Here is a 55981-nt window from a genome sequence, read left to right as displayed (position 1 = left end):
AACAACGCATGGTCGGTCGTGGCTACTGGAGCCAGGCCGAACTGGCGCGCCACGGTTTCAAGCACAGCGCCGCGACCGTGGAAAGTATGGAAGCGCAGTTGATCCTGGTGCTGTCCGGCGCCTATATCGGCTACCTGCCCGAGCACTACGCCCAGGCCTGGGCCGACAAGGGCGACCTGCGCGTGTTGCTGCCGGCGACCTTCGGCTACCAGGCGCCGTTCTCGATGATCATGCGCCGCGGCCGCAGCCGTGAACCACTGATCCAGACCTTCCGCGACTTGCTCAAAGCCCAGCTCAACCAGGCCTGAAACCACTATGTCCAGACCCCAATGCACCCGCTGCTTGCGGCCCACCACCCACTGCCTGTGCGCGCTGATCCCCAGCCTCGACAGCCGCACCCGCGTATTGCTGTTGCAGCACCCGAGTGAGGTCAACCATGCGCTGAACACTGCGCGTTTGGCGGCGTTGGGGTTGAACAATGCGCAATTGGTAGTGGGGGAGACGTTTGATGACTTGCCTACCTTGCTGAATCCGCACGGCTACCAAGCGCGACTATTGTTTCCTGCAGAGGACGCGCAGCCGCTGCAAGCCTATGCTCCCGGTGATCAGCCCGTGTTGTTGGTCGTTCCCGACGGCACCTGGCGCAAGGCGCGCAAACTGCTGCACCTCAATCCATTGTTGGCGGCGTTGCCCCGGGTAACGTTGGCCGAGGGCGCCGTTTCCCGGTATCGGCTGCGCAAGGCGCCAGGGCCGGGTGCCTTGTCCACAGTGGAAGCCATTGTGCAGGCATTGCAAGTGCTGGAAGCCCCCTCCTCATTCGAACCATTGCTCAAGCCCTTCGAAGCATTGATCGAAGGCCAGATTGCGGCGATGGGGGAGGAGGTTTTTCAGCGAAACCACGGCGATGGACGACTGGGTTAGCAGGCTGACCGCGTCGCGGCCATCGCAGGCAAGCCAGCGCTCACAGGAGAATGTACTCCAAGCGTCGGAGCGGGCTCCCAGGCAACACATTCTCTGCTTATGCCTTTAAGCCATAAGCACCGCACTTTGCGTGATATGGCCTGCCGGGCTTTCCCGGTATGATGTCCGCCCCCGCAGTCTGGATTGCGAATACGCCATGACCTTGCAGTACCCTACAATCGCCGATTGCGTCGGCAACACGCCCCTGGTCCGCTTGCAACGCATGGCGGGCGAAACCAGCAATACCTTGTTGCTCAAGCTCGAAGGCAACAACCCGGCCGGCTCCGTCAAGGACCGTCCGGCGTTGTCGATGATCACCCGCGCCGAGTTGCGCGGGCAGATCAAGCCGGGCGACACCCTGATCGAAGCCACCTCGGGTAACACCGGGATCGCCCTGGCCATGGCCGCCGCGATCAAGGGTTACAAGATGGTGCTGATCATGCCCGACAACAGCAGCGCCGAGCGCAAGGCCGCGATGACCGCCTATGGCGCCGAGTTGGTGCTGGTGACCCAGGAAGCAGGCATGGAAGGCGCGCGCGATCTCGCCGAACGCATGGCCGCCGAAGGCCGTGGCCAGGTGCTGGACCAGTTCGCCAACGGCGACAACCCCGAGGCGCACTACACCACCACCGGCCCGGAAATCTGGCGCCAGACCGGGGGCACCATCACCCATTTCGTCAGTTCGATGGGGACCACCGGCACCATCATGGGCAATTCGCGCTACCTCAAGGAGCAGAACCCCGAGATCCAGATTATCGGCCTGCAACCGATGGAAGGCTCTGCCATCCCGGGCATCCGCCGTTGGCCCGAAGAGTATCTGCCGAAGATCTACAACGCGACCCGCGTGGACCGCATCATCGACATGGCCCAGCGTGAAGCCGAAGACACCACCCGCCGCCTGGCCCGTGAAGAAGGCATCTTCTGCGGCGTGTCCTCCGGTGGCTCGGTGGCCGGTATGTTGCGATTGTCAAAAGAAGTGGAAAACGCGGTGATCGTTGCGATTATCTGTGACCGAGGCGACCGTTACCTGTCGACCGGCCTCTTCGACGAACCTCACTGATGGCCAAGCACGAGAGGGGGCTGCGTTTCCAACCGACGGGCGGCAGCCGAGCCCCTCAGATCCCCGTAGGAAAGAAACAACGCCTGACCATCGAACGCCTGGCCAATGACGGGCGCGGCATCGTGTTCTTTGAGGGCCGCACCTGGTTTGTGAATGGTGCGCTGGCCGGCGAAGAAGTCGAAGCACGGGTACTGGGCGCCCACGGCAAGATCGTCGAAGCGCGCACCGAACGTGTGTTCACCGCCAGCGAACTGCGTCGCCCGGCACCGTGCGCGCACGTTGGCCGCTGCGGCGGTTGCAGCGTGCAGCACTTGCCCCACGCCGAACAACTTGCCCTGAAACAGCGCATGCTCGCCGAGCAACTGTCCCGTGTGGCGGGTGTCGAACCGCAAGAGTGGGCTGCACCTTTGAGTGGCCCGGAGTTCGGTTACCGTCGCCGCGCCCGTGTGGCCGTGCGTTGGGATGCCAAGGCCAAACATCTGGAAGTCGGTTTCCGCGCCGTGGCCAGCCAAGACATCGTTGCCATCGATGATTGCCCGGTGCTGGTACAGGCCTTGCAACCGATCATGCAGCGCTTGCCGAACCTGTTGCGCCGGCTGAGCAAACCTCAGGCCCTGGGGCATGTGGAGCTGTTCAGCGGTACGTCCATCGCGTTATTGCTGCGGCATATGGCACCGTTGTCGGACGCGGACCTGCTGATCCTCAAAGAATTCTGCCATTTCCATGAAGCGCAATTATGGCTGCATGGCGAGGGCCAGCCGGAACCGGTCGAACCCGACTCGGTGTTGGGGTTTCGATTGGAACAGTGGGACCTGGAGTTGGCCTACCGGCCAGGTGACTTCGTGCAGGTCAACGCCGGGGTCAACGCGGCGATGGTCGCCCAGGCCTTGGAATGGCTGGCGCCACAACCCGACGAGCGGGTACTGGATCTGTTTTGCGGCCTGGGCAACTTTGCCCTGCCACTGGCGCGCCAGGTGCGTGAAGTGGTGGCGGTGGAAGGTGTGCAGGCCATGGTGGAGCGGGCTGCCGTCAATGCCGTCAGCAATGATTTGCATAATGCGCAGTTTTTTCAGGCCGATTTGTCCCAGCCTTTGACTGACGCAGAATGGGCCAAACAGGGCTTTTCTGCGGTACTCTTGGACCCACCGCGTGATGGTGCCCTGGAGGTTGTGCGCAAGCTTGCGACCCTCAAGGCCAAGCGTCTGGTGTATGTGTCCTGCAACCCAGCCACGCTGGCGCGGGACACGGTTGAGTTGGTCAAGCAAGGCTACCGGCTAAAACGTGCCGGGATTCTCGACATGTTTCCGCAAACCGCGCATGTCGAGGCCATGGCGTTATTTGAAGCGGGCTAGGATGCCCGTTTAATCCGACTGGCCTGCATTCTTCAGGGTCGTGAACTGCCAGGGAGCTTGCAGCAGAGGTCGGGATGATTTTTGGCGCCCCCAAGGTGCGTCGTAGGGAAGGTAAGCAAGATGGTACAGGTGAGAGCACACCAGCCGATCAACACCGACGGCAGTATCAATCTCGAGGCATGGCTGGATCATGCCATCAGTGTCGACCCGGCACTGGACCGTGAAGCCTTGAAAGCAGCCTGCGAGTTCGCTCGTGAGTCTGAGCAGCAAGACAATGCGGCCAAGAACCTGTGGGCCGAAGGCACGTCAAGCTTTCGCACCGGGTTGGAAATCGCCGAGATCCTCGCTGATCTCAAGCTGGACCAGGATTCGCTGATCGCCGCCGTGCTGTATCGCGGCGTGCGTGAAGGGCACATTCAGTTGGCGACCGTTGGCCAGCGTTTCGGCTCGGTAGTGGCCAAGCTGATCGACGGTGTGCTGCGCATGGCCGCGATCAGCGCCAGCCTCAGCCCGCGTCAGTCCTTGGTGCTGGGCACTCAGGGTCAGGTCGAAAACCTGCGCAAGATGTTGGTGGCCATGGTCGACGACGTACGCGTCGCGCTGATCAAGCTGGCCGAGCGTACCTGCGCGATCCGTGCGGTAAAAACCGCCGACGACGAGAAGCGCAACCGCGTCGCCCGCGAAGTCTTCGATATCTACGCGCCGCTGGCGCACCGCCTGGGTATCGGCCATATCAAGTGGGAGCTGGAGGACTTGTCCTTCCGCTACCTCGAACCCGATCAGTACAAACAGATTGCCACGTTGCTGCACGAGCGGCGGCTCGACCGTGAGCGTTTTATCGCCGACGTGATGAACCAGTTGCGCTCGGAGTTGCAGGCCACCGGTGTCGAAGCCGACATCAGCGGCCGCGCCAAACACATCTATTCCATCTGGCGCAAAATGCAGCGCAAAGGCCTGGCTTTCAGCCAGATCTACGATGTGCGAGCCGTGCGTGTGCTGGTGCCAGAAATGCGCGACTGCTACACCGCGCTGGGTATCGTCCACACGCTGTGGCGGCACATCCCCAAGGAGTTTGACGATTACATCGCCAACCCCAAGGAAAACGGTTATCGCTCGCTGCACACTGCGGTGATCGGCCCCGAGGGCAAGGTGCTGGAGGTGCAGATCCGCACCCACGCCATGCACGAAGAGGCCGAATTGGGCGTTTGTGCGCACTGGCGCTACAAGGGCACCGACGTCAAGGCCGGGTCCAACCAGTACGAAGAGAAAATCTCCTGGCTGCGCCAAGTGCTGGAATGGCACGAAGAACTCGGTGACATCGGCGGCCTGGCCGATCAGTTGCGGGTGGATATCGAGCCGGACCGGGTCTACATCTTTACCCCCGACGGCCACGCCATCGACTTGCCGAAGGGCGCCACGCCGCTGGATTTCGCCTACCGCGTACACACCGAGATCGGCCACAACTGCCGGGGCGCCAAGATCAACGGGCGCATCGTGCCGCTCAACTACAGCCTGCAGACCGGTGAGCAGGTCGAGATCATCACCAGCAAGCACGGTACGCCGAGCCGCGACTGGCTTAACCCGAACCTGGGCTACATCACCACGTCGCGGGCGCGGGCGAAGATCGTCCATTGGTTCAAGTTGCAGGCGCGTGACCAAAACGTCGCCGCCGGTAAAACCTTGCTTGAACGCGAACTGGCACGCCTGGGCCTGCCGCAGGTGGACTTCGACAAGCTGGCCGAAAAAGCCAACATGAAGATTGCCGAAGACATGTTCGCCGCCCTCGGTGCTGGCGATTTGCGCCTGGCGCAACTGGTCAACCTGGCGCAGCAACTGGTCGAGCCGGAACGCGGCAGCGAACAGCTGGAACTGATCCCGCGCAAGGCCATCGGCTACAAGCCTGGCAAGCGTGGCGATATTCAGATCCAGGGCGTGGGCAACTTGATGACACAAATCGCCGGTTGCTGCCAGCCATTGCCCGGGGATGCCATCGTCGGCTATATCACTCAGGGCCGTGGCGTTAGCATTCACCGCCAGGATTGCGCCTCGGTGCTGCAATTGGGCGGGCGTGAGCCGGAGCGGATCATCCAGGTCAGTTGGGGCCCGGTGCCGGTGCTGACCTACCCGGTGGATATCATCGTTCGCGCCTACGACCGTTCCGGTTTGCTGCGTGACGTGTCGCAAGTGCTGCTCAATGAGCGGATCAACGTGCTGGCGGTCAACACACGCTCGAACAAAGAGGACAACACCGCGTTGATGTCCCTGACCATCGAGATTCCGGGGCTGGACGCACTGGGGCGGTTGCTGGGGCGGATTTCCCAGTTGCCGAATATCATTGAAACCCGGCGTAATCGCGCACCATGAGTCACTGGATAACCGCGGTTTGAAATGCGGGCTTGCTCTCACACTTGATCAGCGGCGTTCCTTTTTGATTAGGCACAAATTGATGTATTCACTGGATGACCTGCTGCACCTGATGAACCGTCTGCGCGACCCGCAATACGGCTGCCCGTGGGACATCAAGCAAACCTACGCCACTATTGTCCCGCACACGCTGGAAGAAGCCTACGAAGTCGCCGACGCCATCGAGCGCGGCGATTTTGATCACCTGCAAGGCGAGTTGGGCGACCTATTGTTCCAGGTGGTGTATTACAGCCAGTTGGCGCGGGAGGAAGGGCGCTTCGAATTTGCTGGGGTGGTCGACAGCATCACGCGCAAGCTGATCCGTCGCCATCCCCACGTATTCCCCACCGGCGATCTGTATGCATCGCTGGATATCCCGCAGCTGAGCGAAGACCAGGTCAAGCAACGCTGGGAGCAGATCAAGGCCGAGGAGCGTGCGGAAAAATCCGACGCACCGGAGCAACTCTCCCTGCTGGACGATGTGCCCGCCGCTTTGCCAGCCCTGTCCCGTGCCGCCAAGTTGCAAAAACGCGCCAGCCAGGTGGGCTTCGATTGGCCTTCAGCCTTGCCGGTGGTGGATAACGTGCGCGAAGAGCTCGATGAAGTGCTCGAAGCCATGGCCGATAACGACTCGGTGGCTATTGCCGATGAGGTCGGCGACCTGCTGTTTGCGGCGGTCAACCTGGCCCGTCACCTCAAGGTCGACCCGGAAACCGCACTGCGTGGCGCCAATGCCAAGTTCGAACGACGTTTCCGATTTATCGAACAGGCATTGCGCGATACCCATCGTCCCATAGAAGATTGCACCCTCGAAGAGTTGGACGCCCTGTGGGGCGAAGCCAAACGTCAGGAAAAGAACATGTCCAGCTGCGGTTGAGCGGCTGCCTAAGTGAGTAAGCACCATGAGCATTTCCCTCCGCGATCAGTTGCTCAAAGCAGGTCTGGTCAACCAAAAGCAGGCCAAGCAGGTCGGCAAAGACAAACAGAAGCAGCAGCGCCTGGTCCACAAAGGCCAGATCGAGGCTGACGACACCCAGGTCCGCCTGGCAGCCGAGGCAAAGGCCGAGAAGATCAAGCGCGACCAGGAGCTGAACCGCCAGCAGCAGGAAAAAGCCGAGGCCAAGGCCCGCACGGCCCAGGTCAAGCAACTGATCGAAACCTCGCGCCTGCCCAAGCTGACCACCGAGGACTACTACAACTTCGTGGATGACAAGAAGGTCAAGCGCCTGTCGGTCAACACCTTGATGCGCAACAAGCTGAGCAACGGCTCCCTGGCGATCGTGCATCACGGCGGCAGCTATGAGGTGATCCCGCGCGAAGCAGCGTTGAAGATCCAGGAGCGTGCGCCGGAGCGTATCGTGCAGCTCAATATCCTCACCGAAAGCCAAGTGCCGGATGAGGATGATCCTTACGCCGCCTACCAGATCCCGGATGACCTGATGTGGTAAGGCGGTAAAAACAGCCATGTGGTGAAGGGCTTGCCCCTGCCAAGAAACACAAACCCCGCTCAAAAGGCGGGGTTTGTGTTTTAACCAGTAGCGTCAGCCGATCACCAATCCACTGCGTAACTCAGGCTGAAGGTACGACCTTGGGCATTCGGGTACGGTGCACGCGCGTTGGCCTGGGCGAACATGTTTTGGTAGTTGCGGTTAGTGAGGTTGTACACCGCACCTTCGAGACGACCTACCGGCAACCTCACCGACCCCAATAGGTCAGCCAGCGTGTAGCCTTTGATGTCGCGGCCGTTGTTGTCTTTGAACGCGGCGTCATAGTCGGCCAGGCGCATACCTTGCAGGCGCAGGCTGTAGTCGCCACGGTCGTAGCCGACAAAGGCGGTCGTCTTGGCGGGAGAGATGCGTGTGGCAGGCAGGTCGATCCATTTGCCGTTCTGCTGGGTCTCGCCTTTGGCGTAGGCGTAAGTGCCGCCTACTGACCATTGATCGGTGAAGTTGTACGTCAGGCTGGTTTCAATACCGCGCACACGCTCTTTCTGATTGATCAGGCGCAGTACACGATCATTGGCGTCATAGAACTGGGTGACATCCGAGGTGTTTTCATACGCTGTGACGTTGGCCTGCCACTTGTCCCAATTGCCACGCCAGCCCAGCTCGTAGCTGTCGACCTTCAGCGCTTGGGCATTCAGGTTTTGAATGTCGTATTTGCTGTTCACGTCACGCAGGAAACGCTGGATATCCGGCAGGGAAAAGCCCTGGCTGAAGTTGATGAACACATCCTGGTTTTCGCTCAGGTGATACACCGCGCCGAGGTTATAGAGGGTGTCATCGTATTTGAGCGTGCCACCGGGCAGTATCGCGCGATTGCCGGTCTGGACGATTTCGCCATAAGCGATGCTGTCGGAAACCTCGCTTTCGATCCACTCGCGGCGTACGCCACCACGCAAGGTCCAGTCATCGATGTCGTAGGACAGCTGCCCAAAGATGGCTTTGGTGCTGGTCGCGATGTCGGGGCCGAGTTCGAACGTGGTGCCGGTCTTGGTGTAGGCCAGGCCGTTGACGCGGTATTGGTCGCCGCGCTGGCTTGAGGTTTCATGGTCGTAATCAGCGCCCCAGACGAGGTTGCCGGTGGCCGGGCCGATGTCCGGCATTTGCGTATCGATCGCCGCGCGCAGGCCGTAAACATCTTGCACGCTGTTGTTGTCGGATACCCCGGCGCGGCCACGCGACAGGTCCGGGAAGAACAACGCGTCGGCACGCCGCCAGTAACTTTCGACCTGCAAGCCCTGACCGTAGAAATCGTTGTCGGCGTAGTTGAGGTTGACCGCCTGGTTGTGGGTGAAGGGTTGGTCATCCAGGTCCAGGCCTTTGACCGCGACGGCGGTGTCGGTGATGCGTGGGTTCTTGGTGTAACGGGTGTCTTGCTCGTCCTTGTAGTCTTGCAGCGACAGGCTGATCTTCTTGTCGTCATCCAGCTCGTAGCCGAAGCGACCTTGCAGGTCATAGGTGTCGGTGTCCATGTTGCTGCCCTGGGACGTGTCCTGGGGAATGCGCTTTGCGTTGCCGTCGAACTGATCGTTGCGTTGTACGTAGTTACCCGAAACATACCAGTCCACCGGGCCCTGACGGCCCGTTGCGCTCTGGAATGTTTCGTAGGAGAAACCTTTGTGGCTGAGGTTGTTGCCGGCGGTCATGCCGATTTTGCTGCTGAAGGCCAGGTCTTCACCTTTGTTGCGCTTGGTGATGATATTGATGATGCCGCCTGACGCACCTGCACCGTAGACACTGCTGGCGCCGGATATCACTTCAATGCGCTCGATGCTTTCCGGTGCCACGCTGTTGAGCTGGCGGAAGTTGTCGCGCGTGGCGTTCTGGGACACACCATCGATCAGGATCAGCGTATTACGGCCGCGAAGCGTCTGGCCGAAGTTGCTCATGCCACCGCTGGAGGGAGCAATGCCCGGCACCAATTGCCCGAGCATATCCGCAACCCGGCGTCCCGCACCCGTTTGCTGGCGGATCTGGTCTTCGCTGATGACCTGCACAGAGCCAGGGATCGCCGCAATACTGGTTTCATTGCGTGTGGCCGAAACCACTGTTGCCTGTAATTGCAGGTTGGTGGGCGCTGGTGGGTTTTCTTCAACTTGATCGGCCCAGGCTGGGCCGCTCATAGATCCGAGCAGGGGCAGCAGGGCTGCCAGTTGCAATTTGTTCATGACCTTGCCTTTCAGTTATTAGAAGTATTGACAGAAAAACCGGATGAATCGGGTGTTCGGGTGAGCGAACGGATTGCGCGAATACCCAGGGCGGCCAAGGCATAAGTGAGCGCGACCAGCCAAAAGCTGTGCGCCAAGCCCACCATCGCCATGCCGATGCCGCCCATCAAGGCGCCGCACAGCGCGCCGGCTTTGGCGGCGCTATTGCCCATGCCCAGAGCAAAACCCTGTTGGCTGGGCGCAACGGTATTGGCGATCAACGTGTAGGCGACGGGCAGCAACGCGCCTTGCCATACGCCCCACAGCAACCGGCTGGCGAGGAAGCCCAGCCATTCGTTGGCCATCGCCGTGAAGGCAAGCGTCAAGGCGCAGGACCACGTGACCCATTCGATAATGCGCAGCGTGTGTGCCGGTTGATGTCGGTCAAACAGCCGCCCCCAAAGCGGGGCGGACAGGGCCAGCGTGAGGGCGCTGGCGGCATAGCTGGCGCCGATCAACCATGCGGGTGCGTCTAAAACGTCGGCGACGTAGAGGGCGTAAAACGGCTGAGGCATCATCTTGGCAGCCTGAATCAATACGATGATCCCCAGCATTGCGCCGAGCCAGCCTTTGGGCAGTGCGGCGGGGGCGGACGTGCGCGTTGGCCGCGAGCGCGGCGCATCGCTGGGCAGGAACACGCTGATCACTGCACAGACCAGGCAGACGGCGGTGGCGCTGTAGCACAGCAGTGCGAAGCCCGAGATATCCATCAGCCAGCCGCCCAGCACCGGCCCAGCCAGTGACCCCACTGCGGTTGCCGATTGCAGTCGCGCCAGAATGTGCCCGCGCCCGCCATCACCACAGTAGGCCAGTGCGTAGGCTTGGGCCGCTGCGATAAAGCCGGCCAACGCGCCTTGCGCCACCCTGATCGCCACCAGCAGCCACGGATCGAAGGTGATAGCGGCCAACGCCTGGCACACCGCCAGCGCCAGCAGCGCCCGAATGATCATCGGCTTGTGGCCGGTACGGTCACCCAGGCGCCCCCACATTGGCGTCAGGATCATCGCCGCCATCATCGGCCCGGCATACACCAGCGAAGACAGCAGGCCGGTGTACTGGGCATTGGCCACGCCGAGCAGCTTCTGGATCTGCAAGGGCCAGAAGGGGCCGCTCATTTCCATGGCCCCCATCGACACCAGTTGAATCACCACCAGCAGCCGCAGCGCGGTGTGGTTAGCTGCCATTGGCGGCGGCACTCAGCGGGTTGGGCAGCCGCCCGACGATGTCGGCATGGCTTTCCAGCAGGCGCATGCGCATGAACGACTTGGCCGGCCAGTCCTGCTCCATCAGGGCTTCGCGCTCGGTTGCCCAGCGCTGTGGTTCGACCTGGCTGCGCAAGTCGTCGAAACACTGGCTGACTTGGGCCGACAGTTCATTCCAAAGTAACGCCTGGGGGATATCGAAGTGGCGGGCACTGAGCAATACCAGTTCGCCCAGGTGGCACATGAATACCGTGTGCAGCAGCTTGTCACGTACAAAGCCCGCGTCGTCATACAGCGTCATCTTGGGGTCGTGCAGTTCGATATCCAAACCGTGGGCGTGCAAGGTCTTGCGGTCGATTCGAATATCACCGAAGTCACGCAACAACAGGCGGTTCAATTGGCCGTCTGCGGCCATGACCATGAAGGCGTTCTGCTGGTGGGCCTCGAAGGCAACGCCATAGCGCAGGTACATGCCCAACAGTGCCGGTACGGCGATCGCGGCATAGTCGCGAAAGAACGCAAGCATGGCATCGGCGTCCTCCAGGCCTTTGCTCAGGCGTACCCATTGCCTCAGCAGCGGCTGGCCGTGCTGGTCGATGGCAAACAGGCTGCCCACCGGCACAGCCATTTCGCCCGGTTGGAGCAGGCTCTGCGGGTTGTCGCGGTAGAGAACGGCGAGGTGACGGGAGTGCTCATCATTGGCCGGTTGGGGTTTGAAATGCACGCCGATCCGCTCGGGGACGATGCGCAGGATTCGCTGAATTGCGGGCTCGCGCTCAAGGATCGTCAGCAGCAACTGGCTGATTCGCGGGCCCATGCGCGCCGAGCGTGGCGAAACAGTTCGTTGCACACTGGTCAGCCGTAGTGAGACCGGGAGTTTGACCATCGGCGCGTCGCGGCTGCCTTCAGGCAGCACGGTCCTGAACGACATGGTCGGGTGGGCGGTAAACGCGACGATATCGGTCAGCACCAGCAGCTTGTCACCGATTTCGTTGGCGAACAGTTGCGGTAGCTCCTGGCGTGCCTGCCAAGGGTGAGCAGGCAGCGGTAGGTACTCAGCCGCCTCAAGCCCCTGCGCTGCAAGCGCTGCGGTCAACTGCAGGGCTGCCTGTGGAAAATGCTGTTGCCACCACTGCCAGTAATCTGCGGTATCGGCCAATACTTCGACATGGGCATATTGGCGGTGGAGCGCGCAAAGGAATACCGGGAAGCGCGCTTCGAACTCCGGTGAGAAATCAATCACCTGGTCGGTAGCCAAGCCCAACTTGGTCTTGTAGTTGGGGTGCCATGGGTGGCCCAGCGTGCCCCATTGTTCAAGCACGGACGTAGCGTTGGTCACACTCGCATCGTTCTTGAGGTGGCTGAGCAGATTGTGCTGATGGGCCGGGTCCATTGCTGCGTGCAGCTTGAGTGTCCACTGCGCGTGAAAGGCAAGGCATAGCGTGTCGTTGACAAAGCTGTCATCGATTTCGGTATTGAGACGGCTCAAGACGTTCAGGTCGGCCGATGATTCGAGGCTGTTGTTAAGCAGCGTCAGTAATTGCGACGGGAATTGAATGTTCTGCTCGGTCTGGTCATTACGTAGCAGCGTGACCTGGCCACGCAGGTCCCAACTGCCCATACGGCCGGGGCGCAGGTGATCGAAGCGCAGGCGGGTTTGGTCAGGCAGTGCCAGCCAGCAGTGGCCGCGTTCGTCATAGGTGCGAGTGTTGGGGTCCAGCAGGCCTTCACGAAACAGTGCCTGGATCAGACGTTGGAAACTGCGTTCGGCGGCGGGCGCCAGCGTGTTGATCAGTGCATCAAGGCTGATGTGATTGGCGAGGAATTGCGGCGTGGCCAGTGCTTCACCCCAGCGCTCAAGCAGTAATTTTTCCGGCGTGCTGTTGTGGCCATGCATGAAGTCGAATTCCTTATCCGCGGTCCTGGGTGAAAAGCGTGCGAATGGTATCGAGAATTATTAACAAATGTCTATTTTTTGTTACGCTTTTTTCGCAACCGTTTATTCAAGCGGTCGGAGGGCGTGACTTGCCGGCAAATATTGCGGTCAGGGATAGGCTGTGACATGGCCTGGAGGCGTCTGGAACAGGCCAGTTCAGGGGGGCTTGGAATGGCGTGCAGTACCTGGACTGTGACTGTGTAAGTTATGTCTGCTTTTGTACGATTGCACAGTCGTGTAGGGACATAGCGGCTTCTAAAACGCAAAAAACCGCGCATCGGGCGGTTTTTTTGTGGAGGCGGCCCGGCTGCGTGGGGCCGGGCGTCTACGTGATATCAGCGTTTCAGGAGCTTTGTGCCTGGCGTTTCATCTCAAGAGTTTCGAGCTCGTTTTTATAATTGTGGGCTTCGTTCTCGTTGTGGAACATGCCGACCAGTTGGTCTTGTTGATGGACATCCCAGATGTGAATCCCATGGCCCAGTGCTTCATGAGACATGTGTGCATCGTCGCGTTCAGTTACTTTTACAGTCATCTGCTTGCTCCAATCTCTGGTTGATCTGCGGCAAGTCGTCGCAGGCCTCTTTTATATGTTTTGTTAGCTTGCTAAGTAAACCGGTTTTGCCCGCAACAATTCAGTGCACAAAACGCAACATTGCTACAGGCCCCATAAACCGTGACATTGCGTCGCAGGCGCCTGAGTTTTATGACAAAAGTTTCATGTTTGAGGGGGCGTTTATCTTGTGTTGATCCTCCGCCACCTTCGCGAGCAAGCCAGCGATAGCGGTAGAACGTCCAGCCCAAAACCTGCAGGCGAAAAAAAGCCTCGCATTCAGCGAGGCTACTTTTTCAGCTCATCAGCCTATCAGCTACCTTTGACAGCCTTACCGTCAACGGTGCCGTCCTGCAGCATGATGTTGTATTCCTTGCCGTCGGTCTCAACCTGGCGCAGGGCAACCAGGATGCCGCCCTCGTCCTTGGCAAACCACATCTGGGTGATGCGCTTGCTCTGCGACGGGTCGCGCACACGCTCGACCTTGATCGCGTCGATGGCGCCTACCTTGGTCTGGACCTTTTCAGGGCCGATGACGCGGAAGTCATAGGTATCGACGTCCGTGCCTTCGACCACACGGTAGCTCATGCTTTTCTTGCCGGCAGCCACGTCACGCTGGAGGGCGAGCTGGTAAGTCGACTTGTCGAGCATGCCACTTTCAAGGGTGACGTTGACCGGGTCTTTGTTTTCAAAACCGGTAACTTTCTTGGCGGATTGGTCGAAATCCAGATTGATCTTCTTCGCCTTACCCAGGCCGCCGCGTTCGAAGGTGTAGCTCTTCGGTTGCAGGGTGTCCTTGTCGAACACGATCACACTGGTTTCGGTCAGGCTGGCGATCATCATGGAGGCCTTGAAGTTCAAGGTCCAGGTGCCGTCGCTGTTCTTGGTCAGGCTGCGTTCTGCCGAACCACTCATGGGCAACTGTTTCCAGTCAGCGGTGTAGCTGGCGGAGAAGGGGTGAAGGTCTGCTGCTTGCACGGCAGGCAAGGCGAACAGCGCAAAAGCGAAGAGCAAGGCGCGACGCATAAAATCTCCTAGGTTCGAATCAAGTGGCCGCTGGCCGCGAGTAACTGACCGTCCAATAATGCACCCTGGTCGCCAAGAATCAACCGACCTTCGGCAAACCAGCGAACGGCCAGTGGGTAAATCCTGTGTTCCTGGGTGTGAACCCGTTGCGCAAGGCTCTGCGCCGAGTCGTCAGACTCTACCGGAACCACTGCCTGTACGACCAGAGGCCCGCCATCGAGTTCCTCGGTGACGAAGTGCACGCTGCAGCCATGCTCGCTGTCGCCGGCATCGAGCGCACGCTGGTGCGTGTGCATGCCTTTGTACTTGGGCAGCAGGGAAGGGTGGATATTCAGCAGCCGCCCTTCGTAATGCCTTACGAAATCAGCGCTGAGGATGCGCATGAAGCCGGCCAGTACCACGAGTTTGGGGTTGAAGGCGTCAATCAGTTCGATCAAGGCGCTATCAAAGGCCTCGCGACCTTCGAAAGCCGTGTGATCCAAGGCGCGGGTGTCGATACCCGCGTCCCTGGCGCGTTGCAGGCCATAGGCGTCGCTGCGGTTGGAGATCACCGCAGCGATGCGCACCGTGCTGTCGCCGGTGCGCGTGCTGTCGATCAGGGCCTGCAAGTTACTGCCGGTGCCGGAAAGCAGCACCACGACATCACAGGTCTGAGGCATCAGTGAGCCTTGAGGTTCTTCAGTTCAACCTGTGCCGCGCCTTCTGGGGCGGTGGCGATCTGGCCGATAACCCAAGGCTGCTCGCCGGCTTCACGCAGCACGTTCAGCGCGCTTTCAACGTGCTCTTGAGCCACGCAAATAACCATGCCCACGCCGCAGTTCAGCACGCGGTGCATTTCGGTTTCATCGACGTTGCCTTTCTCTTGCAGCCAGTCGAAGACCGCAGGACGCTGCCAGCTGGCCACGTCGACGATCGCCTGGGCGCCTTTTGGCAGGACGCGCGGGATGTTGTCCAGCAAACCGCCGCCAGTGATGTGGGCCATGGCTTTGACTGCGCCAGTGTCCTTGATCAGCTTGAGCAGTGGCTTGACGTAGATGCGCGTAGGGGCCATCAGCAGGTCGGTCAGCGGCTTGCCGTCGAGCTGGATGTTCTCGATGTCGGCGCCGGACACTTCGATGATCTTGCGGATCAGCGAGTAGCCGTTGGAGTGCGGGCCGGAGGATGGCAGGGCCAGCAGGGCATCACCGGCAGCCACTTTGGAGCCGTCGATGATTTCGGCTTTTTCTACAACGCCGACGCAGAAGCCGGCCAGGTCGTAGTCTTCGCCTTCGTACATGCCTGGCATCTCAGCGGTTTCGCCGCCAACCAGAGAGCAGCCCGACAGTTCGCAACCAGCGCCGATGCCGGTCACCACCTGGGTCGCGGTTTCGACATTGAGCTTGCCGGTCGCGTAGTAATCCAGGAAGAACAAGGGCTCAGCGCCGCACACCACCAGGTCGTTGACGCACATGGCAACCAGGTCGATGCCGATGCTGTCGTGCTTGTTCAGGTTCAGCGCCAGGCGCAGCTTGGTGCCCACGCCGTCGGTGCCGGAAACCAGTACAGGCTGCTTGTAGCCGGCCGGGATTTCGCAGAGGGCGCCAAAACCGCCCAGGCCGCCCATGACTTCGGGGCGCGCAGTGCGCTTGGCGACGCTCTTGATGCGTTCGACCAATGCTTCACCGGCGTCGATGTCTACACCGGCGTCCTTGTAGCTCAGGGAGGGTTGCTTGCTCATGATCCAGGCCTTTAGGGGGGATTCAGGGGTAACGACCGAGCGGGCAGGCGCTTTTGGTAAAAGGCCCAGCCGTTGACGGTCTGCGAAGGCGCGCGATTTTATCAGGCTTGAGGGGCAGCGGCCATCCTCGGGCCGACGGGCAGGGCCATATAGGTCAAAAAAGCAGGTTAAAAAAATGCTAATCGGCTCTGCTTCGGTACGTATTAAGGTATAGCCTTTAACCCGCTATCGTTATGACAGTACAAAAACTGCCATGACCCTGTGAATGTTTTACCGGTGGCTGTGGTCACAGCCTTGCCAAACCGAGTTCACGCGGCCTGTTGCAGCCGCTAAATTTGTCGTTCGGGAATCTTCCATGCGTCTGTGTAACTTCTTCTTTGTAGGCTGCTTGTCGTTGGTCAGCCTGGCGAGTCATGCCGAAACACTCAATGGCCTTTATCAAGTACTTGAGCCCGTCAGCAGCCAGTCCCCGCAAGAGCGCGACCAGGCTACCCAGCGTGCCGTGCAAACCATGGTGATCCGCCTGACTGGTGACGCCAAGGCCGCCGAAGGCCCGGGCCTGGCGGCGATTCGCAAGGATCCGCAACAAATCATCACGCAATATGGGTACGACGCTGGCCCGCCGGAAAGCCTGCAAGTGGATTTTGATCCGGTCAGTACTGACCGCGCTTTGCGCGATGCGGGCCTGTCGATTTGGGGCAGCAATCGCCCCTCGATCCTCGGTTGGTGGTTGAACGATTCTACTGGAGGCAGCAGCCTGGTAGGCGATGGCCAGACCGTCGCACAGGCGCTGCGCCGCGCTGCGCAACACCGTGGCCTGCCGTTGCGTCTACCGCTGGGTGACCTGGATGAGCAGGTGGTCGCCACCGTGCCGAACTTGGAAAGTGCCGATGCCACACCGTTGCGCGCCGCCTCCGAACGTTACGGCGCCGACGCTCTGCTGGCCGTGCATGCGCGTCAGGAAGGCAGCCAATGGCAGGCCAAATGGCGCCTGTGGTTGGGCGACAAGAGCGAACAGGGCACGGCGCAAGGTGCCGACACGGCTGCCGTGGCCGATGCGGTGATGCTGGCGGTCAGCCAGAAATTGGCGCCGCGTTTTGCGGTCAAGCCTGGCGTGAGCACCGAGCAATTGCTGGAAGTGCAAGGCATGACCCTTGAGCGTTACGCCGCGCTGGGTCATCTGCTTGAGCCCTTTGGTGGCCAGCCCCAACGGGTGGATGGCGATCGCATCGTGTACCGCGTCAACGGCAGTGCCGATCAGTTACGTACCCAGTTGAGCCTGGCTAAATTGCAGGAGATTCCTGCCAGTGAAGCACCGGTCCAGCAGCCAGTGGCAGATAGCACTCAACCTGTTGCTGCACCTGAGCCTCAAGCGCAGCTGCGTTTTCGTTGGTAGTAGTTTTCTTCTTTATATAGATGGAGTGGTTTATGGCGGATACGCGTCGTTGGGTGTGGCTTGGCGGGATTGTCCTGCTGTGTGTATTTGTGTTTCTGCTGCATTCGATCCTGACGCCGTTCCTGGTTGCGTTGCTGCTCGCGTACCTGTTCGATCCCATGGTGGATCGCCTGGAAAAGGCTGGCTTGTCGCGTACCTTGGGGGTAGTGGCAGTGTTTGCGCTGTTTACCTTGATCATCACGGCATTGGTGTTGGTGTTGTTGCCAATGCTGGCCAAGCAGTTGTATCGCTTGTATGAACTGGCGCCGCAGATGCTCGATTGGCTGCAGCACACGGCGGTGCCGTGGGCCCAGGCCAAGCTCGGGCTGTCGGACGGCTTCTGGAAGTTCGACAAGATCAAGGCGGCCATCAGCGAACACATGGGCCAGACCACCGATATCGTCGGTGTCATCCTCAGCCAGGCAACTGCATCCAGCCTGGCGCTGATTGGTTGGTTGACCAACCTAGTGCTGATCCCGGTGGTGGCGTTCTACCTGCTGCGCGACTGGGACATTATGATGGCCAAGATCCGCAGCCTGCTGCCGCGCGATCGTGAGGAGCGCATTGTTTCCCTGGCAGGCGAGTGCCATGAGGTGTTGGGCGCGTTTGTGCGTGGCCAACTGCTGGTGATGCTGGCGCTGGGCATCATCTATGCTGGCGGCTTGATGGCGATCGGTCTGGAGCTGGGCCTATTGATCGGCCTGATCGCCGGCCTGGCCGCTATCGTGCCGTACATGGGCTTTGTGATCGGTATCGGCGCGGCGCTGGTGGCCGGGCTGTTCCAGTTTGGCGGCGACCTGTACCCGATGCTGGGGATTGTCGCGGTGTTCATGGTCGGCCAGGCGCTGGAAGGCATGGTGCTCACGCCGTTGCTGGTGGGCGACCGGATTGGTCTGCACCCGGTGGCGGTGATCTTTGCGATCCTGGCGGGCGGTGAGCTGTTCGGGTTTACCGGCATCCTGATGGCACTGCCGGTGGCGGCAGTGATCATGGTGCTGGTGCGCCATATGCACGATCTGTACAAGGATTCGGATGTGTACACCGGCGTTGTAGACCCCGAGCTGTAACCGCTTCGTAACAAACCCGGTCCTGGCCGGGTTTGTTGTTTCTGGAGCAGCAGCGCCAAACAATCTGCGCAAATCCAACAAGTTAACGCAAACCTTTGATTTTGCTTGTGGTCTGCTGCATTGTGCGCCCGGCGTCACGGGTATAAACTTTGCAGACTTTTCACAGAGGCCACTAACGGTTCGTTTGGAGCCGTTCAGTCAGCATGAAACCGATTCAGCTGCCCTTGGGTGTGCGTCTGCGTGATGACGCCACCTTTATCAACTACTACCCAGGCGCCAATGCCGCTGCACTCGGCTATGTCGAGCGGCTCTGCGAAGCCGACGCCGGGTGGACCGAAAGCCTGATCTATCTGTGGGGCAAGCACGGCGTAGGGCGTACTCACCTGTTGCAGGCCGCGTGCCTGCGTTTCGAGCAGATGGGCGAGCCAGCGGTTTACCTGCCCCTGGCTGAGTTGATGGACCGTGGTATCGGCATCTTCGACCACCTCGAGCAATACGAGCTGGTGTGCCTGGACGATCTGCAAGCGATCGCCGGCAAGGCGGACTGGGAAGAGGCGCTGTTTCACCTGTTCAACCGCCTGCGTGACAGTGGTCGGCGTTTATTGATTGCCGCCTCGACTTCCCCACGTGAACTTCCGATCAAGCTGGCTGACCTCAAGTCGCGTCTGACCCTGGCGCTGATCTTCCAGATGCGCCCGCTGTCCGACGAGGACAAGCTGCGCGCCTTGCAATTGCGCGCATCGCGTCGCGGCCTGCATCTCACCGACGAGGTGGGGCATTTCATCCTCACCCGTGGCACGCGCAGCATGAGCGCTTTATTCGAGTTGCTCGAGCAGCTCGATCAGGCTTCCTTGCAGGCTCAACGAAAATTGACGATTCCTTTCCTGAAAGAAACGTTGGGCTGGTAACCCATTGAATTGAAGGGGGTCGGCAATTTTCAGGCGCCAAAAAACCTGCGTTTGAGCCGAATTGGCCACGCATTTGAACCGATAAATGGAATGACGGCTTAGATGGCATAGTCCAATCGGGAAGTCACATAGACCACGATTGAATTTGCAAATCGATGTGATAGAAGGCATAGTCTCGGCTTCTTTACATACCAGCCACGGTCGTGCCCATGCTAAATCGCTTCGCACCCCTCGTGCCTCTCGCACTCGTTACCCTGTTGTTTGGTTGCGCATCCCACCCTCAACAGGTGGCAGAACAGCAAAAACCACAGGTTCAAAACCAGGCCAAATTTGTTGCTGCACAGTCTGCTTCTGTTTACGAAGAAGAGCTGGCAACTGAAAAAGAACTGGCCGATTTCTCCGGCAGCAAGCCTTACCAGCTTCCAGTTCTCGCCGACAGCATCCTCGAACGCGGCATGTCCCTGATCGGTACCCGTTACCGTTTCGGCGGTACCTCCGAAGCCGGTTTTGACTGCAGCGGTTTCATCGGCTACCTGTTTCGTGAAGAGGCGGGCATGAACCTGCCACGCTCCACTCGCGAAATGATCAACCTGAATGCACCGTTGGTCTCGCGCAACAACCTCAAGCCCGGTGATCTGCTTTTCTTTAGTACGGCTGGTCGTGGTCGCGTCAGCCATGCTGGTATCTACTTGGGCGATAACCAGTTTATCCACTCCAGTAGCCGTCGCAGTGGCGGTGTTCGAGTCGACAACCTGGGCTCCAGCTACTGGAGCAAAACCTTCATCGAAGCCAAGCGCGCACTCGCCATGGCCCCGACGACGGTTACCGCTAGCAAGTAAACTTAAAGTGATACTTGAAGTTTGAGGTGTAAGCGCTAGAATCCCTGGACATTGTTGTAATCCGTTCGCGCGAGCTTTGCTTGCGCGTTCTGGTTTTCAGCGTTCGGCAGCGAAAAGCCGCATCCAGACCAGGATTGTTCTGCACATGTCGACCTCGGCCCGCCTGATTCTTATTGTTTGCGCCGCGCTGCTCAGCGCCTGTGCAAGCCGCCCACCGCCGCCCGCGCCTGTCGCGGTGAAGCCTAAGCCGGTGTTCAACTATTCCACCCAGAATTTCTCGCCTGTGGCTGAAGATGTGCTCTTCCGCGCGCTGGGCCTGGTCGGCACGCCTTATCGTTGGGGCGGCAACACGCCGGACTCCGGGTTTGATTGCAGCGGTTTGATTGGTTTTGTGTTTCGCGACGCTGCCGGCATCTCGCTACCGCGTACTACCCGTGAACTGATCGTGATGCGCGCCCAGGATGTCAGCGAGCAGAACCTGCAGACCGGCGACCTGCTTTTCTTCGCCACCGGTGGTGGTTCACAGGTCAGCCACGCCGGGATCTACGTGGGGGAAGGGCGCTTTGTACATGCGCCGCAGACCGGTGGTACGGTGAAGTTGGATACTTTGTCCAAGGCGTATTGGCAGAATGCTTACTTGAGTGCAAAGCGTGTGTTGCCGGCGAATCTGGCGCGGAATCCCTGAAAGCAGCGATAAGCTTCAAGTTGCAAGCTGCAAGACGGTGCAGCGCCACCTTGCAGCTTCAAGCTTAAGGCTTGCTGCTCCGCTATCTAGCGGCCGACACCCGCCACACCTTATTCCCTACATCGTCCGCCACCAGCAAATCCCCCTGCTGATCAATCACCACGCCCACTGGGCGGCCCATGGCGTTCTCGTCCTTATCGAGGAACCCGGTCAGCACGTCCACCGGCTGCCCTTTAGGCTGCCCGCCTTCGAACGGCACGAAGATCACCTTGTAGCCACTGTGCGGCTTGCGGTTCCACGAACCATGCTGGCCGATAAACGCGCCGTTGCTGAATTGCGCCGGGAGTTTGCTGCCCTCGGCGAATGTCAGTCCCAAGGATGCGGTGTGTGGGCCTACCGCGTAGTCCGGCGCAATCGCCTTGGCCACCAGGTCCAGATTCTGCGGTGTGACCCGCACATCGACGTGCTGCCCGTAATAACTGAACGGCCAGCCATAGAAGCCGCCATCCTTGACCGAGGTGATGTAGTCCGGCACCAGGTCGCTGCCGATTTCGTCACGCTCGTTGACCGCCGTCCACAGCTTGCCGCTCTGCGGCTCCCACGCCATACCGTTCGGGTTGCGCAGGCCAGAGGCGAAGATGCGGTGCTCGCCGCTGGCGCGGTCGACTTCCCAGATTGCCGCCCGGCCTTCTTCCGCTTGCAGGCCGTTTTCACCGACGTTGCTGTTGGAGCCCACGCTCACATACAGCTGGGTGCCGTCCTTGCTGGCCACCACGTTTTTCGTCCAGTGGTGATTCAAAGGCCCGCCCGGCAGGTCGACGACTTTGGTACCGGCTTGCTTGATCGCGGTGTCTCCCGGTTGATAGGGGAAGCGCAGCAGCTTGTCCGAGTCAGCAACGTACAGGTCGTTGCCGACCAGTGTCATGCCAAATGGCGAATTGAGATTCTCCAAGAACACCGTGCGCGTCTCCGCGACACCATCGTGGTCGGCGTCACGCAGTAGCGTGATGCGATTCGGGCTCGGCACCCCGGCGCCAGCGCGGCCCATGACTTTCTCCATGACCCAGCCACGAATGCCCTTGGAATCATCCGGCTTGGGCGGCGCGTTGGTTTCCGCCACCAGTACATCGCCATTAGGTAACACATACAACCAGCGCGGATGGTCCAGGCCTTCGGCAAACGCCGCAACCTGGGTACCGGCGGCGGCCGTTGGCTTCACGCCCTCGGGCCAGCCGATGGCGGGGGCGATATTGACGGTGGGGATCAGGGTTTTGTTCGGTTCCGGCAACTTGGGCGAAGGCCCGGTACCGTCAGAGACCTGGAGGGTGGAGCTTTCACCGCAGGCGGCGAGGCTGCCGGCGACCAGGATGAGTAGGGCAAGTCTTGTTTTATGCATGGTGTTCTCCTTATACCTGTAAGGGTAGAGGCGAACGGCGGTGCGATGGTTCAAGTGCAAGGTCAGCTTTCATTGACGCTCCACCCCCAACCCACTAACCTTCGCGGCTTGTTCCAGGTGCTCTGTGACCTATGGGTCGACCGAGTGAAACAGGGAAGCCGGTGAGTGAGCGCACTTGTACACAGTGCTGCCGCGATTCCGGCGCTGCCCCCGCAACGGTAGATGAGTCAAGACGCTGCCTTTTGCCACTGTATCGCCTCGCGATATGGGAAGGCGCAACGTCGGCTTGCTCGCTCTTTCAATCAAGAGAGGAGCGCCACTCATGAGCCCGGAGACCGGCCTGGTACATCCAACAGCATCACGGTGGGCGATGCTTGGCTGTCTGTTTTTCTTTTTTCCTGCCCGCCGTTTTTGTCCAGCCCCAACGGAGAGCTGCCATGACCGATTCCCCCGACCGCGACGAACGCCACCTGGCGCGCATGCTGCGCAAAAAAGCCGTGATCGACGAACGCATCGCCAACTCCCCCAACGAGTGCGGGCTGCTGCTGGTATTGACCGGCAACGGCAAAGGCAAGAGCAGCTCCGCATTCGGCATGCTGGCCCGGGCCATGGGCCATGGTATGCAGTGCGGTGTGGTGCAGTTCATCAAGGGGCGCTACAGCACCGGTGAAGAGTTGTTCTTCCGCCGATTCCCCGAGCAAGTACGTTTCCACATCATGGGCGAAGGCTTCACCTGGGAAACCCAGGATCGCCAACGTGACATCGCCGCGGCCGAAGCCGCCTGGGCGGTGTCCCGCGAACTGCTGCAAGACCCGAGCATCGGTATGGTCGTGCTGGATGAGCTGAACATCGCCCTCAAGCACGGCTACCTCGAACTGGACCAGGTGCTCAGTGACTTGCAGGCCCGCCCGCCGATGCAGCACGTGGTGGTCACCGGCCGTGGCGCCAAGCCCGAGTTGATCGAAATGGGTGACACCGTCACCGAAATGGGCATGCTCAAGCACGCGTTCCAGGCCGGTATCAAGGCACAGAAGGGCGTCGAACTTTGAATCAGCCCCGTCATTGCCCGGCCGTATTGATCGCCGCACCGGCGTCCGGCCAGGGCAAAACCACCGTCACCGCCGCGCTGGCCCGATTGCACCGCAACCTGGGTCGCAAGGTGCGCGTTTTCAAATGCGGCCCGGATTTCCTCGACCCGATGATCCACGAGCGCGCCAGCGGTGCGCCGGTGTATCAATTGGACATGTGGATGGTGGGCGAGCAGGAAAGTCGCCGCCTGCTGTGGGAAGCGGCGGGCGAGGCGGACCTGATCCTGATCGAAGGCGTGATGGGCTTGTTTGACGGCACACCGTCCAGTGCCGACCTGGCACGACACTTCGGCGTGCCGGTACTGGGCGTGATCGACGGCACGGCCATGGCCCAGACCTTTGGCGCCCTGGCATTGGGCCTGGCGCGTTATCAGCCGGACTTGCCGTTCGCTGGGGTGCTGGCCAACCGCGTTGGTACGCTGCGCCATGCGCAATTGCTGGAAGGCAGCCTCACCGAAGGCCTGCGCTGGTACGGCGCGTTGTCCCGTGAGACCGGTATAGAGCTGCCTAGCCGTCACCTGGGACTGGTGCAAGCCAGCGAACTGAATGACCTTGATGTGCGCCTGGACACCGCTGCCCAAGCCTTGGGCAGCAGTTGCGAAGTGGCTTTGCCGCCGCCGGTCGCCTTTGCAGCACCGGAAGTGATCGAGGCCGAGCCACTGCTAAATGGCGTGCGTATTGCGGTGGCCCGCGACGAAGCCTTCGCCTTTACCTACGGCGCAAGCCTTGACCTGTTGCGGGCCATGGGCGCGGAGCTGAAGTTTTTCTCGCCCATTCACGATCGCGTATTGCCTGATGCCGACAGCCTCTACTTGCCCGGCGGTTACCCGGAGCTGCATCACCAGGCGCTGTCGGAAAACACCCCGATGCTCGACGCGATCCGCGCTCACCATGCGGCCGGCAAACCCTTGCTCGCCGAATGCGGTGGCATGCTCTACCTGCTGGACTCGCTCACCGATGTCGACGGCACCCGCGCCGAACTGGTGGGCCTGTTGCAGGGCGATGCGGTGATGCAAAAGAAACTGGCGGCCCTGGCGCTGCAAAGTGTCGAGTTGCCGGAAGGCACGCTGCGCGGTCACACCTATCACCATTCCCTGACCAGCACCGACTGGCAGCCGATTGCCAGGGGTTTGAGCCCCAATGGTGGGCGCGGTGCCGAGGCGGTTTACCGTCAGGGACGGATGACGGCTTCTTACGTGCATTTTTATTTTCCGTCGAATCCAGCCGCTGTAGCCGCACTGTTTGCGCCAGGCCGGGATGTCGCTATCGCAGGCAAGCCACACACATCGACAGTGTTAACAGATCAAAATGTGGGAGGGGCGGTGCGACGATTCGACTTGCCCGCGATGAGGCCATGACTGACAACGCCTTTCCCGAAGCCGACCGCCAAGCCGTCTACCGCGCCATCGCCGAACGCCGTGACATGCGCCACTTCAGTGGCGGCACTGTCGCCCCCCAATTGCTGCACCGTCTGCTCCAGGCCGCGCACCAGGCCCCCAGCGTCGGTCTGATGCAACCTTGGCGTTTCATCCGCATCAGCGATCGCCAACTGCGTGGGCAGATTCAGCAGTTAGTAGAAGAAGAGCGCATACGCACCGCCGAAGCCCTGGGCGAGCGCTCCGACGCGTTCATGAAGCTCAAGGTCGAAGGCATCCACGACTGCGCCGAAGTGCTGGTGGCGGCGCTGATGGATGATCGCGAGCGGCACATCTTCGGCCGTCGTACCTTGCCGGAAATGGACATGGCCTCGCTGTCCTGTGCCATTCAGAATCTGTGGCTGGCCGCGCGTGTCGAGGGCCTGGGCATGGGCTGGGTCTCGTTGTTCGAACCCCAGGCCCTGGCCGATCTGCTCGGTTTGCCGCCCGGCGCGAAACCCCTGGCCGTGTTGTGCCTGGGGCCGGTAACGGAGTTCTACCCGGCACCGATGTTGCAACTCGAAGGCTGGACCGAGCCTCGGCCGCTGAGTGATATGTTGTATGAGAATGTGTGGGGAGTGAGTCAATGAGTGTGGCCTTGCTGTGCGTCGCTGCAGTGGCGCTGGATGCGCTGCTGGGCGAACCCAGGCGCTGGCATCCGCTGGTGGCATTCGGCAATTTCGCCGGGCGCATCGAGCAACGTTTCAACACCGGTGGCCGTGGCTGGCGCAGCCATGGCGTGACCGCGTGGTTTATCGCCGTAGTGCCGCTGACCCTGCTGGCCACGGCGTTGTCGTGGGCGCCGTATATCGGCTGGGTAGTGGAGATTCTGGCGCTGTATTGCGCCCTCGGCATGCGCAGCCTCGGCGAGCATGTGATCCCGGTGGCACAGGCCCTGCGCAGCGATGACCTGGAGGCAGCGCGCAAGCGCGTGAGCTACCTGGTCAGCCGCCAGACCAGCGAACTGGACCGTACTGAAGTTGCCCGAGCCGCCACCGAATCGGTGCTGGAAAACGGCAGTGACGCAGTCTTCGCCGCGTTGTTCTGGTTCGTGGTGGCGGGCGTGCCGGGCGTGGTGCTTTATCGCCTGAGCAATACCCTCGACGCCATGTGGGGTTATCGCAACGAACGCTTTGAGCGCTTTGGTTGGGCTGCGGCAAAAATCGACGATGTGCTGAACTACATTCCGGCACGCCTGGTCGCCTTGACCTATGCCGTGCTCGGCAAGACCCGTCTGGCGCTCAAATGCTGGCGCACCCAAGGCCCGACCTGGGACAGCCCCAACGCCGGCCCGGTGATGGCTGCCGGTGCAGGCGCGCTCGGCGTTGAGCTGGGCGGTGCGGCGATCTATCACGGTGAAGTGCATCAACGTCCGCCACTGGGCGAAGGCCAGGCGGCGGATGCGGACGCCATCGACCGTGGCTGGCAACTGGTGCAGCGCGGCGTATGGTTGTGGCTGTTGATCCTATGCGTCGGGGGGCAGTTTTATGCTTGAGCACGGTGGCCGGCTGCGCAAGGCAGCGATTCAGTACGGAATTGCCGAAGCTGACTGGCTCGACCTGTCCAGCGGCCTGGCGCCCTGGCCCTGGCCGATCCCCGAGATCCCGCTGCGCGCCTGGGCGCGTCTGCCGGAAGCCGATGACGGCCTGGAGCAGGCCGCCAGCGAGTATTACGGCGCGGCGCATCTGTTGCCAGTAGCTGGCTCCCAGGCGGCGATTCAGTTGCTGCCACGTCTGCGTCGCGCCGGCAAAGTCGGGGTATTGTCGCCGTGCTATGCCGAACACGCCGAAGCCTGGCGCCGCGCCGGTTACGTAGTGCGCGAAGTGCTGGAGCAGGAAGTCGACTTCTTTCTTGATGGCCTTGACGTATTGGTGGTGGTCAATCCCAACAACCCCACCGGCCTGAGCCTGAACCCGCAACGCTTGCTGGACTGGCACTCGCGGCTGGCCCAGCGCGGCGGCTGGTTGGTGGTGGACGAAGCATTCATGGACGTGACCCCGGAATTGAGCCTGGCGGGCCAGGCGCATCAGGTCGGCCTGATTGTGCTGCGCTCGTTCGGTAAATTCTTCGGCCTGGCCGGTGTGCGACTGGGCTTCGTACTGGCCGAGCGCAAGCTGCTCAAGTTGCTGGCCGAGCAGGTTGGCCCTTGGGCGGTCAGCGGGCCGACGCGGGTGCTGGGCCAAATCTGCCTGCGCGACACTGCCGGGCATGCGCAGCAACGCGCGCGCTGCATCGAGGCGAGCCAGCGCTTGTTTACTACGCTGGAGCGCCACGGCTTTCAACCTCAGGGCGGTTGCGCCTTGTTCCAGTGGCTGATCACGCCGCACGCCGAACGCATGCATGAATTCATGGCCCAGCGCGGCATCCTGCTGCGCCTGTTTGTCCATAACAGCAGCTTGCGTTTTGGCCTGCCGGATACCGACGCCGACTGGCAGCGCCTGGACGAAGCTCTGGCCGCCTATAAGGACGCGACATGAGTACGTTGATGGTGCAAGGCACGACGTCCGACGCCGGCAAAAGCACCTTGGTGACGGCGCTGTGTCGCTGGTTGGTGCGCCAGGGTGTGCCAGTGGTGCCGTTCAAGCCACAGAACATGGCGCTCAACAGCGCCGTGACGGCCGAGGGCGGCGAGATCGGTCGTGCGCAAGCGGTGCAGGCCCAGGCGGCCAACTTGGCGCCGCACACCGATATGAACCCGGTGCTGCTCAAGCCCAACAGCGACACCGGTTCCCAAGTGATCATCCACGGCCGCGCTGTTACCAGCATGAACGCGGTGGCCTATCACGACTACAAAGCCATCGCGATGCAGGCGGTGCTGGCCTCCCACACACGGTTGAGCCAAGCCTACCCCGTCGTGATGGTGGAAGGCGCGGGCTCCCCGGCGGAGATCAACCTGCGCGCCAATGACATCGCCAACATGGGCTTTGCCGAAGCAGTGGATTGCCCGGTGCTGCTGATCGCCGATATCAATCGCGGCGGGGTGTTTGCCCATCTGGTCGGCACCCTTGAACTGCTTTCGCCCAGCGAGCAGGCACGCGTCAAAGGCTTCATCATCAATCGATTTCGCGGCGACATTGCGTTGTTGCAACCGGGCCTGGACTGGCTGGAAGCGCGCACCGGCAAACCGGTGGTGGGCGTATTGCCCTACCTGATGGACCTGCATCTGGAAGCTGAAGACGGCATCGATCAGCGCCAGATCGATAAGGCTGCGCAGGTACTCAAGGTGGTGGTACCGGTGTTGCCGCGCATCAGCAACCACACGGATTTCGACCCGCTGCGTTTGCATCCCCAAGTGGACTTGCAATTCATCGGGCCAGGCCAGCCGATCCCTGCTGGCGACCTGATTATCCTCCCTGGCTCGAAAAGCGTGCGCAGCGACCTGGCCTATCTGCGTGCCAACGGTTGGGACAGCGCCGTGGCGCGGCACTTGCGCTACGGCGGCAAAGTGCTTGGCATCTGCGGCGGCTTGCAGATGCTCGGCGAGCAGGTGCATGACCCGCTGGGCCTGGAAGGGCTTGCCGGCTCCAGCGAGGGCCTTGGGTTATTGGCGTTCAGCACCACCTTGGAAGAAGAGAAACAGCTGCGCAACGTATGCGGGCGTCTATTGCTGGAAGATGCCGACGTCAGCGGTTATGAGATCCATGCGGGCGTGACTTCCGGCGAGGCTTTATCGAATGCCGCTGTGCTTCTCGATGACGGCCGCAGCGATGGCGCGCAAAGTGCGGACGGGCAGATCATCGGCACTTACCTGCATGGCGTGTTCGAAACCCCGGCCGCGTGCAGTGCGCTGCTGCGTTGGGCGGGGTTGCAGGATGTGCAGGAGGTCGACTACCACGCCTTGCGCGAGCGCGATATCGAGCGCCTGGCCGACTTGGTGGAGAACCACCTGGACACCGAGCTGTTACGCAAACTGTGCGGGATTTAATGGTGCACATACTGTCCCCCTGTGGGAGCTGGCTTGCCTGCGATGGCATCAACCGGGTCTCCCTGATACGCCGAGGTGACTGCATCGCAGGCAAGCCAGCTCCCACATTTGACCGCGTTGTAAATAAAGGTGTGACGCTATGCTCCAACTGATCCTCGGCGGCGCCCGTTCCGGCAAAAGCCGTCTTGCCGAAAAACTCGCCAGCGACAGCGCTTTGCCGGTCACTTACATCGCCACCAGCCAACCTTTGGATGGCGAGATGAATGAGCGTGTCGCCTTGCATCGTCAACGTCGCCCCGACCATTGGGGCCTGGTCGAAGAGCCCATCGAACTGGCGCGTGTGCTGCGCGAAAACGCGGCTGCCGAGGGCTGCCTGCTGGTGGATTGCCTGACCCTGTGGCTGACCAATCTGCTGATGCTCGAAGACCCGAAGCGCCTGGCTCTGGAGCGCGATCAACTGCTGCAAACCCTGGCCTCGCTCCCGGGTGAAATCATTTTTGTCAGCAACGAGACCGGTCTGGGTGTCGTGCCGCTGGGCGAATTGACTCGCCGCTATGTGGATGAAGCCGGTTGGCTGCATCAAGCCTTGGCCGAGCAGTGTCAGCGTGTGGTCCTGACCGTTGCCGGCCTGCCCCTGACTTTGAAAGGTACTGCGTTATGACTGACACCTGGTGGCTCAACCCGTGTAAGGCGAGTGATGCTCAAGTGTATGAACAAGCCCTGGCGCGCCAGCAGCAATTGACCAAGCCGGCCGGTTCCCTCGGCCGGTTGGAAGCGCTGGCGGTGCAATTGGCCGGCTTGCAGGGTCAGGTCAAACCGTCGGTGGATCAGCTGTGGGTCGTCATCTTCGCCGGTGACCATGGCGTGGTCGCGGAAGGCGTGTCGGCATTCCCCCAGGAAGTCACTGGGCAGATGCTGCATAACTTTGTCACGGGTGGCGCGGCCATCAGCGTGTTGGCGCGGCAGCTGGGTGCGCAGTTGGAAGTGGTCGACCTTGGCACGGTGAATCCGTCCCTGGACCTGCCCGGTGTACGTCACCTGAATATTGGCGCGGGCACCGCAAACTTCGTCAACGGTCCGGCGATGACCGAGGTCCAGGGGCAATTGGCCCTGCAAGCCGGACGCGACAGCGTGCATCGTGCATTGGCAAGCGGTGCGCAGTTGTTTATCGGCGGCGAGATGGGCATCGGCAACACCACCGCTGCCAGTGCGCTAGCGTGTGCCTTGCTCGACTGCCAGGTCAGTGATCTCACGGGGCCGGGCACCGGATTGAATGCCCAGGGCGTTAGCCACAAGGTGGCCGTGATCGAACGTGCACTGGCGTTACACGCCGGACGGCGCGGTGATGCATTGCCTACCCTGTTCAATCTCGGCGGCTTTGAGATTGCCGCCCTGGTGGGCGCGTATCTGGCTTGTGCTCAAGAAGGCATCGTGGTGCTGGTGGATGGGTTTATCTGCACTGTCGCCGCGCTGGTCGCGACGCGCTTGAACCCGGCGTGCCGGGAGTGGCTGATGTTCGGCCATTGTGGTGCCGAGCCAGGTCATCGTCATGTGCTGCAAAGCCTCGACGCGCAACCGCTGCTGGACCTGGACCTGCGCCTGGGCGAAGGCAGTGGCGCAGCGCTGGCCGTGCCGTTGTTGCGCCTGGCCTGTGCGCTGCACGGGCAGATGGCGACCTTCGCCGAAGCCGCCGTGGCAGGCCGCCCGGCATGACCTTGCGCCTGGACCTGCTGCGACACGGCGAAACCGAGCTGGGCGGCGGCTTGCGTGGCAGCCTGGACGACGCACTCACCGCCAAGGGTTGGGCGCAGATGCGCGCGGCGGTAGTGGAGCAGGGGCCGTGGGACCGCGTGGTCAGTTCGCCGCTGCAACGGTGCGCGCGGTTTGCCGATGAATTGGGCGCTCAGCTCAATTTGCCGGTAACGCTGGAAAAGGCACTGCAAGAACTGCACTTCGGCGCCTGGGAAGGGCAGAGCGCGGCGGCCTTGATGGAGACCGACGCCGAAGGGCTGGGCCTGTTCTGGGCCGACCCCTACAGTTTCACGCCGCCGGAAGGGGAGCCTGTCAGTGACTTTTCCGAGCGCGTGTTGGGTGCTGTCGCACGCCTGCACCAGACTTATGCGGGTGAGCGCGTGCTGTTGGTCACTCATGGCGGCGTGATGCGCCTGTTATTGGCACAGGCACGCGGTTTGCCCCGGGAGCAACTCTTGAATGTCGAAGTCGGTCACGGTGGGTTATTCAGCCTGCAAGTTTGTGCTGACGGCGTGCTAAAGGCGCTGGCGTGATCATGCTGCCATTCTGGATCGCCCTGCAATTTCTCAGCAGCCTGCCGATTCGTCTGCCGGGCATGCCGCAGCCTCAGGAACTGGGACGCTCACTGCTGTTTTATCCGGTGGTCGGCGTATTGTTTGGTTTGCTGTTGTGGGCTTTGAACACCGCGTTGATGGGCGCACCGTTGTTATTGCATGCGGCGCTGGTGCTGACGGCCTGGGTGTTGCTCAGCGGCGGCCTGCACCTGGACGGTCTTGCGGACAGCGCCGATGCCTGGCTGGGGGGCTTCGGCGACCGCGAGCGTACGCTTACGATCATGAAGGACCCGCGCAGCGGGCCGATTGCCGTGGTCACCCTGGGGTTGGTGCTGCTGCTCAAGTTCACCGCCTTGGTGGCCTTGATCGAGCAACATGACGGCGTAGCGCTGATCCTGGCGCCGCTGATCGGACGCGCATCGATGCTGGCGCTGTTTCTGACCACGCGCTATGTGCGTGCCGGAGGATTGGGCCAGGCGTTGTCGGATCATTTACCGAGGATCGTCGGCCAACAGGTACTGATCCTCAGCGGCCTGGCCTGCATCCTGATCGGCGGCTTCAGGGGTGGGCTTGCGGTATTGCTCGCTGCAATCTGCTTCATGGGCCTGCGCCGACTGATGGTCAATCGCCTGGGCGGCACCACGGGTGACACCGCTGGCGCCTTGCTGGAACTGCTGGAAGTCGCTGTTCTGGTCGCTCTGGCGCTGTAACACTTTCTTGCATTTCATTAATCGCGGGTATATACACGTTCCATGCTGGCCTCCCAATGTTTATGTACCAACCTGCGACGTGCCGCCCGTGGCGTCAGCAGGCATTACGACGGCGCCCTTGATGGCTTCGGGATCAACGTCGCCCAGTATTCGTTGCTGTGTAACTTGCAGCGGCTCGATCAGCCGAGCATCTCCAGCCTGGCGGAAGCCATGGGACTTGACCGCAGCACCTTGGGGCGCAACCTTCGGGTGTTGGAAGGCGAAGGCCTGGTGCAACTGGTGGAAGGCGATGACCTGCGCAATCGCCTGGTGATGCTGACAGCGGACGGTGAGGCACGACTCGCTGCAGCTTTACCCGCCTGGGAGGCGGCGCAGCAAAAATTGATCGATCAACTCGGCGCGCAAAAACGCGAAACCTTGTTGGCCTTGCTGGACGAACTCGCCTGAACGCGGGGTTGTTCGACTATAAGCGGGTATATACCCGCGAGCGGAGAATAAGAAATGAGTTCCATGTGGCGCACCAGTGGCTGGATTCTTGTGGGGAGTGCGCTGATCCTGGCACTGTCGTTGGGTGTGCGGCACGGTTTCGGCCTGTTCCTGGCGCCGATGAGCAGCGAGTTCGGCTGGGGCCGTGAGACCTTCGCCTTTGCGATCGCTTTGCAGAACCTGATCTGGGGTTTGGCGCAGCCGTTTACCGGCGCCCTGGCCGATCGGTTTGGTGCCACTAAAGCAGTGTTTGTTGGTGGCATCCTGTACGCCGTTGGCCTGGTGTTGATGGGCATGTCTGATTCGGCCTGGTCGTTGTCGCTCAGCGCTGGCTTGTTGATTGGTATCGGGCTGTCCGGCACGTCGTTTTCCGTGATCCTTGGCGTGGTCGGCCGGGCCGTGGCGCCGGAAAAACGCAGCATGGCGATGGGCATCGCGAGTGCTGCCGGTTCGTTCGGTCAGTTCGCCATGGTGCCGGGCACACTGGGTTTGATCAGTTGGCTGGGCTGGTCCGCCGCATTGCTTGCGCTGGGCTTGATGGTGGCACTGATTCTGCCACTGGTCGCCATGCTCAAGGACCGGCCACTGCCGGTGATGGCCGGTCAGCAAACCTTGCGTGAAGCCTTGAAGGAAGCGTGCTCTCACTCCGGGTTCTGGCTGTTGGCCTTTGGCTTTTTTGTTTGCGGTTTCCAGGTGGTGTTTATTGGCGTGCACCTGCCGGCGTACCTGGTGGATCAGCACTTGCCAGCCACCACAGGCACCACGGTGCTGGCACTGATCGGGCTGTTCAATATCTTCGGTACCTACACCGCTGGCTGGCTCGGCGGGCGCATGTCCAAGCCGCGTTTGTTGACAGGGTTGTACCTGCTGCGTGCGGTGGTGATCGTGGTGTTTCTGTGGGCGCCGGTTACCGAAGTTACGGCCTATGCGTTTGGTATGGCGATGGGCTTCCTGTGGCTGTCCACCGTGCCGCTGACCAACGGCACCGTCGCGACGTTGTTTGGTGTGCGAAACCTCTCCATGCTTGGTGGGATAGTGTTCCTGTTCCACCAACTCGGTTCGTTCCTGGGGGGCTGGTTGGGTGGGGTGGTCTATGATCGAACGGGTAACTACGATTTGATCTGGCAGGTGGCAGTTCTGTTAAGCCTGCTCGCCGCGGCGTTGAACTGGCCGGTGCGTGAGCGGCCAGTGGCGCGATTGCAGGCGCAGATGGAGGCGGCATGAGCATAGCGATACGTGGTTTAGTCGTCATCGCGGGGGGCACTTTGGTACTGCTGGCCTGGTGGGGCTGGCAGAAAGGTGGTCTCGCGTTGATGCAGTTGGGTATGACGATCTGTTAAGTTCATGGCCTGATTATTTTCAAGGACACACGACATGCAGATGCGTTGGCTCGCTGTACCCATCCTGATGGCAATTGGCAGTGCCGCTTCTGCTGCCAGTTGCCCGCCGCTGCTGGAAGGCCAGTTGCCCAAGCTGCGCGCCAAGGAATCCATCGACCTGTGCGAGCGGTTTGCCGGCAAACCGTTGGTCATCGTCAACACGGCGAGCTTTTGTGGGTTCGCCCCCCAGTTCAAAGGCCTCGAAGCCTTGTACCAGCGCTACAAGGGCGAAGGGCTGGAAGTGATCGGCGTGCCCTCCGATGACTTCAAGCAGGAAGCCAAGACCGGCGAAGAGACGGCTAAGGTCTGCTACGTGAATTATGGCGTGACCTTCACCATGACCGAGCCACAGAAGGTCAAGGGGCCGGATGCGGTACACCTTTTCAAGGTGTTAGCGCAGCAGACCGACGCGCCGCCGAAATGGAATTTTTACAAGTACGTGGTGGATCGACAGGGCAAGGTGATCGCCAATTTCTCCAGCCTGACCAAGCCGGACAGCCCGGACCTGATCAAGGCGGTGGAAGAGGCGATCGCTTCCAAGCCCTGATTGTCAGCCATCAAAAAGCCCCGTCTCCTTTGCAGGAGAACGGGGCTTTTTTATGCGGCGTCAGATCAGAACTTGTACGTTACGCCCAGGCCAAAGCCGTTGGCGCTGTTTTCGTACTTAGCGTTGTAGGACTGGCCCAGTGCGTTGGCGCGAGCGACCTTGACCGGTTCTTCCTTGAGGTACGAGTACGCCAGGTCGACGGTCATGTTGGGCATGACGTCGTAGCCAAGGCCCAGACTGAAGATCGTCCGGTCACCGGTAGGAATACGTGGCGAACGATCAGTGTTGTTGGTCGGCGATTGGTCGAAGGTCAGGCCGGTACGCAGCACCACTTGTTTGGTGACGCGGTACGAGGTCCCCAGGGCATAGGCCCAGGTATCGTGCCAGTTCTGGTCTTCCTTGATGGTGCCGACAATTTGCGGAGCCAAAACACCGCTACCGGTTGCGGCCGATACACCCTCGTTGTTAACGGTGATGTCTTTTAGGCGGCTCCAGCGTGTCCAGGTGGCGCCTGCGTAGAGTTTCCACGCGTCGCTCATGTCTTGAGTCACCGACAGGTCCCAGGATTCAGGCGTGTCGATCTTCAACGAAGCGTCGTAGCGGCCGTTGTTCAGCACTGCGGACGGCACGTTGGTGCCTTTGGTCACTTCGGTATGGCCTTCGAGCTTGTACTTCACTTTCGAGTGGTAGGTCAGGCCCACGCGGGTTGTGTCAGTGGCTTGAACCAGCAGGCCGGCGTTGAAACCGATGGCGGTGTCATCACCCTTGATCTTGATGTTGTTGGAGCCGGTGCCCGCGATTGGCAGGTTGATATCGGACTCAAGCGTACCGGCGATGCGGTTGATGGTCGGACCAAAACCGATGGAAACACGGTCGTTGAAGGCGTAGCTGACCGTCGGCTGGAGCGTCATGACGGTGACTTCGCTTTTGCTGCCAAAGGCTTTGCCCTGGAAGCCACTTTCGTAGTCAGTCACCAGGCCAAACGGAGCATAGACGCCGAAACCGACAGCCCATTGCTCGTTGAGCTTGTTGGTGTAGAAGCCGAAAGGAACGGCAGTGAAAGGCACCATGTCGCCTTTGTTCGAGCCGCTGGAACGGCCGCTGACATCCTTGATGTTGGTCGAAGCGTCAATCGCCGCAACACCGCCAGTGACTTGCTGGCCTTCAAGGCGAGCCATGCCGGCAGGGTTACCATAAACGGTACTTGCATTTTCGGCAGAAGAAGAGCGGCCTGCGAAACCCGTACCCATCCCGGCAACGTCTTGTTCGTTAAGGGCAAAGCCACTTGCGAAAACGTGAGAAGAGGCCATAGCTACGGCGAGGCTAAGTGTGGTCTTGAGCATTACTTTTTTCATTATTAGAACTCCGAGTGATCACCGCTGCGGAAAGTATCAATAAATTTAACATCGCGCTATAGGCTGAAACGTAGGAGATAGAGCGGTTTTGTAGGACAATCCGACCAGGATTCAGGTTTTTTGACGAATCTTGCAAATTGCCCGGTCAGCAAACCACGTGATTCATGGGTGAAACGCAGGTTTGCCAGGCTTGAGTGAAATCACGCAGGCGTCCCTGAGGGTGAAAAATTTCTTTCCAGATACGCGCCATACCCAGCAGATCACCCGGCGGAGGCAGTGCGGGAGTGTGTTGTTCGACTAAAAGCCAGGCAATGGCCGTGGCGTAGCGCAGGTTGACCGTCAGTTCGAGTTGCGGCGCGCTGAGGAATGCATGCTGGCTTGCCAGGCCGCGTACCAGGCTCGCGCGATCGGGGTCCAGCGCGAGGTAATCGTCCCACAAGGCGCGATGGCGAGGTTCGGTGATGCTGTACAGGCCGTGTCCACGCCGGTCATGCAGGGCGGAACCGAGTTCCGACTGGCTGGCGGCAATGCCCAGCAACAGGGACTCAGCTGCTGGGTTATGGCGGCCGAGGTACAGCAAGGTCGGCCGAATCACATAACGACACAATTCGCTGGCAGCGATACCCATACAAGCCTCAATCCGTGAAAGTGGTCGGCGAGTCCTGAGAAGGGGGCTTGGCAGCGGTGGATCGGCTCTCAGGCTCGCCGGAAGCGGATCAAGCCGCTTGAGTTGAAGTGTAGTGTCATATTCGTGATGTAAAGGACTGTTTTTAAAACATCTTCGCCATCCAGTTATAACGGTTATATCTATTTGAACTTAGGGCAAAAGTTCGATACTCAAATCGCAGGCAATAAAAAACCCTGCTTTTGAGCAGGGTCTTTTGTGTTTCAGCGACTCGGGTCGATCAGGCAACCAGTGCCTGACGGGTACGCTCGATCACGGCCTGCAGCGGTTCTGCGCTGGAGTATTGATCGGGGTACAGGCGTTCGCTGTGACGCGCGATGCCGTGTTCGTTAACCAGGGTGAAGCTGAAGCAGCCTTTGCGAGCGGCCATAATCAGGCAGTTCATTGGGGCAAAAGCGTTGGTGAGGGTGCGAATGGCATCCTGAGTATGGATTTGAGCGTTCATGTTATGGGTGTTCCTACAAATGACACGGATAAGAACCGTGCCGTATTAAAACGTTCCAGTGACGTTGATCACTATTGATCAAACGAAGAACCCGACTGGAACAAAGCAGCCAGTTTGAAGCGCTGATAATTTAGGCGCGCTTGGGCTGGCAGGTAGGTACTTAGGAGGGCAGGCAACACAACAGGGGCAAAGGTTCTGGGCCCGGGGTGAAGATCCTGATCAATTTGCAGGTTGGTTCGGTCAGAGTATTGAAACTTCGCGACACCCTTTGTTTGTTCAAAGGCTGTGTCGTCGCAAGTGATACCTGGAAACCATCGAGGTGATCGATCCCGTGTTGTTCAGGGGACTTGTTCGACCAGAATTGACTTTCAGCTTGGTACTAACGCCGCGGATAGTAACGGATTGAATCAGGTTAGGGAAGTGCGCAAGTCAAAAAACTTCAATCAGCCGCCCAGCATGCCTCGATAGACCAGCACAGTGATCGCCGCTGCCAGTGAGCAGCCCAATCCGTAGGCGGCAAGGGTCAAGCGCAGTGACTGGCCGGTCTCGACCGCCTTCATCACATCGGCCATGTCATTGATGCGGCCTTCGCCCAACTCAATGCACAGGCTCACCGCAGTGAAAGCCGCCGACAGCAGGATAGCGATGGCAAACAGCGCACCATCCGGTGAGGGCAGTGCCGCATTGATTCCCAGGGAGGCGGAACAGATGGCCAGTAGCAACACGGCAAACAACAGCATTCCTTTCATCGACTCACCCACCGTTGCGTTGTAGGGCGGGGAGTGTGGCGAGCCAGCAAAGATTTGAAAAGTCCCCGTTTTGCCCTGGCGGTAACATTTTTGCGGCGAATTGCGTCAAGAAAAGCCGGCGATATAACCGGCGGATGGGTACTTGTGCACATTAGTTGCGCGGTGTGTAACCCCGCTGTCAACGGCGCTTGAGCGCCGCCTTTAGCCTGTATTGGAAATTTAAGTCAATGAAAAATCTCGCTTTTTTTTATTGGTGAAAAAATCGTCAGTTTGACTGCGGCCCCCATACCATGGGGCTTTGCGCGAGTTAAAGCAGGGTTGTCCACTGAGTTATCCACAGCTTCTGTGGATTGTCCCGAGCGCTTGCTCTAGAACGGGCGTACAGAGTTTTTTCAGCTTTACCTGTACGAAAAAAAGAGTAGAGTGGCGCGCCTTCCGTTCTGTCCCGCAGTGCTTTATGAAGTTTCGCTCAGTATCACCTTCTGTTACCGACACTCCTCAAACTGTTACCGCTCCCAAACGCTTCTCCTTGAAAGTTGCCTTGTGGTTGCTCGACAGCCCCCGCCTGGGTCACAACACCAACGTCAAACACTTCGCCGGGCGTTTGCTCAAGCAGCCGGCCCGTGAAGGCGTGGTTGCCGCACAAAGCCGCCTGGGCCAGCTGATGTGCCGTGAGTGCGGAAATGCCCGCGACCGCCGCATCGGCCACGACCTGCTGCGCCTGGCGGCCCGCGCCGGTGACCGCCGCGCCCAGCGTGAACTGGGCCAGGTCGAAGACTGAGCTGTCCTCAGGCCCTGTGCTCCGCTAACCTTGCTTTTTTTCGGTGATGGCAGACATGTCTATGGTTTTTGACTGGACCAGTATCGCCCTGGGACTTGCTGGCGCAGCTGTGCCTTTATTGGCCGTGTGCTGGCAGCTTCAGCGTCGGCTGACCGCGCGCATGACCGGCTGGGAACTGCTCGAAGAGCGCCTGGCGACCGCGCAACTGGCTCAGGAAGGCCTCGCCGCACAGCTGGATGCCAGCCGCGATGAGATCAGCGATCTGAGCCAGGCCAACGCAGCCAAGCAGGCTGACTTGGCCGCCGTGCGCCGCGAAGTCGAACTGCTGCAGATCGACCGCGACAACGCTCGCGACGCCGCCCACGCCTGGAACCTCGACCGCAGCGCCAGGGAGACTGAGCTGCGCCGCCTCGATGCGTTGTCGGCCGCTTTGCGCGCTGAACTGCGTGAACAACAGGACAGCCATCAACAACGCCTCGCCGACCTGCAAGGCTCGCGGGATGAACTGCGTGCACAGTTCGCCGAGCTGGCCGGCAAGATCTTCGACGAGCGCGAACAGCGCTTCGCCGAAACCAGCCAGGAGCGCCTGGGCCAACTGCTCGACCCATTGAAAGAGCGTATTCAGTCCTTCGAAAAGCGCGTGGAAGAAAGCTATCAGAGCGAGGCGCGCGAGCGCTTTTCCCTGGCCAAGGAGCTTGAGCGCCTACAGCAACTGAACCTGCGTCTGTCAGACGAAGCCACCAACCTGACCCGTGCCCTCAAAGGCCAGAAAACCCAGGGCAACTGGGGCGAGCTGATTCTTGAACGGGTGCTGGAGCATGCTGGCCTGGAGAAAGGCCGCGAGTACCAGACCCAAGTCAGCCTGAAAGGCCCGGACGGCGAGCGTTTCCAGCCAGACGTGCTGATCATGTTGCCCGGCGACAAGCAGGTGGTGGTGGACTCCAAGGTCAGCCTCACCGCGTATCAACAGTACGTGGCAGCGGATGATGATGTGATCGGCCAGGCGGCGTTGAAGCAGCACGTGCTGTCGTTGCGCAACCACGTCAAAGGTTTGGCCGGTAAGGATTACAAGCGCCTGGAAGGCCTGCACAGCCTGGATTTCGTGTTGCTTTTCGTGCCGATCGAAGCAGCGTTTTCCGCTGCCTTGCAGGCCGAACCGAATCTGTTCCAGGAAGCGTTCGACCGCCATATCGTGATCGTCAGCCCCACCACGTTGCTCGCTACCCTGCGGGTGATCGATAGCCTGTGGAAGCAGGAGCGCCAGAGCCAGAACGCGCGGGAAATCGCCGAGCGTGCGGGGTGGCTGTATGACAAGTTCGTGCTGTTTATCCAAGACCTGGATGAAGTCGGTAACCGCTTACAACAGCTGGATAAGGCTTACAGCTCGGCGCGAAACAAGTTGACAGATGGACGCGGAAATCTGGTCAGCCGGACCGAGCAATTGCGGTTGCTCGGTGCTCGGGCCAGCAAGAGCTTGCCGGCGGATTTGTTGGAGCGCGCGATGACTGATTCAGATGGTGTGGCCCATCTACCTGAATAAACACAGCCCAAAAATGTGCGAGCGGGTACAAACAATTTACAGCGGCAAATGCCGACTCAGCAACGCCCGCAACGCCGCCGGCTTGACCGGTTTAGCCAAATAATCCAGCCCCGCCGCATGCACCTCGGCCACCATCTCCGGGCGGCCGTCGGCACTGATCACCACGCCGGGAATCGGCTCCGCCAATTGCGCGCGCAGCCAACCCATCAACTCAGTACCGGTTTCGCCATGGTCCAGGTGGTAGTCCACCAGTGCCAGTTGCGGGCGCACGCCATCCGCCAGCAACGCCGCGCATTGCGCCTTGTCCGTCGCGGTCCACACGTCACAGCCCCAGCGCGTCAACAGGCTGCGCATGCCGATCAGAATGCTCTCTTCGTTATCCACGCACAGCACCTGAGCACCGGTCAGCGGCAGGCCGGTTTCCTGTGGTGTCTTGACCTGCGGGCTGGCCTGGTTGCGCGCCAATGGCACGCGCACACTGAATACGCTGCCTTTTCCAGGCCATGAGCGCACGCTCAGGCGGTGCCCCAGCACACGGCACAGGCCGTCCGCGATGGCCAGGCCAAGCCCCAGGCCTTTCTCCGCGCGGGTCTGGTGGCTGTCCAAACGTTTGAATTCTTCGAAGATCACCTGCTGTTTATCCAGCGGTATCCCGGGGCCACGGTCCCACACCTCCAGGCACAGTTCGCCCTTGCGTCGACGTACGCCCAGCAGCACCGGGCCGTCGGCATAACGGAAGGCGTTGGTGAGGAAATTCTGCAGGATTCGCCGCAGTAACTTGATGTCGCTGTCGACACGCACTCGACTGCCGCGCAGGCGGAAGCGCAGACCCTGCTCCTGGGCCAGCGCCTTGAACTCTGCGCCCAAGGTGTCGAACAGTTCGTTGAGAACAAAAGGCTGGCGCTGCGGATTGATTTTGCCGTTTTCCAGGCGTGAGATGTCCAGCAGGTCGCTGATCAGGTCTTCGGCGGAGCGCAGCGAGCTGTCCAGGTGTTGCACCAATTGCCGGGCTTCGCCGGACAGACCTTCGTTCTGATGGGAGAGGGCGGCGGAGAACAGGCGTGCAGCGTTCAAGGGCTGCATCAAGTCATGGCTGACCGCCGCCAGGAAGCGCGTCTTCGACTGGCTGGCGGACTCGGCCACGCCCTTGGCATCGGTGAGCGCCACGTTGAGCTGCGACAGCTCATGGGTGCGCTCGGTCACCCGTTGTTCCAGGCCTTCGTTGGCCTCCGTGAGTGCCTGCTCGGCTTCGCGGAAGGCGGTAATGTCAGTGAAGCTCATGACGAAACCGCCGCCGGGCATCGGGTTGCCGATCAGCTCAATCACCCGCCCATTGGGGAATAAACGTTCAGAGGTATGTGCGCGGCCCTGACGCATCCAGTGCAGGCGCCGCGCCACGTGAACCTCGGCCTCGCCCGGCCCGCACAGGCCGCGTTCGGCGTTGTAGCGGATGATGTCGGCAATCGGCCGACCGACGCTTATCAGACCGTCCGGGTAATTGAACAGCTCCAGATAACGCCGGTTCCAGGCCACCAGTTTGAGGGACTGATCGACCACGCTGATGCCCTGGGTGATGTTCTCAATAGCGCCTTGAAGCAATGCGCGGTTGAACTGCAGCACTTCCGACGCTTCATCGGCGATGCGTACTACGTCCTCCAGCTGCATTTCGCGCCCTTCGATGGCGGCTTTCACCACCGCCCGGGTCGACGATGCACCGAGCACACCCGCCAGCAACCGCTCGGTGTGGGCGATCCACTCGTTGTCGGCATTCTGATTGGGGTTGAAGCCTTTACCTTGGCGATAGGCAAAGCGGATAAAGCTTTGCTGTGCCCGTTCCTCACCCACAAAGCGTGCGGCCAGGCTGAGCAAGTCGCTGATCTGCACCGACAGCATCGAGCGCGCGGTGGCGCGCTGGCTGATTTCCTGGCCGATAAACCGCCCGGCTTGCCAATGTTCGGAAACCCGCGTGCGGGACAGCATCGACACCCACACAAACAGCGTGAAGTTACCTGCCAGGGAAAACACGGTGCCCAAGGTCAATGAGGTGACGGACAGACCCAGTGGGTGCGAGTGCATCCACGTCAGTCCTGGAAAAAGGCTAAGGGACCAACCCAGGCTTTTCGCCGTAACCGGTAGGACCAAAGTGTAGAACCACAGGAAAGTGCCCGCAGCGAGCCCCGCGAATACACCGCGTCGGTTGGCTTGCTTCCAATAAAGGGCGCCGAGCATGGCCGGCGCCAGTTGGGTGACGGCTGCAAAGGCGATCTGGCCGATGGTCGCCAGGCTCGCGGTTGAGCCCAACAGGCGATAGCTCACGTAGGCCAACAGCAGGATGATCACGATGCTGACCCGGCGTACCGACAGCATCCAGTGGCGGAACACTTCGAACGGTCGCTCGGCGCCGGAACGGCGCAGCAGCCATGGCAGCAACATGTCGTTGGAAACCATGGTCGACAAGGCAATGCTCGCCACGATCACCATGCCGGTGGCCGCTGAAGCGCCGCCGATAAACGCCAGTACGGCGAGTGCGGGATGGGCTTCGGCCATCGGCAGGCTGATCACGTAGGAGTCCGGCATTACCGAACTGGGCAGCAGCATCTTGCCGCCCAAGGCGATCGGTACTACAAACAGCGCGGCAAGAATCAGATACGCGGGAAACACCCATTTGGCCAGGCGCAAATCCTGAGGGTCGATGTTCTCCACCACCGTGACATGGAACTGCCGAGGCAGGCAGATGATCGCCATCATGGCCACGCCGGTCTGCACCACCATGGACGGCCAGTTAACGGTCTCTTTCCAGTATTCATCCAGGCGGGGGGCGAGCATCGCTTGGCTGAACAGGTCGCCGAATCCGTCGTACAAACCGTAGGTCACAAACGCGCCGACCGCGAGAAACGCGAACAGCTTGACGAGGGATTCAAACGCAATCGCCAGCACCATACCGCGGTGGTGCTCCGTGGCGTCGAGGTTGCGTGTGCCGAAGACAATCGTGAACAGCGCCAACACCAGCGACACGATCAGCGCGGTGTCTTGAGCACGAGTGCCGGTGGTGTCGGCGCCAGCGCCGATCAGCAGATTGACTCCCAGTACGATGCCTTTGAGTTGCAGCGCGATGTAGGGCAGTACCCCCACCAGGCAGATCAACGCGACCACCACCGCCAACGATTGGGATTTACCGTAGCGCGCGGCGATAAAGTCGGCGATGGACGTGATGTTTTCCTGCTTGCTGATCAAGATCATCTTTTGCAGGACCCAAGGTGCCAACACCAGCAACAGCACCGGGCCCAGGTAGATCGGTAAAAATGCCCACAACTGTTCGGCGGCCTGACCTACAGCACCGAAGAAGGTCCAACTGGTGCAATACACGGCCAGCGACAGGCTATACACCCAGGCACGCATGCGCGGCGGCAGTGGCGCACGGCGACGGTCACCATAGAAGGCGATGGCAAACATAATGGCCATATAGGCCAGGGCAACGGCGGCGATCAGCCCGCTGGACAGCGTCATGGTAACTCCGAGCATGGGAACACCCGAGCATTCCAGGCCCGGTTGGACAGTCTCGCATGATGCTCGGGGTTAGTCAGTGTCGACCAAGGTCGGGTGAGTGGTGCGTGTGAGAGCCGGCGGTTCGATGCCTCGACAGCGGCCACGTAGAGGGCTCGCTCGCAGGCAAGTCGGACGCCGCCGTTACCGGGGCGGCAGGGTCTTTTGGCGCAGGATGTAGATCGTCACCAGCACGGCACTGGTCAACATGAAGCCACGTGCCCACGGCAATGGCACTAGGTAGCAGGACACACTGATGCTCAACCACATCAAGCCGATGGCGTAGACCTTGCCTTTAAGAGGGATACCGTTGCCGTCCAGGTAGTCACGGATCCACGGACCCAGGCGCGGGTGTTGCACCAGCCAGTGGTAGAAGCGTGGGGAGCTTCGGGCGAAGCAAGCGGCGGCGAGAAGCAGGAAGGGCGTAGTCGGCAAGACCGGTAGGAAAATGCCGATCACTCCCAGCGCTACGCTCAACCAGCCGATGGACAGCAGCACGTAGCGCAAGAGCAGCGAACGATTGCCCATGGGTGTCACGGGCAAGCGACTCAGTGGTGACGTGGCTTGAGGATCGCCGGTTTTTCGTCAGGGGCGTTGCACAGCAGGTACAGCGCGGTGAGGGCTTCCGGGATCTGTACGATCATGTCGTCCATCAGGTTGGCGTCGGCGGCGATATCGGCGAACTCCGGCTGGTCGTCGAACAGGCCCGACCCCACCATGATCGGCAGCAACATTTCGCTGACTTCTTCCTCGGCAGTTTCGAACCAGGCGGCTTCGCGCAGGAACACGCCTTCCATGAAACCGATGCACCAGCCGCGCAGGTCGGAGTCGTCCGGCTCTTCGCCAAGGTCCAGCTCGCATGGCAGCTCGAATTCTTCGTCCGACGCCAGTTGGCGACCGATGTGGGCCTTGAGGGCCAACAGGGTGGATTCGATTTCTTCGCGTTGGGCGTCGTCGGCGTAGTGCGGCTCTTCGGCGAACAGTGCGTCGATCCATTCACGGTCGGGTACGATCTCGGCGCAGATCGACAGGGCGGTCAGGTAGCCGTGGGCGGCCACGTAGTCCAGCGCCTCGTCATGCAGCTCATCGGCGTCGAGGAAGGCTTGCAGGCGGGTTAGTTGCTCAGCGAAGGACATTGAAGGACTACCTTGGAAATAAACGATGCTGAATTCTAGGCTTTCTTGAGCGCCCAGGCCAGCCGCCATGCAGATTTGCCCGCTTTAAGAGACGGGCTGCAATTCGTCAGTGGCGCCCTTTGCCGGGTATCGCTCGGGTATACTGCCGCGTTTTGTGATGCCCTCGCAGGTCAAGCCCAGCGCGCGAAAACTTCGCTTACGGATTATTTCCCGTGAGATCGTGTTTTTTCGACCAGCCTGTACAGAGGGATTTGCGCACTTTTTTGGAGTTTTACATGCTCGAGCAGGCTCAACGCGTCCTCAAGGACATCTTCGGCTACGACAGTTTTCGTGGCCGCCAGGGTGCGATCATTGAGCGCGTGGCCAGTGGTGGTGACGCACTGGTCTTGATGCCTACCGGGGGCGGCAAGTCGTTGTGCTTCCAGGTGCCGGCGCTGTTGCGCAATGGCCTGGCGGTGGTGGTGTCGCCGCTGATCGCATTGATGGACGACCAAGTGGCAACCCTGGAAGAACTCGGCGTCGCTGCGGCGGCCTTGAACTCTACCCTCAGTGCCGAGCAACAGCGCGACCTGGCGGCCCGCATCAAGCGCGGTGAAGTGAAAATGCTTTACCTGGCCCCTGAGCGCCTGGTGCAGCCGCGCATGCTGGCCTTTCTGCAGAGCCTGGAAATCGCCCTGTTCGCCATCGACGAAGCCCACTGCGTATCGCAATGGGGCCACGATTTCCGTCGCGAATACCTGCAACTGGGGCAATTGGCTGAGTTGTTCCCTGACGTTCCGCGTATCGCCCTGACGGCCACCGCCGACAAGCGCACCCGCGAAGAAATCGTCGAGCGGCTGCACTTGCAGAACGCCGAGCGCTTCCTGTCGAGCTTCGATCGGCCGAATATTTTCTACCGCATCGTACCCAAGGAGCAGCCGCGCAAGCAGTTGCTCGCGTTCCTGTCCGAGCGGCGCAGCGACGCGGGCATCGTCTATTGCCTGTCGCGCAAAAAAGTTGATGAAGTCGCCGCGTTCCTCTGCGAGCAAGGCTACCCGGCGCTGCCTTATCACGCCGGGCTGCCCAACGAAACGCGCTCTGCGCACCAGAAGCGCTTCCTCAATGAGGAAGGCCTGATCATGGTAGCCACCATCGCGTTCGGCATGGGCATCGACAAATCCAACGTGCGCTTTGTCGCGCATATGGACCTGCCCAAATCCCTCGAGGCGTACTACCAGGAAACCGGTCGCGCCGGCCGTGATGGTCTGCCGGCGGATGCCTGGATGGTCTACGGCCTGCAAGACGTGGTGATGCTCAAGCAGATGCTGCAGAACTCCGAAGGCGACGAGCGTCACAAACGCCTGGAGCAGCACAAGCTCGACGCGATGCTCTCGCTGTGTGAAGAGACTCGTTGCCGTCGCCAGACCTTGCTGGCGTATTTTGACGAAGACATGCCTGAGCCTTGCGGCCATTGCGACAACTGCATTGATGGCGTGCAGACCTGGGACGCCACTGAGCCGGCGCGTCAGGCTCTGTCCGCTATTTATCGCACGGGCCAGCGTTATGGCGTCGGTCATTTGGTGGACGTGTTGCTGGGCAAGGACAACGAGAAAGTGCGCAGCTTCGGCCACGAGAAACTTTCGGTGTACGGCGTCGGCAAGGCCCGCGCCGACGGAGAGTGGCGTTCGTTGTTCCGGCAGATGGTTGCACGCGGGCTGGTGGACATCGACATCGAAGGTTATGGTGGCCTGCGCCTCAACGACAGTTGCCGGCCGTTGCTCAAGGGCGAAGTGAGCCTGGAGTTGCGCCGCGACCTCAAACCGCAGACCACCGCCAAGAGCAGCACCAGCCAGGCCAGCCAACTGGTGCGTGGTGAAGAGCGCGAGCAGTGGGAAGCCTTGCGCACCCTGCGCCGCAAACTGGCGCAGGAACACAGCGTGCCGCCGTACGTTATTTTCCCCGACTCCACCCTGCTGGAGATGTTGCGCGAGCAACCCACCAGCATGGCCGAGATGGCGCGGGTCAGCGGCGTAGGTGCGCGTAAGCTGGAGCGTTACGGCCAGGCTTTCCTCGAAGTCCTCGGCGGCCAGGCCGAAGCGCCAAAGGAAGTTGCCGATATCCGCCACGAACTGATCAGCCTGGCACGCGCCGGCATGACCCCGATCCAGATCGCCGGCCAACTGCAATGCTCGGAGAAGAACGTCTACACCTTGCTGGCGGAATCCATCGGCAAGCAGCAGTTGTCGTTGGAGCAGGCGCTTGATTTGCCAGAGGATCTGCTCGGCGAAATCCAGGATGCGTTCCTCGACGGGGAGGGCGAATTGCCACCTGTGGCGGAGATCGCGCCGCTGTTCACCGGGCGTGTTCCTGAGGGTGTTTTGTACTGCGTGCGGGCGGCTTTGCAGTCTGAATTCGAGATTTAGTGCGCCAATTACGACAATGTAACAGATCAGTACATAGCAACTCTTGCCTACTGGCAACGCTCATGCTTAGCTGACTAATAATTAGCCACACTTTATTTTCAGTCTAAAACAAGAGCTTTTTATGCCGTTAACCGATCAACACCGATTTGGCATGCAACTGGCGCAGATGTCTCGTGGTTGGCGCGCCGAGCTGGACCGCCGTTTGGCGGGGCTTGGCTTGTCCCAGGCTCGGTGGCTGGTGCTGCTGCACCTGGCCCGTTTCGAAGAAGCGCCCACCCAGCGTGAGTTGGCGCAAAGCGTTGGCGTCGAAGGGCCGACACTCGCCCGCCTGCTGGACAGCCTTGAAGGCCAGGGCCTGGTGCAACGCCAGGCGGTGGTGGAAGACCGTCGTGCCAAGCGCATCCTGCTGTGTGATACCGCCCGGCCACTGATCGAGCAGATCGAGACGATCGCCACGGCGTTGCGTCACGAGTTGTTTGTGGGGGTGGATGAAGCCGATTTGAGTGTGTGCATGCGCGTGCACGGGCGCATCCTGGCGAATCTGGAAAAGTCCTGAACGGTATGAGCGGGCGGTGCGACGATTCGACAAGCCCGCTCACTACAAAGCCTCGCGCATCATTTAGAACGTCTGCCCCAGGTTCAAATACACCGCCTTCTGGTTGTCATCATTGAACCCATAGCTGAAGTTCAGCGGCCCCAACGGTGTATCAAAGCCCAGGAAAATACTCGCCGCGTTGATATAGCCGCTGTCGAACTCATTGTCGTTGTTCCACGCCCGGCCGCGTTCCAGTGACGCCCCCAGGTACAACGGGAAATCCAGTGGCAGGTACGAGCGTGGCGTGAGCCGGCGGTAGTACACCGCCCGCATCAAGCTGATGTTCTGGCCCGAGATCGCATCCTGGCGGAAGCCCGACAACTGCCGCGCGCCCCCCAGCAGGAAGCTGGAAATCACCACATCCGAATCATCCAGCGTGCGCCCATAGCGCCCCCCCAGCACAAGTGTGTCCGGGCCGTGGCTCATGGCCTTGTCCAACTTGAACTCCCATTGGCGGTAGCGCTGGTCCGAGCCCAGCCCCGGTTCGAATTCGCGGTAGGCCAGGCCGATGTCTTCGCCGGTGTGGGGGAAGTACACATTGTCCAGGGTGTCGAAAGAGTACTTCAGCTCATAGAAGCCCTCGCTGAAACTCACGCTGGGCAGGTCGCGGTCGCCGATGCGCACGTCTGCCTTGCCCCAGGCTTCACCGACGCCGAAGCGGATTTCGCCACTGTTGCCAATCTGGCGCCCTACGTTCAAGCCGAAACCGTAGCGTTCCAGGCGGTATTCGGAGATGGGGTCGTTGTCCAGGATCAGTTCGACGTTCTGCGCCTGGGCGCTGATATAAGGGGCGACAAAGTAACGCGAGCCAGTGTCCATCGGCTGGTAGAACTCGCTGTACAGCTCTTGTCGATCACCGATTTGCACCCGTGTCAGCCATTCGGCGCCAAGGCGGTTGATACCGTTCACGCGGTAGCTCGCGCCAAGGTTGAAGGCGCTATCGCCGCGCATGTCATCCGACAGGTTCAGGCCCAGGCGCAGGTAATCGGTGCCGCTGCGCTTGCCGCGCGCGCTGATCACCAACGTGTTTTCCTTGCCTTTCTTGATTACGCGGTATTGCACTTGTTCGAAGTAATCCAGACCATACAGGGTGCCCATGTCGGTTTGCAGGCGGCCCAGTTCCAGCGGCTCGCCCAGGTTCTGGCGGATGTAGTAGCGGATCACGTCGTCGCTGACTTTCGAGTCGTTTTCCACGCTGATGGCGGTGATTATCGGCGTGCGTTCCCCTGGGGTACGGGCGGCCACCAGTTGCGGGTCGATTGGCTCGGCGGGGCGCAGATGGGCGAGGCGGGCATCGAGGGCGCGGGTAGCGCGGTAGCCGGCGTCGATCATGTCCTTGGCGCGGCCGAAGTCGGTCACGCCATAGGCAGCGAGCGGCGGCTGGATCAGCACGTCCTTGGGGTGCAGGTCCTTGAGTTGCTCTTCAGAGTTGCGCCGGGTCATCAGGGTGATGGATTGGTTAAGCACGTCCACCACCGTGGCCAGTTGCTTGCGCGAGCGCAGCGGGGTGCCGATGTCCACGACAATGGCGATATCCACGCCCATTTCCCGTGCCACATCCAGTGGGATGTTATCGGTCATGCCGCCGTCCACCAGCAATCTTCCGTCCAGTTCCACCGGAGCGAACACGGCCGGGATCGACATGCTGGCGCGGATCACCTGGGGCAGGTGGCCCTTGCGGAACACTACCTTTTCGCCGGTGGTGATATCGGTCGCTACTGCGCGGAAGGGGATTGGCAGCTTGTCGAAGTTACGCGTGTTGCTGCTGTGGGCGAACATGCTTTCCAGCAGCAGTGCCAGGTTCTGGCCTTGGATCACGCCCAGTGGCAAGCCGAGGCTGCCGTCGTCGCGGAAGCTGAGTTTTTGCTTGACCAGGAAGTCCCGGTCATCCTGCTTGCGCCGAAACGGTACGTCTTCCCGCGGCGGCGCATCGGACAGGGCCTGCTGCCAGTCGATGCTCAGCGCCAGCTTTTCCAGCTCATCGATTTTATAGCCCGACGCGTACAGCCCACCGATCACCGCGCCCATGCTGGTGCCGGCAATCGCATCGATCTGGATGCCTTGCTCCTCAAGCGCCTTGAGTACGCCGATATGCGCAAGGCCACGGGCGGCGCCACCGGACAGCACCAGGCCGATTTTCGGGCGTGGCGGCTCAATGGCGTCGGCAACAAGGGGAAGCAAGCACAGAAACAGGCAGGACAGCAGGCGGCGCATCATGAATCTCAAGGCTGGGCGATAAAGGCCGGTATTATAGCCACTCGATCCGCCAAGCCCGTTACGCCTGGAGCTTCTCAAATTATGTCGTCGATCAAACCCGAGATCGTCATCACCTATTGCACTCAGTGCCAGTGGCTACTTCGCGCCGCCTGGCTGGCGCAGGAATTGTTGAGCACGTTTGCCGATGACCTGGGCAAAGTGTCACTGGCGCCCGCCACCGGCGGCGCGTTTCGCATCACCTGTGATGGCGTGCAGATCTGGGAGCGCAAGGCCGACGGCGGTTTCCCTGAGGCCAAGGTGCTCAAGCAGCGCGTGCGCGACCAGATCGACCCGCAACGGGATCTAGGGCACAACGACCGCACGCAGTGAGCGTCAGAGATCAGGCCGTTGCCGCAGGCTGTTTGGCCTGGCTGGCGCCGCCCATCAACCCCGACAGCACGATCGCGACGATGATCAGCACGCCGCCGAGCAGCATGCGCAGCGTCGGGGTTTCGGCAAACAGTAGCCAGGCCGCAGTGATACCGTAGACCGGCTCCATGGCAAACACCACCGAAGCCGTGCGTGCCTTGATCACCGCGAGGCTGGCGACAAACAGGCTGTGGGCCAGGCCCGTGCAGAACACGCCGAGCAAACCGATCCACAGCCAGTCAATCGCTTGCACATCCGCCACCCCAGGCGCCGCGACCGGCAAAAGGCACGCTGCAACCACCACGTTCTGGCACAGCGCTGCCTGCACCGCAGGGATGCGCCCGGAACTGGCGCGATTGTTCAGTGACAGCAGGGAAAACAGCAGCCCCGAGGCGATCCCCCAGAGCAACCCGCCGGTGGCTTCGCTGGCAAGATTGAAGTCCGGCGTGACCAGCACCAGGCCGATGCTGACCAGCACCACCAACAGCACTTCATTGGCGCGAATGCGCTCGCGGAAAATCAGTCCTTCGAGGATCACGGTAAAGGCCGGGAACGCGGTAAACCCCAGGGTCGCGACGGCCACGCCGGCCACCTTGACGGCAATAAAGAACGTTACCCAATGCGCGGCCAGCAATACGCCGCTGACCAGCAGCCGGCGCCAGTCGCGCAGTTCCAGCTTTTTCCAGGCAGTGTTGCTCGCGAACCGTGCAAATAGCGCCAGGGCAATCACGGCAAACACGGCACGCCCAAAGACGATGATGGCGGGCGAGGCGGCCGCCAGTTTGCCGAATACACCGGTAAGGCCAAACATCAATGCGCCGATGTGCAGGGCGCCGAGGGCTGAGCGGGGAGTCATTGCGATCCTTGAATCAAGCGGGTGACAGAAACGCAGTCTAGTGGGGCTGCCGCGTAGGCGTCTGTCGTCCGGCTCGCGATTTTTATCGCGAGACTCGTCCTACGCGTTGCGCCGCAATGCGCCCGGCGAGGCGCCAAACTCACGCAGCATCGCGGCCGCAAATGCGCTTTGCGAGGTATAGCCGACGCGATCGGCGATTTCACCAATGGGTAATGGCGTTTTGCGCAGCAAGTCCAAGGCCATGTGCAGGCGACGGCGGCGGATATAGTCCATCGGCGTCTGCCCGCATTCCGCCATGAACCGTGCGTGCAAGCGCGCCACCGACAGGTCTGCGATGCGCGCCAGGTCGGCTACCTGCAGCGGGTGTGCAACGTGGCGCTCGATATGCGCATTGAATGCCTCGTACGGCAGGCGCCGGCCCGGCAGCGGTTGAGCCAGCGGGTGATTGAGGCTGGCCAACAACAGCACCGCGCCTTGCTGGACGATCAGCGGATCATCCACCGGGCTCTGCGCCAGCCACTGCACCAGTTGGCTTTGCCGCGAATCCAGGGCGAGTCGCGTGGGTTGATCGAGCAGCCGGCGACTGGCATCGGCATGTTCGCCCAACGATTGCAGCACCCAGTGCTCGGTGGGCACGTCCAGCACCAGGCAGCGGCTGCCATCGCGACTGCCACAGGCATGATGGGCTGAGAAGGGCAGCACCATCACGCTGCTTTCGCGCACCTGGCTGCCACGGCCTTCCACTTCGAAATCCAGGTGTCCGGACAGGCCGAACACCAACTGCGCATGATCATGGCTGTGGGCGATGGGCGCTTCGAGGTAGTGGCGTAGCGTGAGAGTGGGGCTCATCGCGGTCTCCTGGGCTGCAAGCCGGCAGTCTACAACGCTTCTCGGTCGGCCGGCGCTGTCATCAGACTGACGCACAGCTGTCATGGGCTATTAACCGCCGAGGCGCAAGCTCGCGAAAACAGCGTCGAGGGATGCCCATGACCAGTGCCGAGTTCGTCAAACCCAGCCGTAAGCAACGGGTTCGTACCCTGTGGATTTCCGACGTGCACCTGGGCACCCGGGATTGCCAGGCCGAACATTTGTCGCAGTTCCTCAAGGGCTACCACGCCGACAAGGTCTACCTGGTAGGCGACATCATTGACGGTTGGAAAATGCGCGGCGGCATGTATTGGCCCCAGGCCCACACCAACGTGATCCGCCGCTTGCTGACCATGGCCAAGCGCGGCACCGAGGTCATCTACGTCACCGGGAACCACGATGAATTCCTGCGCCGCTACTCCAAGCTGATCCTGGGCAATATTCAACTGGTGGATGAAGCGGTGCATGTGACTGCTGATGGCCGTCATCTGTTGGTGATCCATGGCGATCAGTTCGACGTGATCACCCGCTATCACCGTTGGTTGGCGTTCCTCGGTGACTCGGCCTATGAGTTCACGCTTACGCTGAACCGCTGGCTGAACCATTGGCGTGCGCGGTATGGCTATGGTTATTGGTCGCTGTCGGCGTACCTCAAGCACAAGGTCAAGACGGCGGTGAGTTTCATCAGCGATTTCGAAGAAGCGATCGCCCACGAAGTGACCAAGCGCGAGTTGCATGGCGTTGTGTGCGGGCATATCCACCATGCGGAGATTCGCAAGGTGGGCGAGGTGGATTACCTCAACTGCGGGGATTGGGTGGAGTCCTGCACGGCGTTGATCGAGCACTGGGACGGGAGTATCGAGCTGTATCGGTTGGCGGATGCGCAGGCGAAAGAGGCACTGCTAAAGGCTGAACTGGTAACAGGCTGACGGCCCTGATCGGTCTAAATGTGCGGGCTTGCGCGCGAATGCAAAGTGTCAGTCACCCTATACATCGACTGATACACCGCATTCGCGAGCAAGCCCGCTCCCACATTTGGTTCCGGTTTCGTCAGTTGGATACGTCGGCGATGGCTTCCGCCAAAAGTGCCAGCCGCGTCGCATCAATACCCGCCACGTTAGCCCGCCCCGAACTCACCATGTACACGCTGTGCTTCTCCCGCAGTTGCTTGACCTGCTCGGCACTCAAGCCGGTATAGGAAAACATCCCGCGCTGCGCTCCAATATGGGCAAACCGCTCCGATAAACCGTGGGGCGCCAACGCCTCCACCAGCCCGGATCGCAAGTGCGCGATCCGCGAGCGCATGGCTTCGACTTCATTGCTCCATCGCTTTTTCAGCTCGGCATCGCCCAGAATCGTAGCCACCACGGCTGCGCCGTGATCCGGCGGCGTCGACCACAGGTTGCGTGCCGTATTAGCAAGCTGGCTGCGCACATCCGTCAGCTTCTCGGCATCCGCCGCACACACGATCAACGCGCCAACACGGTCGCTATACAGGCCAAAATTCTTCGAGCAGGAACTGGTCACCAGCACTTCCGGCAGCTCGGCCGCAAATAGGCGCACGGCCCAGGCGTCCTGCTCCAGGCCATCGCCAAAGCCCTGATAGGCGAAGTCGATCAGCGGCAGCAGTTGGCGCTCGCGCACGATCTGCAGCACCTGGCGCCAATCATCCGGGGTCAAGTCGAAACCGGTCGGGTTGTGGCAGCAGGCATGCAGCAGTACCACGTCGCCCTCTGGCACGCTGGACAGGGTAGCCAGCATCGCCGCCACGTCCAGGCGATTGTCAGCGCCCACGTAGGGGTAATGGCTGACCTTAATCCCGGCCTTGGCGAAGATAGTTTCGTGGATCGGCCAGGTCGGGTTGCTCAGCCATACGCCACGGCCGGGCAGATTGTGGGCGATGAAGTCGGCGCTCAGGCGCAGGGCGCCGGTGCCGCCTGGCGTCTGGGTGGCGCCGGCGCGGCGTTCGCGGATCAGCGCCGAATCGGCACCGAGCACCAGTTCGCTGATCAGCGAGCCGAACGCAGCATTACCGTGGCCGCCGATGTAGGTCTTGGTGGTCTGCGTGTCTACCAGGCGCTGCTCGGCCAGTTTCACTGCGTGCGGAATGGGCGTGAGCCCCTGGTCATCCTTGTAGACGCCCACGCCCAGGTCGAACTTGTTCGGGTTGGTGTCCTGGGCATACAGGTCCATCAGCCCGAGGATCGGGTCGCCGGGCACGCGGCCTATGGCATCGAAGTGCATTACTTGCGGCCCTCGGCGTCCTTGGCCACTTCGTCGGTGCGTGCGGCCATGATGAAGTCGTTGCGGTGCAGGCCCTTGATGGAGTGGCTCCACCAAGTCACGGTGACTTTGCCCCACTCAGTGAGCAGGCCTGGGTGATGGCCTTCGGCTTCGGAGATTTCACCCATGGCGTTGGTGAACGCCAGGGCGAATTTGAAGTTCTTGAACAGGAAAACCTTTTCCAGCTGCATCACGCCGTCGCGGACTTCGATGTTCCAGTCTGGGATCTGCTTGAGCAGCACCGGCAGTTCTTCATCGCTGACTTGCGGGGCATCGGCGCGGCAGGCTTCGCAGTGGGCTTGGTTCAAGGTGGTCATGGAGGTGTCCTGAATTCGAATGTTTGAAGGTCAGTAGCGTCACCCTAAAGCAACGCGGCGCCAGGGAACAGACTGACCTGGCGTGAAGATGTAAGGTTCAAGCAACCTTGGGCTTCGGGGGGGCTGCCTTTGGGGTGAAGAGCGGGGCGTGCAGCCCCAGCTGCATCCCGCGCTCAACCATGCCCATGATGTCTTCCTGCGCGACTTCGAACAGGCGCTTGAGGTTTGGCAGCACGAAGTACAGCGGTTGCAGGATATCGATGCGATACGGCGTGCGCATGGCTTCCAGCGGATCGAAGGCTTGGTGCTCAGGCTCGGAAGACAGGCTGTACACCGTTTCCTTGGGCGACGACAGAATACCGCCACCGTAGATGCGCCGACCTTCGGGCGTATCCACCAGGCCAAACTCGATGGTCATCCAGTACAAGCGCGCCAGGTACACCCGTTGCTCCTTGGTGGCCGCCAGGCCGAGCTTGCCGTAGGTATGGGTGAATTCGGCAAACCAGGGGTTGGTCAGCAGCGGGCAATGGCCAAAGATCTCGTGGAAAATGTCCGGCTCTTGCAGGTAGTCCAGTTCTTCGCGGGTGCGAATAAAAGTCGCCACCGGAAACTGCTTGTTGGCGAGCAATTCGAAGAACGTCTGGAAGGGAATCAGCGCCGGCACGCGGGCGACTTGCCAGCCGGTGGTTTCGGCCAGCACCTTGTTGATCTCGCCCAATTGCGGGATTCGGTCCAGGGGCAGGCCGAGCTTGTCGATGCCGTCCAGGTATTCCTGGCAGGCGCGCCCTTCAATCACTTTCAATTGACGAGTGATCAGGGTGTTCCACACCGCGTGTTCTTCTGGCGGGTAATGGATAACACCTTGAGCATCGGGCTCGCGGGCCACGTACTGCGTCTGTTTCATACGGCTCTCCTGCTAGGCATTCGTTCTTGTTATGTCCTGCGTTGAGCCTATTGATAACCCGTGCGCGCCGGGATTCCATCTGTTTAAAACGCCTCTGAGTAGGAAAACTTACCGGTTTTCGTAAAGTATTCGTTACGGATACCGGATTTGCTGCTGGGTCGGGCTGGGAAAACACCCAAAGCTGTCACATAATCTTGACGACTATCTGCGCCCAGCGACAAAAAAGCCGCGGCGCTTACCCAACTTTCGGGCCTTTTCATGCGTATCAAAGTGCACTGCCAGAACCGTATCGGCATCCTGCGGGACATCCTCAACCTGTTGGTGGAGTACGGCGTCAACGTCGCCAAGGGCGAGGTCGGCGGTGAGCATGGCAATGCCATTTACCTGTACTGCCCGAACCTGGTGAACATGCAGTTCCAGGCGCTGCGCCCGCAGTTCGAGGCGATTGCCGGAGTGTTTGGGGTGAAAAGGGTAGGGCTGATGCCCAGCGAGCGCCGGCACATGGAACTCAATGCGCTGCTCGGCGCCCTGGAGTTTCCGGTGCTGTCGATCGACATGGGCGGTTCCATCGTCGCCGCCAACCGCGCGGCGGCCCAGTTGCTCGGGGTGCGGGTGGATGAAGTGCCGGGGATTCCGTTGTCACGGTATGCCGAGGACTTCGACTTGCCGGAGCTGGTGCGTGCGAGCAAATCGCGGATCAACGGCCTGCGGGTCAAGGTCAAGGGTGACGTGTTCCTGGCGGACATCGCGCCACTGCAATCGTCCGAACATGATGACAGCGAGGCCATGGCCGGCGC

General features: G+C 60.7%; 53 protein-coding genes and 1 riboswitch (2 of these 54 running past the window's edge). Of the genes, 32 read left to right on the top strand and 21 right to left on the bottom strand.

The features are described 5' to 3' along the window. The 7 genes from AACY44_RS13325 to AACY44_RS13295 form a co-directional block, all read left to right on the top strand. On the top strand, window positions 1-308 hold the end of the coding sequence (locus AACY44_RS13325; protein WP_339416701.1) for a LysR family transcriptional regulator. The gene continues 586 nt to the left of window position 1, outside the view; 308 of the gene's 894 nt are visible here — the last part of the coding sequence; its start codon lies beyond the left edge, outside the window; the stop codon is at window positions 306-308. A 7-nt stretch (window positions 309-315) separates the two neighbouring features. Next, window positions 316-921 (top strand): tRNA-uridine aminocarboxypropyltransferase, encoded by a 606-nt coding sequence (locus AACY44_RS13320; protein ID WP_339427396.1) that lies wholly within the window; start codon window positions 316-318, stop codon window positions 919-921. 196 nt (window positions 922-1117) lie between these two features. Then, the gene (cysM, locus tag AACY44_RS13315) at window positions 1118-2020 is read left to right on the top strand and encodes a cysteine synthase CysM (RefSeq protein ID WP_339416697.1); all 903 of its coding nucleotides are present in this window, start codon (window positions 1118-1120) and stop codon (window positions 2018-2020) included. Beyond that, entirely contained in the window at window positions 2020-3372 is a 1353-nt protein-coding gene (gene rlmD, locus AACY44_RS13310) for a 23S rRNA (uracil(1939)-C(5))-methyltransferase RlmD (RefSeq protein ID WP_339416695.1), read from the top strand. Before cysM ends, rlmD begins: the two co-directional genes overlap by 1 nt. A gap of 120 nt (window positions 3373-3492) precedes the next feature. Next, window positions 3493-5736 (top strand): GTP diphosphokinase, encoded by a 2244-nt coding sequence (gene relA / locus AACY44_RS13305; protein WP_339416694.1) that lies wholly within the window; start codon window positions 3493-3495, stop codon window positions 5734-5736. Between the two features lie 82 nt (window positions 5737-5818). Continuing rightward, window positions 5819-6652 (top strand): nucleoside triphosphate pyrophosphohydrolase, encoded by an 834-nt coding sequence (gene mazG, locus AACY44_RS13300; protein ID WP_339530399.1) that lies wholly within the window; start codon window positions 5819-5821, stop codon window positions 6650-6652. 25 nt (window positions 6653-6677) lie between these two features. Further along, the gene (locus AACY44_RS13295; protein ID WP_339416692.1) at window positions 6678-7223 is read left to right on the top strand and encodes a DUF2058 domain-containing protein; all 546 of its coding nucleotides are present in this window, start codon (window positions 6678-6680) and stop codon (window positions 7221-7223) included. A 101-nt stretch (window positions 7224-7324) separates the two neighbouring features. On the opposite strand, the gene AACY44_RS13290 is transcribed toward AACY44_RS13295, so the two are convergent. The 7 genes from AACY44_RS13290 to purM all read right to left on the bottom strand — a co-directional run bounded on the left by AACY44_RS13290 (window position 7325) and on the right by purM (window position 15915). Then, entirely contained in the window at window positions 7325-9445 is a 2121-nt protein-coding gene (locus AACY44_RS13290; RefSeq protein ID WP_339416691.1) for a TonB-dependent receptor, read from the bottom strand. Window positions 9446-9456: 11 nt separating this feature from the next. Then, a complete protein-coding gene (locus AACY44_RS13285; protein ID WP_339416690.1) occupies window positions 9457-10668 on the bottom strand; it encodes an MFS transporter in 1212 nt (403 codons plus the stop codon). Beyond that, a complete protein-coding gene (locus AACY44_RS13280) occupies window positions 10658-12583 on the bottom strand; it encodes an IucA/IucC family protein (protein ID WP_339416689.1) in 1926 nt (641 codons plus the stop codon). The genes AACY44_RS13285 and AACY44_RS13280 overlap by 11 nt, the downstream gene beginning before the upstream one ends. A 382-nt stretch (window positions 12584-12965) precedes the next feature. Continuing rightward, complete coding sequence (locus AACY44_RS13275) at window positions 12966-13154, bottom strand: hypothetical protein (protein ID WP_078738442.1); 189 nt, start codon at window positions 13152-13154, stop codon at window positions 12966-12968. Window positions 13155-13484: 330 nt separating this feature from the next. Continuing rightward, window positions 13485-14198 carry a DUF3108 domain-containing protein gene (locus AACY44_RS13270; RefSeq protein ID WP_339416688.1) on the bottom strand — a complete coding sequence of 238 codons (714 nt, stop codon included), beginning with the start codon at window positions 14196-14198 and terminating at the stop codon, window positions 13485-13487. Window positions 14199-14206: 8 nt separating this feature from the next. Beyond that, the gene (gene purN, locus AACY44_RS13265; protein WP_339416686.1) at window positions 14207-14857 is read right to left on the bottom strand and encodes a phosphoribosylglycinamide formyltransferase; all 651 of its coding nucleotides are present in this window, start codon (window positions 14855-14857) and stop codon (window positions 14207-14209) included. Next, a complete protein-coding gene (purM, locus tag AACY44_RS13260; protein WP_314559612.1) occupies window positions 14857-15915 on the bottom strand; it encodes a phosphoribosylformylglycinamidine cyclo-ligase in 1059 nt (352 codons plus the stop codon). The genes purN and purM overlap by 1 nt, the downstream gene beginning before the upstream one ends. 355 nt (window positions 15916-16270) lie before the next feature. Here purM and AACY44_RS13255 point away from each other — a divergent pair, with 355 nt between their 5' ends. From AACY44_RS13255 to AACY44_RS13235, 5 genes are all read left to right on the top strand, one after another. Further along, on the top strand, window positions 16271-17311 hold the full coding sequence (locus AACY44_RS13255) for a DUF2066 domain-containing protein (protein WP_339436329.1): 1041 nt from the start codon (window positions 16271-16273) through the stop codon (window positions 17309-17311). A 32-nt stretch (window positions 17312-17343) separates the two neighbouring features. After that, window positions 17344-18417: an AI-2E family transporter gene (locus AACY44_RS13250; RefSeq protein WP_339416683.1), complete on the top strand. Its 1074-nt coding sequence runs from the start codon at window positions 17344-17346 to the stop codon at window positions 18415-18417. 203 nt (window positions 18418-18620) lie between these two features. Next, complete coding sequence (hda, locus tag AACY44_RS13245; protein WP_305433881.1) at window positions 18621-19325, top strand: DnaA regulatory inactivator Hda; 705 nt, start codon at window positions 18621-18623, stop codon at window positions 19323-19325. A gap of 209 nt (window positions 19326-19534) precedes the next feature. Further along, a complete protein-coding gene (locus AACY44_RS13240; RefSeq protein ID WP_339416680.1) occupies window positions 19535-20164 on the top strand; it encodes a C40 family peptidase in 630 nt (209 codons plus the stop codon). Between the two features lie 145 nt (window positions 20165-20309). Continuing rightward, window positions 20310-20849 carry a C40 family peptidase gene (locus AACY44_RS13235; protein WP_339416679.1) on the top strand — a complete coding sequence of 180 codons (540 nt, stop codon included), beginning with the start codon at window positions 20310-20312 and terminating at the stop codon, window positions 20847-20849. Between the two features lie 82 nt (window positions 20850-20931). Here the strand turns inward: AACY44_RS13235 and AACY44_RS13230 are convergent, their stop codons facing one another. Next, window positions 20932-22245 (bottom strand): PQQ-dependent sugar dehydrogenase, encoded by a 1314-nt coding sequence (locus AACY44_RS13230; protein ID WP_339416678.1) that lies wholly within the window; start codon window positions 22243-22245, stop codon window positions 20932-20934. A gap of 98 nt (window positions 22246-22343) precedes the next feature. Then, window positions 22344-22603: riboswitch (cobalamin riboswitch) on the top strand. Between the two features lie 79 nt (window positions 22604-22682). Between AACY44_RS13230 and cobO the strand changes: the two genes are divergently transcribed. The 13 genes from cobO to AACY44_RS13165 all read left to right on the top strand — a co-directional run bounded on the left by cobO (window position 22683) and on the right by AACY44_RS13165 (window position 34101). Next, window positions 22683-23294 (top strand): cob(I)yrinic acid a,c-diamide adenosyltransferase, encoded by a 612-nt coding sequence (gene cobO / locus AACY44_RS13225; protein WP_339416677.1) that lies wholly within the window; start codon window positions 22683-22685, stop codon window positions 23292-23294. Next, window positions 23291-24691, top strand: a complete 1401-nt coding sequence (locus tag AACY44_RS13220; RefSeq protein WP_339416676.1) for a cobyrinate a,c-diamide synthase — start codon at window positions 23291-23293, stop codon at window positions 24689-24691. The genes cobO and AACY44_RS13220 overlap by 4 nt, the downstream gene beginning before the upstream one ends. Continuing rightward, on the top strand, window positions 24688-25338 hold the full coding sequence (gene bluB / locus AACY44_RS13215) for a 5,6-dimethylbenzimidazole synthase (protein ID WP_339416674.1): 651 nt from the start codon (window positions 24688-24690) through the stop codon (window positions 25336-25338). The genes AACY44_RS13220 and bluB overlap by 4 nt, the downstream gene beginning before the upstream one ends. Beyond that, complete coding sequence (cbiB, locus tag AACY44_RS13210; protein ID WP_339530396.1) at window positions 25335-26243, top strand: adenosylcobinamide-phosphate synthase CbiB; 909 nt, start codon at window positions 25335-25337, stop codon at window positions 26241-26243. Before bluB ends, cbiB begins: the two co-directional genes overlap by 4 nt. Next, a complete protein-coding gene (gene cobD, locus AACY44_RS13205; RefSeq protein WP_339438383.1) occupies window positions 26236-27225 on the top strand; it encodes a threonine-phosphate decarboxylase CobD in 990 nt (329 codons plus the stop codon). The genes cbiB and cobD overlap by 8 nt, the downstream gene beginning before the upstream one ends. Next, window positions 27222-28673, top strand: a complete 1452-nt coding sequence (locus tag AACY44_RS13200; protein WP_339530393.1) for a cobyric acid synthase — start codon at window positions 27222-27224, stop codon at window positions 28671-28673. Before cobD ends, AACY44_RS13200 begins: the two co-directional genes overlap by 4 nt. 139 nt (window positions 28674-28812) lie before the next feature. Beyond that, window positions 28813-29334 (top strand): bifunctional adenosylcobinamide kinase/adenosylcobinamide-phosphate guanylyltransferase, encoded by a 522-nt coding sequence (gene cobU, locus AACY44_RS13195; RefSeq protein WP_339427399.1) that lies wholly within the window; start codon window positions 28813-28815, stop codon window positions 29332-29334. Continuing rightward, window positions 29331-30386, top strand: a complete 1056-nt coding sequence (cobT, locus tag AACY44_RS13190; RefSeq protein WP_339438381.1) for a nicotinate-nucleotide--dimethylbenzimidazole phosphoribosyltransferase — start codon at window positions 29331-29333, stop codon at window positions 30384-30386. The genes cobU and cobT overlap by 4 nt, the downstream gene beginning before the upstream one ends. Continuing rightward, window positions 30383-30958, top strand: coding sequence for an alpha-ribazole phosphatase family protein (gene cobC / locus AACY44_RS13185; protein ID WP_339436323.1), 576 nt, complete (start codon window positions 30383-30385; stop codon window positions 30956-30958). Before cobT ends, cobC begins: the two co-directional genes overlap by 4 nt. A 2-nt stretch (window positions 30959-30960) precedes the next feature. Then, entirely contained in the window at window positions 30961-31689 is a 729-nt protein-coding gene (locus AACY44_RS13180) for an adenosylcobinamide-GDP ribazoletransferase (RefSeq protein ID WP_339436322.1), read from the top strand. Between the two features lie 42 nt (window positions 31690-31731). Next, window positions 31732-32136, top strand: coding sequence for a MarR family winged helix-turn-helix transcriptional regulator (locus tag AACY44_RS13175; protein ID WP_049712119.1), 405 nt, complete (start codon window positions 31732-31734; stop codon window positions 32134-32136). A gap of 63 nt (window positions 32137-32199) precedes the next feature. Continuing rightward, entirely contained in the window at window positions 32200-33399 is a 1200-nt protein-coding gene (locus tag AACY44_RS13170; RefSeq protein ID WP_339416771.1) for an MFS transporter, read from the top strand. Between the two features lie 150 nt (window positions 33400-33549). Then, on the top strand, window positions 33550-34101 hold the full coding sequence (locus tag AACY44_RS13165) for a glutathione peroxidase (RefSeq protein WP_339416663.1): 552 nt from the start codon (window positions 33550-33552) through the stop codon (window positions 34099-34101). A gap of 65 nt (window positions 34102-34166) precedes the next feature. Here AACY44_RS13165 and AACY44_RS13160 read toward each other — a convergent pair whose 3' ends face one another. The 4 genes from AACY44_RS13160 to AACY44_RS13145 all read right to left on the bottom strand — a co-directional run bounded on the left by AACY44_RS13160 (window position 34167) and on the right by AACY44_RS13145 (window position 37335). Next, window positions 34167-35456, bottom strand: a complete 1290-nt coding sequence (locus AACY44_RS13160) for an OmpP1/FadL family transporter (protein WP_339436321.1) — start codon at window positions 35454-35456, stop codon at window positions 34167-34169. Window positions 35457-35601: 145 nt separating this feature from the next. Next, complete coding sequence (locus tag AACY44_RS13155) at window positions 35602-36084, bottom strand: hypothetical protein (protein WP_339427401.1); 483 nt, start codon at window positions 36082-36084, stop codon at window positions 35602-35604. A gap of 277 nt (window positions 36085-36361) precedes the next feature. Continuing rightward, on the bottom strand, window positions 36362-36586 hold the full coding sequence (locus AACY44_RS13150) for a hypothetical protein (protein ID WP_003175353.1): 225 nt from the start codon (window positions 36584-36586) through the stop codon (window positions 36362-36364). A 443-nt stretch (window positions 36587-37029) separates the two neighbouring features. Beyond that, the gene (locus AACY44_RS13145) at window positions 37030-37335 is read right to left on the bottom strand and encodes a hypothetical protein (protein WP_339416660.1); all 306 of its coding nucleotides are present in this window, start codon (window positions 37333-37335) and stop codon (window positions 37030-37032) included. Window positions 37336-37792: 457 nt separating this feature from the next. On the opposite strand from AACY44_RS13145, the gene AACY44_RS13140 reads away from it, so the two are divergent. Together AACY44_RS13140 and rmuC are read left to right on the top strand one after the other, a co-directional pair. Next, complete coding sequence (locus AACY44_RS13140) at window positions 37793-38116, top strand: hypothetical protein (protein ID WP_025855837.1); 324 nt, start codon at window positions 37793-37795, stop codon at window positions 38114-38116. A 175-nt stretch (window positions 38117-38291) separates the two neighbouring features. Beyond that, window positions 38292-39656, top strand: coding sequence for a DNA recombination protein RmuC (rmuC, locus tag AACY44_RS13135; protein ID WP_175402990.1), 1365 nt, complete (start codon window positions 38292-38294; stop codon window positions 39654-39656). Between the two features lie 36 nt (window positions 39657-39692). Here the strand turns inward: rmuC and AACY44_RS13130 are convergent, their stop codons facing one another. The 3 genes from AACY44_RS13130 to AACY44_RS13120 form a co-directional block, all read right to left on the bottom strand. Further along, the gene (locus AACY44_RS13130; RefSeq protein WP_339416659.1) at window positions 39693-43163 is read right to left on the bottom strand and encodes a hybrid sensor histidine kinase/response regulator; all 3471 of its coding nucleotides are present in this window, start codon (window positions 43161-43163) and stop codon (window positions 39693-39695) included. A 180-nt stretch (window positions 43164-43343) separates the two neighbouring features. Next, window positions 43344-43727 carry a YbaN family protein gene (locus AACY44_RS13125; protein WP_339530391.1) on the bottom strand — a complete coding sequence of 128 codons (384 nt, stop codon included), beginning with the start codon at window positions 43725-43727 and terminating at the stop codon, window positions 43344-43346. Window positions 43728-43747: 20 nt separating this feature from the next. After that, the gene (locus AACY44_RS13120) at window positions 43748-44335 is read right to left on the bottom strand and encodes a YecA family protein (RefSeq protein WP_339416658.1); all 588 of its coding nucleotides are present in this window, start codon (window positions 44333-44335) and stop codon (window positions 43748-43750) included. Between the two features lie 275 nt (window positions 44336-44610). Between AACY44_RS13120 and recQ the strand changes: the two genes are divergently transcribed. Together recQ and AACY44_RS13110 are read left to right on the top strand one after the other, a co-directional pair. Beyond that, window positions 44611-46737: a DNA helicase RecQ gene (gene recQ, locus AACY44_RS13115; protein WP_339416657.1), complete on the top strand. Its 2127-nt coding sequence runs from the start codon at window positions 44611-44613 to the stop codon at window positions 46735-46737. Window positions 46738-46858: 121 nt separating this feature from the next. Then, window positions 46859-47293: a MarR family transcriptional regulator gene (locus AACY44_RS13110; RefSeq protein WP_304630168.1), complete on the top strand. Its 435-nt coding sequence runs from the start codon at window positions 46859-46861 to the stop codon at window positions 47291-47293. 63 nt (window positions 47294-47356) lie between these two features. Here the strand turns inward: AACY44_RS13110 and AACY44_RS13105 are convergent, their stop codons facing one another. Next, complete coding sequence (locus AACY44_RS13105) at window positions 47357-49546, bottom strand: patatin-like phospholipase family protein (RefSeq protein ID WP_339436319.1); 2190 nt, start codon at window positions 49544-49546, stop codon at window positions 47357-47359. An 84-nt stretch (window positions 49547-49630) separates the two neighbouring features. Here AACY44_RS13105 and AACY44_RS13100 point away from each other — a divergent pair, with 84 nt between their 5' ends. Further along, window positions 49631-49918 carry a SelT/SelW/SelH family protein gene (locus tag AACY44_RS13100; protein WP_065873766.1) on the top strand — a complete coding sequence of 96 codons (288 nt, stop codon included), beginning with the start codon at window positions 49631-49633 and terminating at the stop codon, window positions 49916-49918. A 10-nt stretch (window positions 49919-49928) separates the two neighbouring features. Here the strand turns inward: AACY44_RS13100 and AACY44_RS13095 are convergent, their stop codons facing one another. Then, window positions 49929-50813: a DMT family transporter gene (locus tag AACY44_RS13095; RefSeq protein WP_339416652.1), complete on the bottom strand. Its 885-nt coding sequence runs from the start codon at window positions 50811-50813 to the stop codon at window positions 49929-49931. Window positions 50814-50912: 99 nt separating this feature from the next. Beyond that, window positions 50913-51662, bottom strand: coding sequence for an AraC family transcriptional regulator (locus AACY44_RS13090; protein WP_339416650.1), 750 nt, complete (start codon window positions 51660-51662; stop codon window positions 50913-50915). A gap of 137 nt (window positions 51663-51799) precedes the next feature. On the opposite strand from AACY44_RS13090, the gene AACY44_RS13085 reads away from it, so the two are divergent. Then, on the top strand, window positions 51800-52609 hold the full coding sequence (locus AACY44_RS13085; protein ID WP_339416648.1) for a UDP-2,3-diacylglucosamine diphosphatase: 810 nt from the start codon (window positions 51800-51802) through the stop codon (window positions 52607-52609). A 121-nt stretch (window positions 52610-52730) separates the two neighbouring features. Here AACY44_RS13085 and AACY44_RS13080 read toward each other — a convergent pair whose 3' ends face one another. The 3 genes from AACY44_RS13080 to phhA all read right to left on the bottom strand — a co-directional run bounded on the left by AACY44_RS13080 (window position 52731) and on the right by phhA (window position 55184). Continuing rightward, a complete protein-coding gene (locus tag AACY44_RS13080; RefSeq protein WP_339427402.1) occupies window positions 52731-53924 on the bottom strand; it encodes an amino acid aminotransferase in 1194 nt (397 codons plus the stop codon). Beyond that, window positions 53924-54280: a 4a-hydroxytetrahydrobiopterin dehydratase gene (locus tag AACY44_RS13075; RefSeq protein WP_010208721.1), complete on the bottom strand. Its 357-nt coding sequence runs from the start codon at window positions 54278-54280 to the stop codon at window positions 53924-53926. The genes AACY44_RS13080 and AACY44_RS13075 overlap by 1 nt, the downstream gene beginning before the upstream one ends. A 97-nt stretch (window positions 54281-54377) precedes the next feature. Further along, window positions 54378-55184 carry a phenylalanine 4-monooxygenase gene (gene phhA / locus AACY44_RS13070; RefSeq protein WP_339416645.1) on the bottom strand — a complete coding sequence of 269 codons (807 nt, stop codon included), beginning with the start codon at window positions 55182-55184 and terminating at the stop codon, window positions 54378-54380. A gap of 258 nt (window positions 55185-55442) precedes the next feature. On the opposite strand from phhA, the gene AACY44_RS13065 reads away from it, so the two are divergent. Next, a protein-coding gene (locus tag AACY44_RS13065; protein WP_339493456.1) for a sigma-54-dependent transcriptional regulator crosses the window boundary here: on the top strand, window positions 55443-55981 show its beginning. Its footprint extends 1024 nt past the window's final position; the window shows 539 of its 1563 coding nt (coding positions 1-539); the start codon lies at window positions 55443-55445; its stop codon lies off the right edge, out of view.

This window comes from Pseudomonas sp. RA_15y_Pfl1_P11, from assembly GCF_963970975.1.
Lineage (GTDB): Bacteria > Pseudomonadota > Gammaproteobacteria > Pseudomonadales > Pseudomonadaceae > Aquipseudomonas > Aquipseudomonas tritici.
Note: the sequence above shows the minus strand (reverse complement) of the source record. Positions and strands in the feature narration are given on the sequence as shown.

Excerpts from the sequence above, each read along its gene's own strand:
- relA (WP_339416694.1), top strand. The coding sequence starts at position 3,493 with ATGGTACAGGTGAGAGCACACCAGCCGATCAACACCGACGGCAGTATC.
- AACY44_RS13175 (WP_049712119.1), top strand. The coding sequence starts at position 31,732 with ATGCTGGCCTCCCAATGTTTATGTACCAACCTGCGACGTGCCGCCCGT.
- purM (WP_314559612.1), bottom strand. The coding sequence starts at position 15,915 with ATGAGCAAGCAACCCTCCCTGAGCTACAAGGACGCCGGTGTAGACATC.
- AACY44_RS13200 (WP_339530393.1), top strand. The coding sequence starts at position 27,222 with ATGAGTACGTTGATGGTGCAAGGCACGACGTCCGACGCCGGCAAAAGC.
- AACY44_RS13290 (WP_339416691.1), bottom strand. The coding sequence starts at position 9,445 with ATGAACAAATTGCAACTGGCAGCCCTGCTGCCCCTGCTCGGATCTATG.
- AACY44_RS13140 (WP_025855837.1), top strand. The coding sequence starts at position 37,793 with ATGAAGTTTCGCTCAGTATCACCTTCTGTTACCGACACTCCTCAAACT.
- AACY44_RS13110 (WP_304630168.1), top strand. The coding sequence starts at position 46,859 with ATGCCGTTAACCGATCAACACCGATTTGGCATGCAACTGGCGCAGATG.
- AACY44_RS13105 (WP_339436319.1), bottom strand. The coding sequence starts at position 49,546 with ATGCGCCGCCTGCTGTCCTGCCTGTTTCTGTGCTTGCTTCCCCTTGTT.
- cobU (WP_339427399.1), top strand. The coding sequence starts at position 28,813 with ATGCTCCAACTGATCCTCGGCGGCGCCCGTTCCGGCAAAAGCCGTCTT.
- phhA (WP_339416645.1), bottom strand. The coding sequence starts at position 55,184 with ATGAAACAGACGCAGTACGTGGCCCGCGAGCCCGATGCTCAAGGTGTT.
- AACY44_RS13130 (WP_339416659.1), bottom strand. The coding sequence starts at position 43,163 with ATGACGCTGTCCAGCGGGCTGATCGCCGCCGTTGCCCTGGCCTATATG.
- rlmD (WP_339416695.1), top strand. The coding sequence starts at position 2,020 with ATGGCCAAGCACGAGAGGGGGCTGCGTTTCCAACCGACGGGCGGCAGC.
- AACY44_RS13280 (WP_339416689.1), bottom strand. The coding sequence starts at position 12,583 with ATGCATGGCCACAACAGCACGCCGGAAAAATTACTGCTTGAGCGCTGG.
- AACY44_RS13145 (WP_339416660.1), bottom strand. The coding sequence starts at position 37,335 with ATGAAAGGAATGCTGTTGTTTGCCGTGTTGCTACTGGCCATCTGTTCC.
- AACY44_RS13075 (WP_010208721.1), bottom strand. The coding sequence starts at position 54,280 with ATGACCACCTTGAACCAAGCCCACTGCGAAGCCTGCCGCGCCGATGCC.
- AACY44_RS13180 (WP_339436322.1), top strand. The coding sequence starts at position 30,961 with ATGCTGCCATTCTGGATCGCCCTGCAATTTCTCAGCAGCCTGCCGATT.
- AACY44_RS13295 (WP_339416692.1), top strand. The coding sequence starts at position 6,678 with ATGAGCATTTCCCTCCGCGATCAGTTGCTCAAAGCAGGTCTGGTCAAC.
- AACY44_RS13160 (WP_339436321.1), bottom strand. The coding sequence starts at position 35,456 with ATGAAAAAAGTAATGCTCAAGACCACACTTAGCCTCGCCGTAGCTATG.
- hda (WP_305433881.1), top strand. The coding sequence starts at position 18,621 with ATGAAACCGATTCAGCTGCCCTTGGGTGTGCGTCTGCGTGATGACGCC.
- cobD (WP_339438383.1), top strand. The coding sequence starts at position 26,236 with ATGCTTGAGCACGGTGGCCGGCTGCGCAAGGCAGCGATTCAGTACGGA.
- AACY44_RS13095 (WP_339416652.1), bottom strand. The coding sequence starts at position 50,813 with ATGACTCCCCGCTCAGCCCTCGGCGCCCTGCACATCGGCGCATTGATG.
- AACY44_RS13230 (WP_339416678.1), bottom strand. The coding sequence starts at position 22,245 with ATGCATAAAACAAGACTTGCCCTACTCATCCTGGTCGCCGGCAGCCTC.
- AACY44_RS13170 (WP_339416771.1), top strand. The coding sequence starts at position 32,200 with ATGTGGCGCACCAGTGGCTGGATTCTTGTGGGGAGTGCGCTGATCCTG.
- AACY44_RS13100 (WP_065873766.1), top strand. The coding sequence starts at position 49,631 with ATGTCGTCGATCAAACCCGAGATCGTCATCACCTATTGCACTCAGTGC.
- AACY44_RS13275 (WP_078738442.1), bottom strand. The coding sequence starts at position 13,154 with ATGACTGTAAAAGTAACTGAACGCGACGATGCACACATGTCTCATGAA.
- cbiB (WP_339530396.1), top strand. The coding sequence starts at position 25,335 with ATGAGTGTGGCCTTGCTGTGCGTCGCTGCAGTGGCGCTGGATGCGCTG.
- recQ (WP_339416657.1), top strand. The coding sequence starts at position 44,611 with ATGCTCGAGCAGGCTCAACGCGTCCTCAAGGACATCTTCGGCTACGAC.
- AACY44_RS13255 (WP_339436329.1), top strand. The coding sequence starts at position 16,271 with ATGCGTCTGTGTAACTTCTTCTTTGTAGGCTGCTTGTCGTTGGTCAGC.
- AACY44_RS13125 (WP_339530391.1), bottom strand. The coding sequence starts at position 43,727 with ATGGGCAATCGTTCGCTGCTCTTGCGCTACGTGCTGCTGTCCATCGGC.
- AACY44_RS13120 (WP_339416658.1), bottom strand. The coding sequence starts at position 44,335 with ATGTCCTTCGCTGAGCAACTAACCCGCCTGCAAGCCTTCCTCGACGCC.
- AACY44_RS13150 (WP_003175353.1), bottom strand. The coding sequence starts at position 36,586 with ATGAACGCTCAAATCCATACTCAGGATGCCATTCGCACCCTCACCAAC.
- AACY44_RS13155 (WP_339427401.1), bottom strand. The coding sequence starts at position 36,084 with ATGGGTATCGCTGCCAGCGAATTGTGTCGTTATGTGATTCGGCCGACC.
- AACY44_RS13235 (WP_339416679.1), top strand. The coding sequence starts at position 20,310 with ATGTCGACCTCGGCCCGCCTGATTCTTATTGTTTGCGCCGCGCTGCTC.
- AACY44_RS13270 (WP_339416688.1), bottom strand. The coding sequence starts at position 14,198 with ATGCGTCGCGCCTTGCTCTTCGCTTTTGCGCTGTTCGCCTTGCCTGCC.
- purN (WP_339416686.1), bottom strand. The coding sequence starts at position 14,857 with ATGCCTCAGACCTGTGATGTCGTGGTGCTGCTTTCCGGCACCGGCAGT.
- cobC (WP_339436323.1), top strand. The coding sequence starts at position 30,383 with ATGACCTTGCGCCTGGACCTGCTGCGACACGGCGAAACCGAGCTGGGC.
- AACY44_RS13090 (WP_339416650.1), bottom strand. The coding sequence starts at position 51,662 with ATGAGCCCCACTCTCACGCTACGCCACTACCTCGAAGCGCCCATCGCC.
- AACY44_RS13165 (WP_339416663.1), top strand. The coding sequence starts at position 33,550 with ATGCAGATGCGTTGGCTCGCTGTACCCATCCTGATGGCAATTGGCAGT.
- cobT (WP_339438381.1), top strand. The coding sequence starts at position 29,331 with ATGACTGACACCTGGTGGCTCAACCCGTGTAAGGCGAGTGATGCTCAA.
- cobO (WP_339416677.1), top strand. The coding sequence starts at position 22,683 with ATGACCGATTCCCCCGACCGCGACGAACGCCACCTGGCGCGCATGCTG.
- AACY44_RS13285 (WP_339416690.1), bottom strand. The coding sequence starts at position 10,668 with ATGGCAGCTAACCACACCGCGCTGCGGCTGCTGGTGGTGATTCAACTG.
- mazG (WP_339530399.1), top strand. The coding sequence starts at position 5,819 with ATGTATTCACTGGATGACCTGCTGCACCTGATGAACCGTCTGCGCGAC.
- AACY44_RS13320 (WP_339427396.1), top strand. The coding sequence starts at position 316 with ATGTCCAGACCCCAATGCACCCGCTGCTTGCGGCCCACCACCCACTGC.
- AACY44_RS13240 (WP_339416680.1), top strand. The coding sequence starts at position 19,535 with ATGCTAAATCGCTTCGCACCCCTCGTGCCTCTCGCACTCGTTACCCTG.
- AACY44_RS13080 (WP_339427402.1), bottom strand. The coding sequence starts at position 53,924 with ATGCACTTCGATGCCATAGGCCGCGTGCCCGGCGACCCGATCCTCGGG.
- bluB (WP_339416674.1), top strand. The coding sequence starts at position 24,688 with ATGACTGACAACGCCTTTCCCGAAGCCGACCGCCAAGCCGTCTACCGC.
- cysM (WP_339416697.1), top strand. The coding sequence starts at position 1,118 with ATGACCTTGCAGTACCCTACAATCGCCGATTGCGTCGGCAACACGCCC.
- AACY44_RS13085 (WP_339416648.1), top strand. The coding sequence starts at position 51,800 with ATGACCAGTGCCGAGTTCGTCAAACCCAGCCGTAAGCAACGGGTTCGT.
- AACY44_RS13250 (WP_339416683.1), top strand. The coding sequence starts at position 17,344 with ATGGCGGATACGCGTCGTTGGGTGTGGCTTGGCGGGATTGTCCTGCTG.